The following is a 57,671-nucleotide window of genomic DNA, read 5'->3' as shown; positions in this document are numbered from 1 at the left end:
AATTTCCAATAATGATAGAGTTGGTTTATTTGCTTTTATATATAGAAGAACTACTGCCGAAATTCAAAAAGAAATACTACTACAAAATTTTGAAGATAATGCGCGTTTAGAAAAACTAGATGTCGCTTTTGCAAACCTGTATTTAGACGCGTATAGTAATTATACAAAGCAAAAACCAATACCTAAATGCTGGAAATTTGCTTTCGATACTAAAAACGACAGTCTTACCATTTTACAGCACATTATGCTAGGTATGAATGCGCATATTAATTTAGACTTGAGCGTTTCTACAAGTATAACAATGGCTGGTGCCAGCTTAATAGCCATTGAAAACGATTTTAATAAAGTAAATGATATTCTGTTTAATATGGTTAATGAAATGCAGGACAGACTGAGCAAAGTATCTCACGCAATGTTTTTGCTAGATCTCCTTGGGGAGAATACCGACGAAAAAATCATAGATTTTAGCATGCGAAAAGCAAGACAACAAGCCTGGAACAGTTCGAACTTGTTATGGTCTTTAGGAAATAATGTAAATGCAGAAGCTATAGATAAAATAGATATACTTGTTTTAAAGCTTTCCGAAATTATTAAATCTCCAAAATCGAAGATTCTAAAATTTGCATTAAAATTAATAAGTAGATTTGAAGAAAAAGATATCGGAATTATTATCTCTAAACTGAAGAGCAACTCCTATTAAAATACCTTTTAAACCTTTTTAAGAACAATAGGAAACAAAAAAATCCAGCGTAAACGCCAGATTTTTTTATTGGTAATAAGGATAAGATTTAAGCTTCGGTATTCACTACCAGTCTAAAACCTTCACCATGTATATTTAGTATTTCTACTTTTGGATCTAGTTTCAGGTATTTACGTAGCTTTGCTATATACACATCCATACTTCTAGAAGTAAAATAATTATCGTCTCTCCAAATTTTAGTTAACGCCAATTCTCTTGGCATTAAGTCATTTTCATGTAAAGCTAATAAACGTAAAAGCTCATTTTCTTTTGGAGATAATTTTACTTGATCTCCGCCATTATACGTTAAAAAACGAAGTTTAGAATTCAAATCAAATCCTCCAATTTTAAACTCAAATTGTTTACTATCGGTAACGGTATCAGAAGCTTTACGTTGTATAATTGCTTTAATTTTCATTAAAAGCACTTCACTATCAAATGGTTTATTTAAATAATCATCTGCACCAACTTTATAGCCTTTAAGTACATCTTCTTTCATTGCTTTTGCAGTTAAGAAAATAATTGGCACATCTGTGTTTTTCTCACGTATTTCTTTAGCTAGTGTGAAACCATCTTTATAAGGCATCATTACGTCTAAAATACATAAATCGAAATCGTCTTTCTTAAATTTTTCAAAGCCTTCCATACCATTTTTGGCATGCGTAACTTCGTAATCATTCATCATTAAATAATCTTTTAAAACGGTTCCAAAATTGGGGTCGTCTTCTACTAATAATATCCTCTTTTGTTGTTCATTCATAGCTTTATGATATTAGCGGAAGTCTTATAATAAAAGTACTTCCTTTGTCTTTTTCACTTTCTACAGATACATGACCTTGATGATCATCTATCATTCTTTTCACATATGCAAGACCTAATCCGTGTCCTTTTACATTATGTATATCTCCTGTGTGTTCTCTATAAAATTTTTCGAATACACGTTTTTGAGCTGCTTTGCTCATACCACTTCCATGGTCTTTAATTTTTAATAAAATATTGTCTCCTACATTTTCTGTAGAAACCTCTATTTCTGGTGCTTCTGGAGAATACTTAATTGCGTTATCCAGAATATTTACTATTACATTAATAAAGTGTGTGTCATTAGCTAAAACCGAAGTTTTTTTGGCTGCTAAATTTGTTTTTAGGTAGCCTTTCTTATCCTCTATAATTAACTCTACATGTGTAACTGCATCTTCTATTAAGTCGTGCAAGTCTACATTTTCCTTACTAATGTTTAGTTCATTTTTTTCAAGTTTAGATATCCTTAGTACATTTTCTACTTGCGCATGCATACGTTTGTTTTCCTCTTTTATCATACCGAGATACCGTAGTACTTTCTCTTTATCGTCTATAATTTTCGGATTACGTATCGCGTCTAAAGCCAAGTTAATAGTAGCAATTGGCGTTTTAAACTCGTGCGTCATATTATTTATAAAATCCGTTTTAATTTCAGAGATTTTACGTTGCTTAAAAAGTTGTAATAAGGCGCTTGCATATGCTATAATAATAATCGTTGTAAATACTACAGACAAAATCATCATGGTAATTATAGAAGACCAGATAAACCTATTGTGCTCTGGAAAATTAACCAGTAACCTATAATTATTATTATTTAATTCGTTTTCAAAAATAGGCACACTAAAAGTGGATGCATTTTGTAATTCAAAAGCTTCACTATGTACTTTTGTTGCTAGATCATTATCATAAATTGCATATTGAAAATCTATATTTATATTATCTTCATTAAGTTGTTTTTCCAACAATCTATTAATTTCTTTTTTGGAAACCCTTTGATGAATTGGCATTCTACTTGCTATTGTTCTAAAAGCCTTTTCAAAAGATATTTTTTCTGCCTCGGTAAGTCTTCCTGAATTAGAAATACTTAAAACAGGATTCATATTTAAATCGGTATCTGTTCCGTTAGAATTAGAATAAATTTTGGTTTCCGAATTGCTTAATATTTTCTGAATATTAATACTATCTCTATCTAAACCTATGTCAAAGAACGCTGTTGATAAGGTGTAATTTTTTTCAAAAATCCCACTTTTATACACTATTGTTTCGTTCGTGTTTTGATTTTGCTGTACTATAAATAAGTTTCTAATAGCAACAGTATCTGCTTGTTTTTGCTGGTCTGCGAGTTGCTGATACATCGTGTAATACTTATCTAGCTCTTTTTTTTCTATAGCCGATGTTGTATAACTTAGTGCTTTTTTTACATTAAAGTTAAACTGCTCTTTTTTATTGTCTACGGAGTTCTTTATATAATATGCTTGTACAGAAATAATTCCTATAAGCGATAAACTCATTAAAACAATTAATAAGATGAATAGTTTTTTGCTCATCCCGTCAAAATTAACATTTTAACATTTAGGTGTTATCCCTTTTAACCTTACATTAACACAAATGTTAAAATTATAGACTTTTAATAGATTTAAGTATTTGATTATGTGTTTTTTGTACCTGAATAACGGTGTTTTCTAGAATATTATTATAAATAACAAATTGAGACAATGCTATTTTCTTTTCATCTTGCCATTGATTATTCATAATAGCTTCAATTTTAGAAACTGTAGTTTCGTCTCTTTTTAGCAAACGCTCTATTCTTGTTTCCATTGCTGCAGTAACTGTTATGATGTAATCGCATTGCTTGTAGCTTCCGTTTTCAAACAGAATAGCAACTTCTTTAATGATATAAGGTGCATCTTGTTTTTCTAACCATCTTTTAAAATGACTAGCGACTTTAGGATGTACTATCGCATTCATTTTTTCTAGTACACTTGCGTCACTAAAAATAATTTTTGCTAAATAAGGTCGGTTTAACGTGTCGTCTTTATACGCATCTTCACCAAAAAGCGCGATTAGCTTTCGCCGAATAACTTTAGACTTATTCATGAGTTTTTTAGCTTCATCATCTGCAATATAAATAGGCACACCCAGTTTTTTAAACTGTTTTGCAACGGTAGTTTTTCCGCTACCTATCCCTCCTGTAAGACCAACTATTTTCATGTATTAATTTTCTGTATATATCCTTTTTTATTTCTGTTTTTTATTCTGCTATAATAAACTCTATATACTCTTCCTTAATTTTAAAGTGCTTCACAAATTCAGGTTTTTTATCCACTTCTGGAACTAAGTAGGATTGCCCTTTTACCAATTTACCATAGTCGCAAATAACTCTAAAGTCCTTAGCTTCTATAGTATTAAAATTAGCCAAACTGGTGTAATAAGAAACATGGACTGTTTTAGGAAAATGCTTAAGCTTGATATCTATTGGCACATTAATTATTTGTACTGTAATTGGCAATGTGCCTTCTGTATATTTTTCTACTTTAGCTTCTAATCGAACTTTATTAATAGAAAATTTTAAGTCTTTATCTAAGCCTTGAAAATTTAAATTTGTGAATTTAGAAATATTCTGTTTTATATCACTTAGCACCACAGTATCTGTTTCTATTTGATTAATTTTATCCAATATCGCTTTTGCTCCTATGATTTTAACCGAATCGGGTTGCAAAACAATAGCATTCGTAAGATTATACCCAGGACTATAACTAATTTTAGAGCGTAATTTAATAGGAACCGTTTTAACGGCATTTACATCATAAGTAAACCACAAACTATCCGGAACAATATTAACTAGCTCTATCTTTTTGCTAAATTGTTTATGTAATGCCGCAAAGGCTTTGTTTTTACTCCAAATATAAGCAGAGTCTGTTTTATCTATATGTTTCGAAAAATCTATACTAATTTTAGGTTTAGAAAAATGATACTGCAACAAATCAAAACCAAAAGTTTTTAATGTGATTTCTAGCACTTGACTACTATCATTAATAATTACTTCTTCTTCTGGAATGTTAATCTTATCAATACTAAAAACAAATGTATTGGTATAACTTTTAGATAATTTTGTTAGTAATAAAATACCAAATGCTAATGCTAAAAACAATAAAAAAACATTAATTTTTTTAGTTTTTACAAACGATATAATTTCAGATTTAATTTTTTTTATCATTATTTTTTAAAAAATAATTCTGGAAATTGAACTTCGGGATTTTTCTTTAATACACCAACGAGTATTGTCGATTTTAAAAACCCGTAACCATAACCAAAAAACTGAATACAAATTGCTAGCATAGCCTGTATGGCTATTCTAATATTTTTTGTTTTTAATATAGCTAAAAGGAATGCCAAACCAAAGTATAATATATAAACATATAGTAAAGCTTTAAAATTAAAAAAGATTAAAATTATAGCTAGAATTAATCCGAAACTAAAAAGACTAGGAAACCAATAGGTTATTTTTTTTGTCTGCGGATGCCAGGTATTAAGAATGGGTCTAACCATACCAAATTTAAACACTTGTTTATAAAATTTAGACCACGAAATTCTTCTTTTATGATATACATAAGCTTCCAGAATTAGTTTTGTTTTAAAACCAAGTCCCCATAAACGTATAGATAAATCTGGATCTTCTCCAGGATGTATAGACCCAAATCCTTTTGTTTTATCAAATGCTTCCTTAGACAAACCCATATTGAAACTTCTTGGCTGAAAGGTATCTACACTATTTTTATTTCCTCTAATTCCGCCAGTAGTAATAAAAGAAGTCATTGCAAAATTGATTGCTTTTTGAAGATTTGAAAAAGAAGCATCTGCTGCATCTGGACCACCAAAACAATCCACATATTCTTTTTCTAAACTAGTAATAACTTCGGTTAAATAGGTTGTTGGTAAAATACAATCGCTATCTAATATAATAAAATAGTTTCCGGTTGCTTTTTGCATCCCAAAATTTCTAGAATCCCCAGGACCAGAATTGGGTTTAAAATAATAGGCTATATCTAGTTGTTCCCTATACTTTTCTACAATCTCTTTAGAAGCGATGGTAGAACCATCTTCAATAATAACAACTTGATATTTTACATTTGTTTTTAGTAATGTAAAGCTATGAAGTAACTCCTCAATTTCTTGAGGTCTATTATACACAGGAATAATAAAAGAAAACTGTAATTGCATAACACAAATGTAGGTGTTACCCATAAAAAAAGCCACCTTAAAGGTGGCTTTTTAATATATAAAGATCTAAAATTAGTTCTTAATAACTCTTACAGTTTCTGTAGCATTATCTATGGTTACTTTAACAAAGTAAGCTCCAGATTGTAAATCAGACATATTAACCTCTGCATTAACAGTATTAGGAGCAGCACGAAGTACTTCTTGACCTAACATGTTATAAACAGATATATTATCCATTTCTTTTTGTGCTTTTAACACCAAGCTATCATTTACTGGATTTGGAAAGTAAGTAAATGCTAAACCATTATCAAAATCATCTACCGATAAAGTAGTACAAATCACTGTAGCTTCCCAACCTTCTCTTGTTGCTGAGCCATCAGAAGAAAACACAAATGTTAAAGCTCCAGATGCATGTGAAGATGTTATTGTCATACCTTCTAAATCACCAGAACCTGAAGGCGTTGCATCATCTCTATCCCAACACCATATTGATCCGCCTGCTGGAGGATCTATTGTTGTTGCCGTAGCATCGGGACCATCATAGATGGTTAACCCATCATAACAACCGGTGCCATTATTTTCAGCACTAAAAGCATTAAAAAGCACGGAAACAATATCACCAGCAGTATCTGGCATAATAGTATATGTAACATTTTCACCACTGGTGTAATCTCCTGTTACTCCACCTGAATCTAGGAATATCTCGCTAGAACATGAAGCTGGTACAGCTACATAAGGTGTTGCAAAAGTAAATGGTCCTGTCCATGCAGACACATCTCCTGATCCACAGTCTGCTTGCACATAAAAAGAATACGAACTATCTCCTACTAAACCTGTAGCACTATATGGACTCGTAACCCCCGTTTCTGTTGCAGTACCGGTTACCATTTCTCCAGCAGTATTGTTTACTAATTCAATATTCCATGAAGTAGCTCCTCCATTTTCTGTCCATTCTAACGCTGCTGTTGTTAGTGTAATCCCAGTAGCACCTAAACCAGATGGTGCAGGACAAGTTTCTAAAGTCGTAAACGCAAAAGGTCCAACCCATGCAGATAGTCCACCTGCTCCACAATCGGATTGCACATAGAACGAGTACTCATTGTTCTCTGTTAAACCTGTTAATAAATAAGGATTTGAAACTCCTATTGCTGTTGCCGTTCCTGTCACAGTACCAGCAGCAGTTACATCTACTAATTCAATATTCCATAAAGATCCTGTTCCGTTTTCTGCCCAACCTAAATCTGCAGAACTATTTGTAATATTTATAGCTGTTAACATCGATGGATCCAAACATGTTGGTAATTCATCAAAAGTTACATCATCGATTGCTACATCATCGTAAAAACTCCCTGAATCTGCTACTGAAAATCTTGCTTGTGCAGGCCCAGTAAATGTTAATCCGCTAAGATCAATTATTTTTTGCTCCCATCCAATGGTATTGGTAGCATAGGTACCTACTGTATTCCAGGCTGCTCCATCCCAAACCGATACCGTTAAAGTTGCGTTACCAAACCCTTCATTATCTCTAATTTCATAGAAAGATAATGCTGGTGTTGTTAGTCCGGATACATCTACCAAAGCAGAACTTAATTCTGCGTTTGTTGCAGTAGGATCAGAATCGTCTACCCAAGCAAAGTAACCGCCAGAAGTAGTATTTCCATTTAATGTTCCATTATTTCCAATATGATTTCCTGCTCCCGTATTTGCGAATTTCCAATCTTCATCACCACCTTGATTCCAGCATCCTGGAAGCGCACCTGCACTTTCAAAATCCTGTGTATATGGTGCTGTAAATGCATTACAAGCAGTTACAAAGGCAAATGGGCCAACCCATGTCGATGCTCCATTTGTTCCACAATCTGCTTTTACATAAAACGTATAACTATTATTATCTACTAATCCTGAAGCATTATAAGGGTTTGCAACGCCTAAAGCTGTTGCTGTACCTGTTACGGTTCCTCCTGCTGTAACATCAACAATTTCAATATCCCATACGGTTTCTGATGCACCTGCTGTCCAACCTAAATCGGCAGATGTTGTCATTATATTAGTTGCCGTAAGCATAGAAGGCTCGGGACATGCTATTGTTGTAGTGAATGCAAATGGTCCAGCCCAATCGGATACGCCATCTACACCACAATCTGCCTGTACATAAAATTCGTAGTCGTTAGCAGGTACTAGTCCTGTTACATTAAAAGGATTTGTAACTCCTAAACTAGTTGCGGTACCTGTTACTGTTCCAGCTGCTGTAATATCTACTAATTCGATATTCCAAGATGTAGCGGTTCCTCCTTCTGTCCAACCTAAATCGGCAGAAAAACCATCAATATTTGTAGCTGTTAATCCATTTGGAAGTATACAAGCCGGCAATTCATTAAAATTCACATTATCAATTGCCATATCCCCTTCATAAGTACCAGCACTTGTCGCTCTAAAGGTTATAGAAATGGATTGACCAGCAAAGGCTGTTAAATCTATTACTGCTAATTCCCAATCTGCTGTAGCACTCGTTTGCTGCTGACCAGAAATAGTAAATACATTTGTTGTTCCGTTCACTAAAACATCTAATGTTCCCATTTGCATACCAAACATATGATAATTAAATGCTACTGAAGGTGTCGTAAGACTAGATAAATCTACTAACGGAGAGACTAAATCTGTGATATCACCACTAGCTCCTCCGGTAGCTTCCGTATAGAAATAATTACCTGTTGTAATAGTTGGATCTGGTCCTGTTCCTGCAGAACCGGTATCGGTTCCCGGAGCAGACTCCCAAAAATAGGCGCCACCTGTTCCTGCCCAACAGTTTTCTGTAGTAAATGCAGTCCCTGCTGTAGTAAATGTCTCAAAATCTTCTGTATAAGGTGTTGCAATTGCAGCACAAGCCGTTCTAAAAGTGAAAGGACCTACCCAAGCAGAAGTTCCATCCACACCACAATTAGCACGGACATAATAATCATATAATGTATTTTCTGTAAGTGTCATTGCCGTATATGGATTGGTAACTCCAGCAGTTGTTGGTGTTCCTGTTGCTGCCGATCCACTTGTTACAATTTCAACATCCCATGCTGTTGCACTTCCGCTTTCAATCCACGATAAATCTGCCATTGTATCTAGTATTCCAGTTGCAGTTAAGACCGATGGATCTGGGCAAGCTGGAGGTGTTTCTGAGCTAATAGTTGGAGATTGAAAACAAAATCCCCACTCGTAACCTGCGCCACCTACTAAATCATCAAAATAAATTCTATATCTAAATCCGGATAATTGTGTAGCACTAAATCCCACAATATTAAGGATCTCTGAGGTATATGCTTCTGAAGTTCCTGAACAAAAATTATCTAATGGAGGCGCAGTAGTATCTGTATCTATAGGAAGTCCAATAATGTTCCATGAGCTTGCATCTGCATCCCAATATTCGAATTGCAAAATGTCATCATCATTATAATTGTAAACAAAGTTTCCAGAAATAGAAAGCCATGTTTCTCCTGCATTAAAAGCTGCAGTTAAGTCAATTACTGGCGATTCTGCAGCAATAATATCATCACTTCCACTTCCCGCATCATCATCATCGAAAGCGAAATTAGCAGTTGTAGTAGGATCTGCTTCAAACGCTAGCGGATCCGTATTATACGTTCCCGTAACAGACCAGGCTGCATTAGGCCACGAGGCGTTTTGGTTTAAAGTTTGCGCATAAGAGCTAAAAGTAAAAGCCCCTAAAATAGCAAACATAAAAAATAAGGTAATTTTTTTCATATTAAATTGGTTATTTAGGATTTACCTTCTAATGTATTATTATTAAATAACAAAATAAATGAAAGTAATTACAAATCGCTAAAACACTTAAATCTTCGATAAAGAGCAAATATTTTTTACTTAAAGGAGTTTAAAAATCGGATTAAATGAATGCAATACTCCTATTATTAGTTACCAATACTATAGAAAATACGACTAGAACGTCTTTTTAGTAAAAAGCAAAATACCTCAGAAAAAAAAATGTTTACTTTTTATAAAATCTACAACATAAAAAAAGCCACCCGAAGGTGGCTTTTTTCTATACTAAGATCTAAAACTTAGTTCTTGATAATTCTTACTGTTTCTGTAGCATTACCTATAGTTACTTTAACAAAGTAAGCTCCAGATTGTAAATCAGACATATTAACCTCTGCATTAACAACATTAGGAGCAGTACGAAGTACTTCTTGACCTAACATGTTATAAACAGATACGTTTTCAATATCCTTTTGTGCTTTCAATGATAAAATATCATTCACTGGGTTTGGATAATAGGTCAATGCTAAACCATTTTCAAACTCTGGTGTAGATAATGGCGTACATGTAATTGTTAATTCAAAATTACCTGTATTCCCAAAATTATATCCTTCTATAGAGATCCAATATTGCGTTCCTGCAACAGAGATAAAATCTGTTTGTGCAGCATAACCACCAGCACCACCACACTCATCATATCCATCACTTATTAATTGTAGAGCACCAGAAGCACCTGTAAATACTAATATTTCTGTATCAAAATCTGTTCCAGCCATACAAGTATCTAATAAAACACTATCTCCTGTACCCATAAAACTATACCATACATTTGGAGAATCTGTATCTGCACCTAGCGCGGCGTCAGGAGCATCATCTTCATCTAAAGTAGCTGATGTTGTATTTCCTAAAACTGTATCTCCACAATTAATTGCTATAGCATCTGCCAAGTTATCATTAGCAGGAGCTTGTGCTAATGTAGTAAATGTGTAAGGTCCATTGTAAATACTTACATCTGTATCATCCATTCCACAATCTGCACGAACGTAAAAATCGTAAGTAGTAGTCCCTGTTAAACCAGTTACCGTATATGGGTTACTTCCAACATCATTAAGTGTTGGTGTTCCTGTAGGCGTAAATCCTGTTATTCCATACTCAATATCCCAAGCAGTAGCGGAACCATTTTCTGTCCATCCAATTTCTGCTGTAGTTTCTGTAATATTAGTAGCAGTAAAATCAAGTATAAAATTACAAGTAATATCTTCAAAACAAACGGTAGAAGTTCCTGTAGTAGCTGCTTCTTTCCAGATTGCGATTAAATATGCTGTGTTTGGAAGAAATCCAGTTAAACTAAATTCTGGAACTAATGCGCCATTGCAATACAGTTCAGATCCACAGTCTGTATATACTACCATTCCAGTAACATCTCCTGTTGTTAAAACTCTAATTGCACCAGAATCGGTTGTAGTAATTTCATACCACGCACCATTACTTCCAGCAGCAGCACAAGTAACAGCACTTAAATCTGCTGTAGCAACCGCGTAATCAATAGTATTAGGCGTTGCTGTTGCACAATTAGCTTCTAAAGTCGCAGCGATTGGTAAAGCACAAACATCACCAACATTACTTGGCTGCGTCCAACTAATTGGTCCAACCCAAGCACTTAAATCTCCTGCTCCGCAATCTGCTTGTATATAAATATCATAATCTCCACCAGCTAAGGCAGAAAGACTTAAAGTTGCTGCCGCAGTAGTACCGGTTGTACCAGCACCTTGTACAAATCCAGCAGTACCATATTCATAGTTCCATGCTGTTTCACTAGCTCCTGCAGTCCAAGAAATGTCTGCATCTGTAATAGATGTAGGACCAGCAATTACTGCTGTTGGTGCAGGGCAAGTAGGTGGCGTATCATTTACAAACTCATCAATATGTAGATAGAATTTATCTGCAGCTGTAGCTCTAATTGCAATATACACTTGCATACCATCATAAGCTGATAAATCATACGTGTATTGTGTATAAGTTGGTACATTCGTTAAAGGAGCTTCATCACCTAAAACTACCGTAAAATCTGCAGGAGCTAAACCCGTTGTAGATAATCTAACCTCAAATGTTTCCGCCCAATTAGAAGAAATTCCAGACCAAAAAGATATTCTGTCTGAGACATCTGCAGTTACTGTAAATTGTGGTGTAATTAAATAATCATCATGTGCATTTGAATTATAAGTAATTCTGGCATGCCCCGCTCCTGAATGACTATCAGTAGTATTATAAACCCATGTATTACCTCCATCAACATCTGTAACGGTCCATGTAGCAGGTATTTCGGTATCGAAACTCTCTGTAAATTGTGCATTAGACTGCCAAGTAAAGGCAACCATAGCAAATAATAGTAAAGTAATTTTTTTCATATTAAATTATTTTTATTAATTAATTATTAGCATAAGACTTAAAAATATTGATAATAATTGAAAGGTTTTACCAAAAACCCAACTAATCGACAAAATGACAAAAATTACGATTAAATACATTTTTCCTTAATTTTATGGGTGCAAAAAAAAGCCACCTTAAAAAAGGTGGCTTTTAATAATATTATTTAAAGATCTAAAAATTAGTTCTTAATTACTCTTACTGTTTCTGTAGTATTACCTATAGTTACTTTAACAAAGTAAGCTCCAGTTTGTAAAGAAGACATATTAACTTCTGTATTCATAGCATTAGGAGCAGTACGAAGTACTTCTTGACCTAACATGTTATAAACAGCTATATTATTTATATCTTTTTGAGCTTTTAAAACTAAAGCACTAGATACAGGGTTTGGATAGTAAGTGAATGCTAAATCGTTATCAAAGCTTTGCGTAGATAATGTAGAACAAGTTACTGTAGCTTCCCATCCTTCTCTTGTTACACTACTATCAGAAGTAAACACAAAGGTTAAAGTTCCTGATGCATGTGTGGATGTTATAGACATACCTTGTAAATCTCCTGTTCCTTGGTTTATAGAATCATCTCTATCCCAACACCAAATTGTTCCACCTCCTGGAGGATCAATAGTAGCAGCTGTTGCATCTGGACCATTATAAACTGTTAATCCGTCCCAACAACTTGTTGTTCCATTATTTTCTGAGCTAAAAGCAGTAAAAGTAACCGTAACAGCATCACCTGCAACGTCTGGCGCAATTACATATGTAACATTTTCACCACTTGGATAATCACTACCGGCTCCTCCTCCATCTAAGAAAACACCACTAGTACAACTTGGTATTACAGCAACGTAAGGTGTTGCAAACGTATATGGTCCTGACCAATCACTAGTGTCTCCACCACCGCAATCTGATTGCACATAAAACGCATAAGAATTATCTCCTACTAAACCAGTAGCAGCATAAGGATTTGTAACCCCTGAAGCTGTTGCATTTCCTGTAACAGTTCCTCCACCAGCAACATCAACTAATTCTATATTCCACATTGTTGCAGTTCCATTTTCTGTCCAACCTAAGTCAGCAGAAGTTTCTGTAATTGCAGTTGCAGAACCTGCAGTTGGTGCAGGACATACTTCTGTAGTTGAGAATGCATATGGTCCAGACCATGAACTAGTGTCTCCACCACCACAATCTGCTTGTACATAATATTCGTAATCCGTTTCTGCAGTTAATCCTGTTAATACTTGTGGGTTTGTCATGGTACCAGTAATCATAGTTCCTGTTCCCATTGTTAATGGAGCAGTTCCCCATTCCACATTCCAAGTTGTTGCAGTTCCACCTTCTGTCCAACCTAAATCAGCAGAAGAATCTGTAATTGCAGTTGCAGAACCAGCAGTTGGTTCTGGACATGTAGGTGTTGGCTTAATACAAAACTCTAATGCACCTTCATCATTACTACCATAATCCCAATATCTTAAATATACTGTATCTCCAGGAGTTAAGCCTTCAAATATTTTTTCGTCTAAAGAGCTATTACAAACGACAGGATCTAAAGCTGTTAAAGCACCACAAGTTCCTGTGTACACTTCTACAATAGAACTATATCCAGGCCCCACAATACTATCATAAATAAACCCTCCTGAAGCAGGAACAGTTAAAGTAAACCAAATATCACTAGGATTTGGATCTGATGTAGCATTTGTACAAGTACTACTAGGAGCTACTTCTCCTGTAGAACTAGTTGCACCAAGATTACTACCAGTATACGTTAAAGTACATGTTACTTCATCTACATTCATTACGGAATCTAAATCTATAGCGTTTGCACACTCATCATTTGTTGCTGGGCAAGCATCTTGAACTAAACCATTAAATGATGAAGAACACACTGCGTCTTGATCATTAGCAACCGTTATAGCTACAACTGTTCCGTTTGTATAAGGTCCAAAAGTTAACATTCCTGCCGCGTTTAAAGTTTGCGAAGCACTTGCTTGGTCGTCTGAAGCTGTCATTGACGTCGCTGAACCTAAATCTGTAATATCTACTTCAATCTTAAATCCTCCAGAAGCTGCACAATCGTCAACCAATGTTGCTGTTACTGTTGCAGGAGCACAAGATAGACACTCTACATTAAAATCTATTGAAGTTTGCTGTGCACTACCACAAGAGTTTGATGAATCTCCTGCTATTCTTACAAATAGTGAAGTACCTGTAGAATTAAATGTTAATCCAGTTAAATCTCCAGCAGTACCATAACCGTTATATAATTCTGGTGCCGTAGCATCTACTCCGTCATATACAATAAATTCATCATACGAACTTTCAACTGTTCCAGAATTAACTGTGATTTTTAATCCACTAGTACCATCTGAACTTGCAAACAACCAATCTAAATTACTACTATTTTCATAACAACCAGTAGCATTTGTTGGTGTCCCACAAATAACTTGTGTTGGACAATCATCGTAACTAAAATCTCCAAGAGAGAAATCACAAGCAGCATCTGTATGCTCCAAATTTAAAGTTACTGTAGTACCAGTTGCATAAGGTCCAGCAGTTACAACTCCTAAAACAACAGGAAAAGAACCTCCTAAACCATCGGTAACATTAGCACCATCTCCTACTGTTGCTACATCTACATCCACGCTAAATTGTGCATTTGAACAATCTGACGTTACCGTTGCACTATTTACTACTGCTGTAGTACACGTTGGAGCTGCATCATTAACAAACTCATCAATATGCAAATAGAACTGATTATTACCTGTAGCTCTAATTGCGACATAAACAGTCATACCATCATAGGATGATAAATCATATGTATATTGTACATAATCTGGCACGTTACTAGTTACCGTTTCACTACCCAAAACGGTAGTGAAATCAGCTGGAGCAAAACCTGTAGTGGATAATCTAACTTCAAATGTTTCTGTCCAATTATTTGAGATTGCGGCCCAAAAAGACACTCTATCCGAAGCACCTGCAGTAACTGTGAATTGTGGTGTAATTAAATAATCGTCATGAGCATTAGAATCATAAGAAATACGAGCATGACCAGCACCTAAGTAATTTTCAGTGGTCACATGAAGCCAAGTATTTCCACCGTCGACATCCGTTACTGTCCAAGTTGCTGGAATTTCAGTATCAAAATTCTCTGTGAATTGCGCATTAGCTTGCCAAGCAAAGGCAAACATCGCAAAAAGTAATAACGTAATTTTTTTCATGTTAAATTGGTTTTTGTTGATTAATTATTAGCATAAGCACTAAAACTATTGATAATAATTGAAATCTTTTACCAAAAGCTTAACTAATCGTTAATACTCCGATTTTTACGATAAAATACATTGTATAGCTAACTATAAATTTTAAACATAAAAAAAAGGCTTCGTTTTCACAAAGCCTTTTTTTTATCCTAATTTCATAAAATGAACTACTTTTCCATAAAAGCTTCCATCACTTCATTACTTACTCCCATATTGCTAAATCCTCCATCATGAAACAAGTTTTGTAAGGTCACCATTTTAGTTAAATCACTAAACATAGCTACGGTATAGTTTGCACAATCTAAAGCGGTTGCATTCCCTAAAGGCGACATTTTATCTGCATATGCAATAAAACCGTCAAATCCCTTAACACCAGAACCAGCAGTTGTTGGTGTTGGTGATTGTGATATGGTATTTACACGAACTGTTTTATCTTTCCCCATAAAGTACCCAAAACTACGAGCAACACTTTCTAGATATGCTTTATTATCTGCCATATCATTATAATCTGGAAAAACACGTTGTGCTGCCATATACGTAAGCGCTACAATACTTCCCCAAGGATTCATTGCATCTTTTTTATATAAGGTTTGCATTACTTTATGAAAAGACATTGCAGAAATATCTGTTCCTTTTTGTGTCCAATCATAATTCTGATCTGTATAAGCGTTTCCTTTTCTAACATTTATAGACATACCAATAGAATGTAAAACAAAGTCTATTTTACCTCCTAAAATCTCCATAGATTTTTCAACAAGGTTTTCTAGGTCTTCTATAGAAGTAGCATCCGCAGGAATTACTTGTGATCCCGTTTTTTCTGCTAAAGCATTAATAGTTCCCATTCGTAAAGCAACAGGAGCATTTGTTAATACAAAGGTTCCTCCTTCTTCATGAACACGTTCTGCGGTTTTCCAAGCTATCGAGTTTTCATCTAATGCACCAAAGATGATTCCTTTTTTTCCTTTTAATAAATTGTACATATGTAATATGTTATTTTGGTATTGTTAGTTTTATAAATTGTTATTCAAAGGTAACTAAATTAATATTTATGGGCTACCTATTCATTTGGTATTAGTTATGCATACATAGTATGTTGCTTAATTCAACAACTGTTTTGCATGCGCCATAGCAGAGCTAGAAACTTCTATTCCTCCTAGCATTTGTGCTATTTCTACAATACGATCGTCATGATTTAGCTTCACTAAATTGGTAGTGGTTACCTCATCGACATCTTCTTTATAGACTTTAAAATGTGTATGTCCTTTTGCTGCAATTTGCGGTAAATGTGTAATAGCAAATACCTGCATGGTTTTACTCATGTCTTGCATAATATCTGCCATTTTATTTGCGATTTCACCAGAAACTCCGGTATCAATTTCATCGAACATAATAGTTGGCAGCTGAATATAATTGGATAATATAGATTTTATGGCTAGCATAATTCTTGCTAACTCTCCTCCAGACGCTGCTTTTTTAAGCGCATTAAACTGTCCTCCTTTATTTGCTGAAAACAAGAAGGATAATTGATCTTTCCCATTATACATATATTCCTTAACCAATGCTACTTCTATTTTAAATTGTGCATTTGGCATTCCTAAATCGTTTAAAATACGTTCTAGTTCTTTGGTAAGCTTCGGAATTGCTTTTTGTCTGTTCTTATGTAGACTTTCAGAAATACCATCGAGTTTACCCTTTATTGTTTCTATTTCTTTTTGTTTCTGAAGGATGCTTTCTTCTAGATTTTCGGAAGCAGAAACCTTTTCTATTAATTCCGTTTTAATACTAATTAACTCCGAAACATTTTCCGCTACATGTTTTTGCATCAAATTATGCAACGTTTGTAACTTTGCATTTACCACTTCTAATCTTTTGGGATCTGCGTCTAAGTTTTCCTGAAGTGTTTCTATTTCTGCAAAAGTATCGTCTAAATCTATAAGACTACTATTTACTCTTGTGTATAAGTTTTGATAGGTACTTGCATACGTAGATAGTTTTTGTAATGTATTTTTTAATTGCGTTAACATATTAAGAATACCTAAATCTTCTTCTTGTAGTAATTGATGAGAATGCGTTAGTTTTTCTTGAATCTCTTCCATGTTATTCAAGGTTTCGTATTCTTCTTCTAACGTTTCTAATTCACCATCTACTAAATTAGCTTCGGTTAATTCTTTTAACAAAAAGGTATTATAGTCTTGTTCTTTTAATGCTTCGGCTTGTAAATTATGAAGTTCTTTTAATGCTTTCTGAAGTTTTTTAAAACCATTTAATTCGGTTTGATACTTTTCTAAGTTCGTTTTATTATTTGCTAAAGCATCAATTATTTGAAACTGGAAATCATCATCTACCAATTGCATGGTTTGGTTTTGCGAGTGTACATCTATTAAATGTTTACCCAACAATTGTAAAGAGTTTAAATTAACAGGACTGTCATTTACAAACGCTCTAGATTTACCAGAAGGAAGTATTTCTCTTCTAATAATGGTTTGGCTTTCAAAATCGAGATCTTCGGTTTTAAATAGATTTTCTAGTTGGTAGCTTTCAATATTAAAAACGGCCTCTATAACACATTTTTGATCTTTGTTTTTTAAACTACTTAAATCTGCCCGTTTTCCTAAAATTAAAGATAATCCGCCTAAAAGAATCGATTTTCCTGCTCCAGTTTCTCCCGTAATAATAGTAAACCCTTGGTTAAAATCAACCAAAAGTTCATCGATTAAAGCATAGTTTTTTATGGAGAGTGAGCTTAGCATTTTTTTAGTATTCAGTGTTCAGTAGACAATAAAAAGTTTTTAGATAAAGGTACTTACAAAGATTGCTACGCTAGTAAGAATGGCAAATTAAAAGGTAATGTTTCGCCATTTACTAGAGTGCATTGGCGCCACTTTATTTAGGATCCCCATTAATTCACTAATATCTACGTTTGGTCCTCCAGAGAAAATTTGTTCAATTTCATCTGCTTTAGCATCAAAGAAAGTACGGGATACAAATGAGTTTGGTCTTTGTCTGTGTACTGCATCCATTTTAATAATTGCTTTTGCAATTTCAGATTTAGCTTCTTTATCATTTTCACTCATAGTATCTAATCCTTTTCTATGGTAATCATACAAAACTTCTCTGTAGTCTTTATATGTTGGTGATAAAATATTATCTATTAAAACAAATCTACTTTGTAAACCGTCTTCTAATTTCCATCCTTTAAAACTTTCTTGTTGTGAGAAGCTCACAATGTTCTGCGCTTGTTTAAAGTATGCATCGCCACCTCTTAATTTAAAAGTGTCTGCATCTAAACCTAATATCATTTGGACATGAAATGCGATCACAGAAACTAAATTAGATTCGAATTGATTCTCATTATATATAAGATTTTGAAATTCTAAATATCGAAAAGAAAAGTCTTTGTCATTTATATTATAAACGGGAGTGGTATAGGTGGATCCGTAAACTGGTCTTGCAGATTGCACTTGTATCGATGCGGTAAATAAATCGCTACTCTGCCCTGTAACATTAATAACCATACTACATTCTATAAGTTCTTGTGGTCCAAATTTTTTCTTCGTCCACTCTGTCTTATTTACAAACTCATTAAGTTGCTTCTCTAACGTTTTAAATATTTGTAAGTTTTCATTACCTGTTAGCTGTGCATTTACTACTACCTTGCAGTTTAATTCTTGCGAAAATCCTGCAAAACTAATACACATTATAAGACCTAATAGTATGTTACGCATGTATTTGTTGTATAATTTGATTAAAAATATCTTTTGCTACTTCTGTTTTAGATTTCAGAGCATATTCTGTAATATTCTCATTAACATCTATAAGCGTTACTTTGTTGGTTTCTTTTTTAAAACCAGCTCCTTCATCATTTAACGAATTTAATACAATTAAGTTTAAATTCTTCTTTTTTAGTTTTCCTTTTGCATTTTCAAGCTCATTATTAGTCTCTAACGCAAAGCCTACAAGAAATTGTTTTTCTTTAATCTCTCCTAAAGATGCTAATATGTCTTTTGTTTTTTCTAACTCTAAGGTTAACGTAGTATCTTTCTTTTTTATTTTCTGAGTTGCTACTTTTTTAGGTTTGTAATCTGCAACGGCAGCAGAAAGTATTGCAATATCCACCGATTTAAAATACTCATGTGCCGCATCATACATTTCTTGCGCGCTAACTACAGGAATTACTTGTATTAAACTATGTGCTACTTTTTGGTGTGTTGGCCCGGTAACTAAGAATACTTGAGCGCCTAAATTAGCTGCTGCTTTAGCTAACTCAAATCCCATTTTTCCTGAAGAATGATTACCTATAAAACGCACAGGATCTATAGCTTCGTATGTTGGCCCTGCCGTTATTAGTACTTTTTTATCACGAAGCGGAAGTTTACTTAAAATATCCTTTTCTAAAAAGGAAACAATATCTTCTGGCTCTGCCATTCTACCTTCGCCAACCAAACCACTAGCAAGTTCTCCACTTGCAGCAGGAATAATTATATTATTAAAGGATTTCAATTTTTTGAAGGATGCTAATGTAGATGCATGCTTATACATATCTAGATCCATTGCAGGCGCAAAATAAACGGGACATTTAGCCGAGAGATATGTTGCTAAAAGTAAATTATCACAAACACCATTTGCCATTTTAGACATGCTGTTTGCTGTAGCTGGTGCTACAATAAAATAATCCGCCCAAAGACCAAGTTCTACGTGGTTATTCCAAACACCGTTATCCTCTTCTTCATTTGTAAAAGAAGAATATACTGGGTTTTTAGAAAGTGTAGATAAGGTTAAAGGCGTTATAAAGTCTTTACTAGCTGGAGTCATAACAACTTTTACGTTTGCTCCAGCTTTAATAAATAACCTTACTAATGAAGCTGTTTTATAAGCAGCAATACCAGCAGTTATTCCTAATAGTACATTTTTGCCGCTTAATATAGACATCTTCTTTTTTTACTGGTTGTCTTCTTCTGTATTTCTATGGTAAATCTTATTATCTAACCATTCTTTAACTGCTAAAGCGTGTGGTTTTGGTAATCTCTCATAGAATTTAGATACTTCAATTTGCTCTTTGTTTTCAAAGATTTCCTCTAAACTATCATTGTACGTTGCAAACTCTTCTAATTTTTCAATTAATTCCTTTTTAATTTCAGAATTTATTTGCTCTGCTCTTTTAGAGATAATTGAAATAGATTCGTAGATGTTTCCCGTAGCTTCATCTATTGCATTTCTATTGTACGTTGTTGTACTTGTAGGTGCATCAATCTTCTTTAAATCCATAGTATATTAACTTTTAGTACTGTATTTTTTTAATTCTTCTTCTAAATTTTCTAGCATATCTTTTGTATCATCGCTATGCTTTGAATTTGCATATTTACCTACAAAAGAAAGGTAATATGTTTTTGCTTTTACTAGTCTTTCTTCCTTTTTTCTTTCCACACTATTAATAGCCAATTGGTAAGCAGAATCTAATCTGTAAAACAAAGCGGTTTCACGAAGTTTAGACCCAGGAAATTCAAATATAAAATTATCGAAAGCTTTTATTGCTGCGTTATAGTCTCTAGTGTATCCTACTGTTTTGTAATACTGATATGCAATATCAAAAGATTTCTGTTCTAATTTACCATCTAACTCATGTACTAGCGTATTTGCTTCTACAATAAACTCCGAATCTGGATATGAGTTAATAAACACTTGAAACTTTTCGATAGCATCTTTAGTTGCGTGTTGCTCTTTAGTGTACGCTGGCGATAACATATAGCTACTTTTAGCGGAAAGAAATTGTGCTTCTTCTGCTTTTTCACTTTTGGGATATGTGGAAGCAAAACGATCAAATTGATAACCTGCTAAATAATAGTCGTTAGATTTGTAATACGAATCTGCGTGTAAAAACGAAAGTTTTTCGGCTTGAGGTTTCCCTCTATATTGTGGCATAATTTGCTCAAACAACCTACTAGCCTTCATGTATTTCCCTTTGTTATACATGGCTTCTCCTACTTTAAATTTCGCAGAAATATCTTCGCCATTTAAAGCTTTTTGATATGGACTGCATGAACTTAATGCTAAGCCTACTAATAAAATGTAAATTAATTTATTCATTTGTTAACGTTACTGTTTTTAACTATCTCATGCAATTCTATAATAGAATCAAGTGTTCTAATGTTTCTTGTATTAGTTACACTTATTTCTTGATTTTAAAACAGAATGCAAAATTAGTCTTTTATTATGGATTTTAAAAATATATTATTCTGCTAAAATAATTGATGAAATCAAGGAATGTAAAGGTTTAAGTAATATTTAACTTTTAAACAAATACTTTCAGCGCTTCTTCCATTTTTTCTTTTAATTCTTCTGTAGCTTCTACAAGCGGTAATCTTACCTTTGCGCTACACATTTTTAATGCTTCAAAAACTGCTTTTATTCCTGCAGGATTATTTTCAGCAAAAATAAGAGCGGTCATTTCCATTAACTTAAAGTGCAAAGCATATGCTTCTTTAGCTTTCCCTTCTAGGCCTAAATTAATCATTTTAGTAAAATCTTTAGGAAGCGCTTGACCAAGTACAGAGATTACTCCTGCTCCACCAGCTAATATCACTCCTAATGCCAAATCATCATCTCCTGAAAGCACTAAAAAATCTTCCGGCTTATTTTTAAGTAGCTGTAAATATTGGTGTACATTATTTCCTGCTTCTTTAACGGCAATAATATTTTTAAAATCTTTTGCTAAACGCAAAGTCGTTTCTGGCGACATATCTTTAGCTGTTCTTCCAGGAACATTATATAATATTATTGGAACTGGTGACGCTTCTGCTACTGCTTTAAAATGCTGATACAAACCTTCTTGCGTAGGCTTACTATAATATGGAGATACAGATAAAATAGCATCCATATTAGACAAGTCTGTATTTTTAATCTCTTCCACAACTTGCGCGGTATTATTCCCTCCAATTCCTATAACTAATGGCAACTTACCATTATTTGCCTTAATTATTGTATTCGTTATCGCTAATTTTTCTGCTGCTGTAATCGTTACACTTTCTCCTGTCGTGCCACTTATAACAAGATAATCTGTTCCGTTTTCTATGTTATATGCCACGATATCTTCTAAAGATTTGTGATCTACACTTAAATCCTCATTAAAAGGTGTTATTAAAGCAACTCCCGTACCTACAAATTTATTATTCATTACTTATTTTATTAAATGTATTAAGGTATTTTATTAATTCATTTTTAAATACATCAAACTGTTTTAAATTGGTTTTAATAATAAAATCATTCAATCTATTATCCGACTGTAAAACACCAATTTTAAATTTAGCTTTAGATGTCGCTGTTAAAATTTTAAGCGCTAACACATCTTGTTCATAATAACTAATTAAAGCATCAAACGGCGTATCTAAAAAAACTTGAAGCTCCTTATTTGTTATTTTTCCCTTCCAATTTAAATCTTTCGGATTAAAACAAAAATCCCAAGTACTTATATCTTCTTTTTTATTAGAAGTAAACGCTATAATTTTAAGTTTATTTGGCCTTACATGAATTGTTTCTGCTAGCTTTCTAAAAGACTCAAAATCATCAATTTCATCTATATTTATAATGACTCCTAGACTAGCGATCTTGTCCTTATTCAGAAATACCTGTCTAGAATTTAATAATTTACTAAGATGTTTTTTAGTAGAATTTTGTTTAAAACCCTTTAAAATCATTTATATTTATACTTTCTTACAAAGGTAACAAAAGTAGTTAGTTTTGTTTATTAAAACCTATTCCTTTACACATGAATTATAAACATCTTTTTTTAATTGTTTTTGCACTCTTTATATATAGTTGCAAACAAGAAAAACTATTCCTTACTAAAATTGAAGGAAAACAAATAAACATTAAGGATAGCCTCGAAATTAATGAAGAGGTTGAAGACTTTGTTAAACCATATAGAGATCATGTTAATAAGAATTTAGATAGCGTCATTTCTTATGCTGTAGATACCTACACGAAGACAGATGGAGACTTCAACACCGCAATTGGTAACCTATTCGCAGATGCTGTTATTGAAGAATCCAGCACGATATTAAAAAAACGAACCGGACATAACGTAGACGTGGTTCTACTTAATCATGGAGGAATTCGTGCCATTATATCTAAAGGAAACATAACTACCAGAACGGCTTATGAGATTATGCCTTTTGAAAACAGCCTTGTAGTTGTAGAAATGAAGGGAAAAACGATTCAAGACAGTTTAATAAATTATTTAAGTAAAGCGAAACGCGCACATCCTATTTCTGGTTTAAAAATTAAATTAGATAAAGATTTTAATGCGGTTTATGCTTCTATAAATAACCAACCTATTGAAGCCGAAAAAACCTATTATGTTGCTACTAATGATTATTTATATCATGGTGGTGATAGAATGACCTTTTTTCAAACCAATGACAGCTTACATGTTTTAAACTACAAGGTAAGAAATGCTTTATTAGATTACTTCCTTAAAAAAGATACCATTAACCCTGTTATTGATGACAGATTTATTCAATTAAAATAAACCAGATGAAAAGAAGAGATTTTATACAACAAACATCTGCAACAGCGGCATTAATCACATTAGGAGGTTTAGGCTTACAATCGTTTACCTCTGGAAGCAAAGCAACAAAAATAACGATACTTCATACCAATGATGTGCATAGCCATATTGATGCTTTTGGACCAGAAGATGGAAGAAATCCAAACCAAGGAGGTGTTGCCAGAAGAGCTAGTTTAATACAGAATATTAGAAACGAAAACCCAAACACCTTATTATTAGATGCTGGAGATATTTTTCAAGGAACACCTTATTTTAACTATTATGGTGGCGAGCTAGAATTTAAACTCATGAGCATGTTAAAATATGATGCTGCAACTATAGGAAACCATGATTTTGATAATGGCATAAATGGCTTATTAGCACAATTACCTCATGCTAAGTTCGATTTTCTATCTGCTAATTACGACTTCTCTAATACCGTACTGGACTCCTTTGTAAAACCGTATAAAATATTTAAAAAGGACGGCATTAAAATTGGTGTTTTCGGCTTAGGTATTGAGCTAAACGGCTTGGTAGACAAAAACATGTATAAAGAAACGAAATATCTGGATCCTACGGAAATCGCGCAAGACATGAGCCGAATTTTAAAAGAAAACGAAAAATGTGATTTAGTTATATGTCTATCGCATTTAGGATATCATTATAAAAATTTCACAGAGAAAATTAGTGATTTAAACCTTGCTAAAGCAACAAAAGATATCGATTTAATTATTGGGGGACATACTCATACTTTTTTACCAAAACCAACCATTGCCAAAAACAGCATAGGTGAAAATGTTTTAGTGAATCAAGTGGGTTGCTACGGAATTAATCTAGGAAAAATAGACTTCTATTTTGATGCCGACAAAAACAAAGCCGCAAAAGGAACTTCTATTTTAGTGTAAATCTGTTCGCGTTTTATGAAGAAAGAATAACGGTATTAACTTCCACCCTTTTTTCTTCTTTATTCCTTTCTAATATATAACTAAACAGAAAGAATAAACCAACTAAATGTAAAACTCGATCTATCATTACAAAGCTCGAATTATATAAATAGTAGGTGCTTATGTAATGTAACACATCGGAAAACAAAAAACATAAAACCATAATTAAAAACAGAATAGATTCTTTAGTTTCTGAGTTTAAATAATCTACAAAAGAAACAAAAGCAAGCGCTATTAAAGCAGTACTTTTAATACCAAATAAAGTCACCTCGACACTATCTGGAATATAATACTTAATGACGTCAAAAAGAATGTATAACAGATACGCGTTAATTAAAAACACAAAAATTAGATACGAACTAATCACTTTATCTAATTGCAACTTTTTAATTCTAGAGGCTACCGCTACAATTAAACTAGCATAACTTAAGCAATACGCTAAACTAGAAATATTAACAAGCATTAAATTATAGGTAAAAACAGAAGTAAAGTCTCCAATAAAAGAAAATAATAAAAAAGCAAAAACACCCATTGTAATTTGCTTATTCTTTAATAGAAAATAGATTAAAAATACAGGAACAAAAAGAGGTTTTGTTAATTGCTGAAACAAATCATTTTCACTAATAGTAGCAATTACATTAATTAATATAAGGGCAAACAATATGCCTAAAAACATTTTGTTTGGAAATTTATTTATCCAATTTTTTAGAATCATAATCATAAGTAGGTTATCGCAAATATAAAATAAATTTACTTACAACGGATAAATTACACATTTAATCGATGAAATACATAGGTTTTATTTGATTTACAGTAAAATTCTTCAACTATATAATAAGCTAAAGCCACTTTCTACTAAACATTTCATTTTAAAATATTTAAACTTGAAAAAACACTTGCCTTTAAAATTAAACATAATTATCTCTATACCTTTAAAGACCATCTTTACAATTTAAATGTACAACACATCTGGATAGTGCATCTATTTTTGAAAAAATCAGATTAGAAGTTTACTAAGGATTTTAGAACTTATCGCTGGTATTTCAATAAGGCTTGCATTAGAGCAACGCTATCCATAACCTCAACGGGAGGCCATTATAATATAGCTAAAAACTAGGGATTACAACTAATCCAGACAGTGGTGCACTATCTATTACTGTAGTAGTCTCTTTTATAGTATCCGGAATATTCTGAACTGGGATAGACAAGATGCGCTGAAATTAATTACGCAAAAATATTAGCTCCTTTTTTTTTTGAGTTTATTTCTAAATCTGTTTGAAGGTAAAACATTACAAAAGCAAATATATTTAACGCGATAGCAATATAATTTAAAATTTCAAGGTCCGACAGATAGTAATAGCCAATCAATAAAAAATCTGAAAAACTTATTGCTAAACAACCTATAAACAGAAACAAGGATTTCCGGGTATCATTTTCAAGAAAATTCAAAAAAGAGATAGCCAACAAAACTAACAATATAAAATTATAGCTATGCTCTACAAAACGCACCAAATTTAGAACCTTAGAATCAAACAAAATAGGGTCTATTATTCCATACAAAACGGTGAACAGATAGATTACAAGAACAAATAATACAATAGTTTGAATTAGAAATTTCTTAATAAGGACTCTAAAATCCAAAGCCTTAAAAATTTCGAACAACAAAAAAAAGAAGGAAACAACATAAAGTATATTACATACAAAATATAGCGTTTCTGATAAATTATCATCATCCATTATATGCAAAATATCTGCAGAAGAATAACTAACTAAAAAGAGAAAAAAAAACAAAGACTTCTTTTTTCTGGATATAAAATAAATCACAGTAATTACCGGGACAACTAGTAATTCTAAAATAGAAAAGATAGAAATATCTAGTAGACCTAAAAGTGTAAAACCAAGATAATCAGCTAACATAAAATAATTTAAGCACCCTAAAAAGTGAAGTTATCAACTTTCAAATATAAATAAAAAATGTAATTTATCGGTAATAAATAACTTTTATCGGTTTACCTCTGAAAAAACACCGGAATTAGCGAACCATTTGTAAGAATTCCTGCTCAGAGATTAAGGACACTCCCAATTTCTCTGCTTTTTCTTTTTTACTTGGCCCCATTTTGTCTCCAGCTACAATATAACTGGTCTTAGCAGAAATAGAAGACGAAACTTTACCGCCATTATCTTCTATTAGCTTTTTAAGTTCGGTTCTTGAAACAACTTCGAAAACCCCTGAAACTACAAATATTTTGCCTTCTAGCTTATTGGTTTGATTTGCTAATTTTTCGGCCGAAACTTCCAATTGCACTCCAAAACTTCTTAGTTTTTCAATCGTATTTCTATTTTCTTCCGAAGTAAAAAACAGGACAACACTTTCCGCAATTTTAATTCCTATTTCATCTACATTTACTAATTCTTCTTGTGTCGCTTTTTCTATTGCATCTATACTTTTATAATGCTTGGCTAATTTTTTAGCAACCGTTTCTCCCACATATCGAATTCCTAAAGCAAAAAGAACCCTTTCAAAAGGGATTTGCTTAGAAGCTTCCACGCCATTGATTAAATTCTCAGCGCTTTTTTCTGCCATTCTTTCTAATGGCATCAACTGTTCTTTAGTTAGCGTATATAAATCGGAATAATTTGTTATCAATCCTGCTTGTACCAAAAGCGCAACAGTCTCGCCACCAAGACCTTCAATATCCATTGCTTTTCTAGAAATATAATGTTGAATTCTTCCAACAATCTGTGGCGTACAGCCATTATAATTCGGACAAAAATGTTTGGCTTCCCCTTCATCTCTTTCTAAAAGCGTGTTACATTCCGGACAATGGGCTATGTATATGGTTGGTTGTGAATCTTCTGGTCGTTTGGTAAAATCTACCGCAATTATTTTAGGTATAATCTCTCCTCCTTTTTCTACAAACACCTCATCACCAACTCGAATATCTAACTTTTCAATTTGATCGCTATTATGTAAAGAAGCTCTTTTTACAGTCGTTCCTGCTAATTCTACAGGCTCCAAATTGGCAACTGGCGTTATCGCTCCCGTTCTTCCAACCTGATACGAAATACTATTTAAACGCGTAGAAACCTGCTCTGCTTTAAACTTATAAGCCATCGCCCAACGTGGTGCTTTGGCAGTATATCCTAATTCTTCTTGTTGCTGTAAATCGTTCACCTTTACTACTACGCCATCTGTTTCGTATGGCAAATTATGTCTTTCTGTATCCCAATAATTTACAAATTCTAAAACGGCTTCAATAGAATTTGCTAGTTTGGCGGCTTCTGGAACTTTAAAACCCATCTGTCTTGCTTTCTCTAGACTTTCCATTTGTGTAGCAATCCCTAAATTATCTCCTGTAATATTATACAACAAACATTCTAATGGTCGTTTTGCAACCTCCGCACTATCTTGAAGTTTTAAACTTCCCGAAGCTGTATTTCTTGGGTTTCTATATGGTTCTTCCCCAATATCAATGCGCTCTTCGTTCATCTTATTAAACCCTTCAAAAGGCAAAACAATTTCTCCACGAATATCAAATTTTGCTGGATAGCTTCCTTTTAATTGCAATGGTACCGATTTAATCGTTTTAATATTTGCTGTTACTTCATCTCCTTGCATACCATCTCCACGAGTTACTGCGCGAAGTAAACTTCCGTTTTCATACGTCAAACTAATCGATGCACCATCATATTTTAATTCGCAGGTGTATTGAATTTCGCCATCCACCATCTTTTTAATCCTAGTTTCCCAATCTTGTAAATCTTCTAGAGAATACGAATTATCTAAACTATACATTCTATGCGCATGTACAACCGTATTGAAGTTTTTAGTAACCGTTCCTCCCACTCTTAAAGTTGGCGAATTGGCATCAAAAAATTTTGGATGTTTTTCTTCTAAGGCCTGTAGTTCTTTTAATTTTATATCAAAATCGTAATCACTAATAGTCGCATTATCTAAAACGTAATAATTATAGTTGTGCTCACGAAGCTCGCTACGTAAGTTTTGTATGTATTCTTTTGTATTCATTTAATTCTTTTATCTCTTTCCCTAAAAAACCTTTCTGTCAACAGATGGATATAAGGATCTATTTTCTTAATCAAAATCTGAAATCAAAAATCTCTTATCAGCAATCGTTACTCATTATTCCTTTTAGCATTCTATCTTTTCCAAAAATATCTTGCTTTAATTCTATAGCTTCAAAACCATTCTCTTCTAATAAAGCAATCATTGCTGCACCAAGATACTCGTTTATTTCAAAATACAATTCGCCTTTTGGTTTCAAGTGATCTACCGCAAATGTTGTTATTGCTTCATAAAATTGCAACGGATTATCGTCTTCTACAAACAGTGCCAAATGCGGTTCGTTTTGCAAAACGTTGGAGTTCATTTCTTGCTTCTCTAAGTTTCTAACGTATGGCGGATTGGATACAATGATGTCCAATTCCAAACTAGAAAACGCCAAATCCCAAGACTTTTCATTTAAAATATCTGCTTCTATAAATACCACTTCTACATTATTTAATGCTGCGTTTTCTTTTGCTTGTTCTATCGCTTTCGCGGAAACATCTAAGGCATAAACCTTCGCTTTCGGTAAGTTTTTAGCTAACGAAATAGCAATACAACCACTTCCTGTACCAATATCAAGAATAGAAATAGGTTTCTGGAATGCGATCGAATTGACATCGTTTATAATAAGGTCTACGAGCTCTTCCGTTTCTGGTCTTGGTATTAATGTATTTGCATTCACTTTAAAAGGCAAACCGTAAAATTCTGTTTCGCCTAAAATATATTGAATCGGTTCTTCTTCTTTAAGCCTTTGTAAAGCATTAGTTAGAGCCTCTTCTTCCGTTTTAGTAATCGTTTTTCCTGGCTCAAGCGCTAGTTTCATTCTAGAAAAATCACAGCATGCTTCGATTAGCAAATAGAAAAAACTATTTACTTCGTCTACACCATAAATAGCATCTAACTGTTCGTGAAATATATTTTGTATTTCTTTTAACCTCATTAATTCCATTATCAATTACAGATTTTTCAGCATCCAAATACCACAAGCGTTATGTCCTGTGTTTCCTAAAGGAGCTTCCAAATGCTTAAACCCGAAAGTTTCATAAATATGAATTGCCGCTTTTAGATTCGGAATCGTTTCTAAATAGCATTGTTTATATCCCATTGCTTTAGCAGCTTCCATACATTTCTCAAAAAGAGGCTTTCCTATTCCCTTTCCTCTTACTTCCGGAGCAAAATACATTTTCTGAATCTCGCACACTTCCGTTTCAAAATCTTTTAAAGGCTGTATTCCAGCACCTCCAAAAACTTTCCCATCTAACTCCACCACATAATAAACCTCGTTTTTGTTTTGATAAGACTCAAACATTCTTGGTGTTTCGGCATCTTCATAAGCAGTACCAACCAAAGGGATTTCATATTCATGAAAACAACCTCGTATAGCCGCTTCTATTTGCGCATTATCCTTTTGTTCAATTTCTCTTATAATGATATTGTTATTCCTCACTTATAAATATTATTTTTGCTGGTGAAGATACATTAAATCTAAAAAAATTGAAATGAAGAAGTTTATAATCTTATTAACAGTAATCCTTACTATTATAAGTTGTTCTGTTAAAGAAAAACCAGAATTTTTAAGAGTCGACAATATAAAGGTAGACGATTCTAATTCTAAATTCATTACACTTACTGCAGATGCGTATTTTTTGAATAAAAATGATATTAGTGGTGAATTAAAAACAGACGAAATTAAAGTGTTTGTTAACAACAACCAAATGGCAACAGTTACCACAGAAAGCTTTAAAGTGCCAGCAAAAAAAGAATTTTCTATTCCGCTAAAAGCAAATGTTCCAACAGACAGTCTTTTTAGTGATAAAAGCTTAAGTGGTTTATTAGGAAGTTTTCTTTCACAAAAAATGAAAGTACAGTATAAGGGACAAATTAAATATAAAGTATTTGGTTTTTCACACACTTATGATGTAGACCAAACTGAAAACGTAAAAATCAAATTCTAAATTTTTCATTATTACACACGAAGACTACATAAAACGTTGCATACAAATTGCAAAACTCGGACTAGGAACCACAAGACCAAATCCTATGGTTGGCGCTGTAATTGTACACAATAGTCGTATTATTAGCGAAGGCTACACTAGTGCTTATGGTGGCAATCATGCCGAGGTAAACGCAATAAATGCTGTTGTAGATAAAACCCTTTTACAAGAATCCACCTTATATGTTACACTAGAACCGTGTAGCCATTTTGGAAAAACACCGCCTTGTAGCGATCTTATTATTACTCATAAAATACCGAATGTGGTCATTGGCTGTGTAGATGATAATCCGGAAGTTGCAGGTAAAGGAATTAAAAAACTACGAGATTCTGGCTGTAATGTAACTGTAGGTATTCTAGAGGAAGACTGTAAAAAGCACCACAAACGTTTTTTCACATTCCATAACAAAAAGCGTCCGTATATTATTTTAAAATGGGCAGAAACTACGGATGGTTTTATCGCTCCCAAATACAAAGATGAAAACAAACCTGTTTGGATAACCAATGAAATATCTAGACAGTTAGTGCATAAATGGCGCGCAGAAGAACAAGCAATTCTTGTTGGTACCAATACCGTTATTAAAGACAACCCGAGTTTAACGGTTAGAGATTACACAGGAAACAATCCGATTCGCGTGGTTTTAGACAGAAATAACTTACTATCTAAGGAATATGCTGTTTTTAATGACCAAGCCGAAACCATCACTTTTAAAGACCATAATGCAAAAGCTATTTGCACTCATTTACATAAGGAAAACATAAATTCTATAATTATTGAAGGTGGTTCTAAAACCTTGCAACTATTTATAGATGAAAATCTTTGGGATGAAGCTCGAGTATTTACAGGAAACATACTATTTAAAGAAGGCGTTAAAGCACCAAAATTTTATGGACATCTTGCTTCTACAGAAAAGTTAATAGAAGATACTCTTAAAATATTTACTAATAATTAAAAAGATTCCTGTCTACGCAGGAAATAAATATGATTAAAAATTTAATATTCGATTTTGGAGACGTATTCATCAACCTAGATAAAGCTGGAGCTATGCAAAATGCTTTAGACGTTTTTGAAGTCGATGCGCTTCCTGAAGACCTCATTGCCATCAATACATTATATGAACAAGGATTATTGGAAACCGAAGAGTTCTTAGAATTTTACCAAGAAAATTTTCCGAAGTTAACCGAAGATGAAATTGTTGCAGCATGGAATTTTATTCTGAAGGATTTTCCGCGAAAGCGATTAGAATTCATCCAACAATTAGCTGCAGATAAAAAGTATAAACTTATTTTATTAAGTAATACGAATGAACTTCATATCGATTGGATTAAAGAAAACGTTTCGTTTTACGAAGATTTTAAAAATTGTTTTGATCCATTTTATCTTTCACACGAAATTCAATTACGAAAACCAGATGTTAATATTTATGAATTCGTTTTAGCCAAAAACAATATTAAAGCGGAAGAATCCCTATTTATTGATGATACTTTAGCAAACACAGAAACGGCAAAACAACTAGGAATACACGTTTGGAATATTGATGAAACTAAGGAAGACATCATCGATTTATTTACCATTATGAAAGACTTATTTTGATATACCTTTTACTCAGCATCTTAGCATCTACGCTAATATTCATTATTTTTAAACTGCTTGGGAAATACAAAATCAATACGCTGCAAGCTATTGTTGCCAACTATTTTACAGCTTGTTTAACAGGTGTTCTAATGTACGAAGAACCCGTAAATATTACTAAAATCCTAAATGAAGATTGGTTTTTTGGCGCTATTGGTTTAGGCTTTCTGTTCATCTCCATTTTTAATGTTATGGCATTAACTGCACAACGAAACGGACTAACGGTTACATCTGTGGCTAGTAAAATGAGCGTTGTAATTCCTATTATTTTTGGTTTGTATGCTTATAACGAAAGTTTAGGTTGGCAAAAAGGAGTTGGTATAATTCTAGCTTTGGTTGCAGTGTATTTAACTTCGGCAAAATCGAAAACCGAAGCGTTTAATATTAAAAACTTATGGCTTCCTATTTTATTGTTTTTTGGATCTGGCACCATAGATACCTCGATAAAGTATATTGAAACAAGTTATGTTTCACAGAATGGCATTCCCATTTTTTCTGCAACCATTTTTTGTATTGCAGGCTTAATAGGAATAGCACTACTTAGTATTCAAGCTATAAAAGGAAAATTTACATTTGACTACAAAAGTATTTTTGGCGGTATCCTTTTAGGTATCACGAACTACTATTCTATTTACATGCTTTTAAAAGCGTTACAATTTGAAGGCTTTGAAAGCTCTACTCTTTTTACCATAAATAATGTAGCTATCGTTATGCTGTCGACTTTAATCGGCCTTATTATTTTTAAAGAAAAATTACAAAAAAAGAATTGGATAGGAATTGCGCTTGCCATAGTTTCTATTGTATTAGTTACTTTAGCGTAAATGGAAGAAAAAGACACCTATAAAACCATTACAACACCTTCTGAAGCAGTTTTGTTTAAAGATAAAAACTCCAAATTCTATGGCTATGCCTTTCCTATTCAGAATGAAGATGAAGTAAAACAGCACTTGGAAGATTTAAAAAAACAACACCACACAGCAGGTCACTTTTGTTATGCGTACCAATTTGGAACCGACGAAAAACAGCTTTCCTACCGAGCAAATGATGATGGAGAACCTAATAATAGCGCTGGAATGCCTATTTACGGACAAATACAATCGTATGCTGTTACCAATATCCTAATCGTTGTATTACGCTATTATGGAGGTGTAAAACTTGGTGTTGGCGGATTAATTAATGCATACCGAACCGGAGCACAAATGGCTTTAGATGCTTCCAAAATTATCACAAAAACAATTAATATCGAATACTGCATCTCTTTTGAATACAAAAACATGAATAAAGTGATGCGTATTATAAAAGAGAAAAACTTAAATATTACGAATCAAATTTTAGAATTGGACTGTAAAGTTTTTATTTCTGTGAGAAAAAACAACTCCGAATCTGTATTTGAAACTTTCGACAATCAATTCGAAATAAAAATCGAAGTCGTATAACGAGAAGTTTCTACAGTTTATCTAAAATATAATCTGGACATTTCATCGGTCTTTTCGTTTTCATGTTAATAAATGCCAAAACGGTATTCGCCTGTACTAAAATCTCACCAGCTTCGTTTGTAATTTCATATTCAAATTCTATTTTTACGGAAGGTGTTTTTTTAAGTTGTGTTTTCACTTTAACAACGTCGTCGTAATAGGCTGATTTCTTATAATTTAAAGACATAGAAATCACAGGAAGCATAACACCTTCCCTTTCCATTTGACTGTAAGAAATGCCAAACGTTCTTAACCACTCTGTCCTTCCCATTTCTAGGTATAATGCGTAATTGCCATGATGAACAACACCCATTTGATCGGTTTCACCATATCTAATTCTTATAAAAATTTCATTCTCATTCATACTAATATCTCGTTATTTTTTTGTAGTTTCGGTAACGGTTTAAACATGCAATAAAATTTCCTAATATTCAACTATAAAATATTTTTTTATTAATAAATTTGTTCACATATTTGCCGAGCTATAATCAACGAGAGGAAATCAATTCCTCTTTTTTTAACTAACAATAAATTTCACTATAAATAATGAGTATTACTGCGCAATCGGTCTGGAATAATTGTCTTGAATTTATAAAAGATAATATTCAGCCGCAAGCTTATAAAACTTGGTTCGAGCCAATTGTTGCAGTTAAACTTGCAGAAAATGCTTTGAGTATTCAAGTACCTAGTAAATTCTTTTACGAATGGCTAGAAGAGCATTATGTGAAAATCCTAAAAGTTGCACTTACCAAAGAGTTAGGCGAAACAGCCAAACTAGTTTACATTATTAAAATGGAAAACACTTATGGTAATAAACAACCTTTTACCGAAAGAATTCCTAGTTCGAATAGATCTTCTGTAAAAGCGCAAGATGTCGATATTCCTTTAAACAATAAAAATCGCGAATTACGCAACCCTTTTATTATTCCCGGAATTAGAAATGTGAAAATTGAGTCGCAACTAAATCCGAACTATAATTTCGAGAACTTTTTAGAAGGAGATTCTAACCGTTTAGCTAGAAGTGCAGGATTAGCTGTAGCTAGCAAACCAGGAGGAACATCTTTTAACCCTTTATTAATATTTGGAGGCGTTGGTCTTGGAAAAACACATTTAGCACATGCTATTGGTGTAGATATTAAAGATAAATACCCTGAAAAAACAGTTTTATATATTTCTGCTGAAAAATTCACGCAGCAATACATAGACTCGGTTAAGAAAAATAACAGAAATGATTTTATTCATTTTTATCAAATAATAGACATCTTAATTATTGATGATGTACAATTTCTATCTGGTAAATCTGGAACACAAGATGTATTCTTTCATATTTTTAACCATTTACACCAAAACGGAAAGCAAGTTATTTTAACTAGTGACAAAGCTCCTGTTGACATGCAGGATATTGAGCAACGCTTATTATCTAGATTTAAATGGGGACTTTCTGCAGAATTGCAAACGCCAGATTTTGAAACCAGAGTATCTATATTAAAAAACAAATTATATCGTGATGGTGTAGAAATGCCGGATGATATTATTGAGTATGTTGCAAAACATATTAAATCTAATATTAGAGAGCTTGAAGGCGCAATTATCTCTTTAATTGCACAATCTTCTTTTAATAAAAAAGAGGTTACTATTGACTTAGCAAAACAAGTCGTTGAAAAGTTTGTAAAAAACACAAAACGTGAGGTTTCTATAGATTATATCCAGAAAATAGTTTCCGATTATTTTCAAATGGATGTAGATACGCTACAATCTAAAACTAGAAAACGTCATATTGTACAAGCGAGACAATTAGCCATGTTCTTTGCCAAAAAACTGACTAAAGCTTCACTAGCAAGTATTGGTTCGCAAATTGGTAAACGAGATCATGCCACTGTACTTCACGCTTGTAAAACGGTTAACAACTTATCTTCTACAGATAAACAATTTAGAAAATACGTAGAAGATTTAACTAAAAAGCTTTCGGTTTAAATTTCAAATACCGCATTTTTCAAATAAAATATTATGACTAAAATACTAATGGTTTGCCTTGGTAATATTTGTCGTTCTCCTTTGGCAGAAGGTATTTTACGTGCTAAACTTAACGATGATTTTACTATAGATTCTGCTGGAACAGGAAATTATCATATTGGTGACCTACCAGACAAACGCTCTATTCAAGTTGCAGAAAAATATGGTATTGATATCACCAATCAACGCGGTAGACAATTTGATGTTTCCGATTTTGATGTTTTTGATTTAATTTACGTCATGGACAATTCCAACTTTAAAAACGTGGTAAAACTTGCTAGAAATGAAAATGATATCGCTAAGGTAAAACTCATTTTAAACGAAGTATATCCCAATCAAAACTACGATGTTCCTGATCCTTACCACGACAGCGCTCAAGGTTTTGAAAATGTTTTTAAAATGCTAGACGAAGCTACAGATGTTATAAAGGAAAAAGTTTTAAAGAATTAAAACATTGAAAACCAAGTGTTTTAGTTTATATATTTTGTAATTTAAAGCACAACTCCTTAAAACAGTACCACATGAAATCTATTATACTCTTAATAATAGCATTGTTTTCTTTTCCGTGTTTCTCTCAAAATATAAATATTGAACTTTTTGCTAGCGGACTTTCCAAACCGGTAAACGTAAAACACGCAGGTGATGATAGACTCTTTGTTGCGGAAAGAGCTGGTGTTATTAAAATCATTAATGCAGACGGCACCTTAGCAACGACGCCATTTTTAAATATCAATCCTATTGTCACTAATAGTGGTGGAGAACGAGGTTTATTAGCCATAGCTTTTCATCCAAACTATTCTACCAATGGGTATTTATTTGTAAACTATATAAATAATAGTGCAGACACGGTAATTTCTAGATTTACAAGAAACTCACTAAATACAGCAGACCCCAATTCCGAATTAGTTTTTATGAATATTAGTCAGCCATACGGTAATCACAATGGTGGCGATATGCATTTCGGTACCGATGGCTATTTATATATTTCTACAGGAGATGGAGGTTCTGGTGGTGACCCTGAAAACAGAGCACAAAACTTAACTTCCCATTTAGGAAAACTATTACGTATAGATGTGGATAATCCTGTAACTGGCGGATTGAATTATTCGATACCAGCAGACAATCCCTTTTTTAGTAATACAGAAGGCATAAAGGAAGAAATTTGGTCCTATGGCCTACGAAACCCTTGGAAGTGGTCTTTTGATAGAGACACAGGTGATATTTGGATAGCCGATGTTGGACAAAGCCAAATTGAAGAAATTAATATGGTTACCAATGGAAGCGCTCCAATCAATTACGGTTGGCGCTGCTATGAAGGAGATTCACCTTACAACACAGCAAATTGCCCTGCTACAAGCACATTAACATTCCCTGTGGCGCAATATACACATAGTAATGACGGCGCCTTTAAATGCTCGATTACCGGAGGTTATAGATACAGAGGAACAGAACAACCAACCTTAGAAGGTTTCTATTTTTTTGCCGATTATTGTAGTGATGAAATTGGTTATGTACAAGGAGATGGAACAAATTTTAATCTAACGTTTATAGAAGATTTTGGTAGTGATGGTTTTTCTGCTTTTGGAGAAGACGTTACTGGCGAGCTATATATTGCTGGGCTTAACTCAGGAATTATTTACAAAATAATAGATGCTGATTTAAGTGTAAACGAACAAAACGTATTTAATATAAAAATGTATCCGAATCCAGTAAAAGATAGTTTAAATTTAGATTTTAGAAACACAACACAGGTAATTAAAGAAATTAATATATTTAATTTGCACGGGAAACTAGTTAAATCTATTTTAAAACCAGACTTAACTATAACCACTTTATCGACTAAAGAAATGCAAAGCGGATTGTATTTAATTGAAATTAATGCCGAAAACGGAAGCAAAAAAACGAGTAAATTTATTAAAGAGTAATGGACAATATTATCGGTAAATTATACCTTATACCTACAACATTAGGCGACAATGCGCCTTTAGAAGTTTTACCTATTTCAGTAAAAAAAGTAATAGAGCAAGTAGACACATTTATTGTTGAAAACGAAAAAAATGCAAGACGCTTTATTAAAAGCATTGAACCAAGAAAACAACAAGCTTCACTAACCTTGTTTCCTTTAAACAAGTTTACAGATCCTATGGAATTGCCAAGTTATTTAGAACCTTGTTTACAAGGAAAAAATGTTGGACTACTATCGGATGCTGGTTGCCCTGGCGTTGCAGATCCTGGAGCAGATATAGTAAAAATTGCACATGATAAAAACATACAAGTAGTTCCTTTGGTTGGACCTTCTTCTATATTATTAGCAATGATGAGTTCTGGAATGAACGGACAAAGCTTTACTTTTAATGGATATTTACCTATTGATAAAGATGAAAAGAAACAAGAGATAAAACAATTAGAGCGCCTTTCTTTCGAAAAAAATCAATCACAGCTTTTTATTGAAACGCCGTACAGAAACAATAAAATGTTAGAAGACATGTGTCAATATTTGGAAAGTAATACGCAAGTTTGTGTTGCTTGTGACATTACATTACCAACCGAATATATAAAGACGAAATCTGTAAACGAATGGAAAAAAAATAAGGTTGACCTTCATAAAAGACCAACCATTTTTATAATACATAAAAGCTAGTTACTAAATAGTACTAGCTTTTGCTTTTTTATTTGCTTTTACTAGCGAAGTATCATAACCTGAAAACTTTTTCATGTAATGTTTAATCGAAGTACCAAAGGCATCTTCAAAACCAGTTTCACCGTAACTTCTTAAGTATTTTTTTACGCTTCCAGGTCCTGCTAAATGCGCTGCAGCTAGAATTCCTGACTCGGTTACCAAAATACCATTAATGGTCATACCATTAAAACGTTTAATGTCTCTACGTAAAATCCATTTATTACGTTGTGCATTTGCAACAAATGCTTTTTCCTGTAATTCTGGGTTTTGTAAAAATTGATTCGGATTGTAGATACCAATCATTTTTAGAGTCTCTGCTCCAAATTGGTATTTTCCTAAATAACCAAATTTGTTTACGGTAAAATAATCTCCTCCAGATTCTTTAAAAGCTAATGCTTCTTTAAAACCGATAAAAGACTTTCCTAAAGTTGGTTTGAATTTTTCACTTGGTGTAGGTGTACGAAAGGCAAATACTTTATCTGACACTTCTATGGTAGCAACCACTTCTTCTTCTTCGTAATTTATTAAATCCATAACCGCTTCCGAAGAAAACGATAATTTCAATAAAGTACATATGGTTAGTAATAGCGTAAACTTTCCAATATTTTTTATCATAACGAATAATTTTTCAGTAATAATTAATAGTAATAATCACTTACAATTTTTCAGCGTGCAAATATACAACTTTTATTTTAAACCTGAAAACCAGTAGTTTATACGTTTCTAATTCAAAATTAGACGTTTATATCTTTTATTCAAAAATTAGTCGACTAAGTACATCTAAAAGTAGATAGCATGGAACTTTAATTCATTTTTATCGTTAAATTCTAACGTAGGGAAGGGTACTTTTATTACGTTCAAAACACTAAAAACAGATTTCAAGAAGTGTGAATTTGTTTTTATTCTGGTTAAATCTATATCTAGACTTAAATAATATTGTCGTTTTCTGTCTGGATTTAAAAATGCAACATCTACAGTTTCCTCATTTCCGGTAAGCATACCATCTGCTCCATAACCAAAAGCAACATTTATCCACTTTGGTATTTTATCATTCTTAAAAAAAGAACTCACGTTTGCACTTAACCAATAGGTTTGTCCGTTATAATCTTTTAAAATTTCTTCTAATAATCCTTCGCCTAACTTATCTGGTCTTTGTGAAGCATATTTTGTTTGATGAAAAGAATACTTTAAAGTGATACGCTGTTCTTTCCAAAGCAATTCTTGTCCGACGTACAATCCAGTTCCTGCCGCATTACTAATCATATCTCCCCAAGAAAAACCCCATTCTTTAGAGTAACCATCAAAAACTTCTACTACGGTTAGAAATGCGAAACCTAAAGTTGCGCCATAAAGCAATTGATCTTTTTTGCCTACACCACTCCAATGTAAAAGCTCTGCTCCTGCTCTACCTACTTGATAGGAAGAGAATACATGACCAAACTTATCCATTTGAAGCCACTCGTCATTATCATTAAGTGTATGTAGTTTTGATTTTTCATAATCGGCATACCACAATTGATTTAAACCAATTAAGGATAACCCGATTACAGAAGCTTCCGAAATTACTAAAGCATTTCGTCTTGGTACATTTAAAGAATCGCTTGGTGTAAGAAATTTATGAATTCCAGATTGTGAGAATACACTTGTAGTTATACATAAAACGAATAGTAGGTATAAAAGTATTTTCAAGATTACCTATTTATGCCTTGGCTATTAATCCAACGTACATATTCATTTCTATTTGCATTATGCTGACTCAACGTTTTTGCAAACTTATGGTATCCAAAGTTTTTCACGTTGGCAACAAAATAGTAATAGTTATGTGTTTCCGCATTTAAAACAGCATCTATTGCAGACACGTCAGGCATGGTGATTGGTCCTGGAGGAACACCTGGATATTTGTAGGTATTGTATTTAGAATCGATTTCTAAATCTTTATATAAAACCCGTTTAATGACTTGATTAAAATCATTTTCCTTTAGTTTTTTTGCATAGATAACCGTTGGATCTGCTTGTAAAGGCATTCCTTTTCTAATTCTATTTAAATATACGCCAGCAACACGAGGTCTCTCGTCTACCTTTGCCGTTTCTTTATGTACTATTGCAGCAATAGACATTACTTCGTTAATAGAAAGGTTAAGTGCTTTTCGTTTTTCATTTCTAGAAGCATTCCAAAAACTCTGATATTCTTTTAACATTTTATCTCTAAAGCCTTCTGCGGAAGTATTCCAATATATTTCATAGCTATTCGGAATATACATCGATAAAGCAGATTCCTTAGTAAAACCATTTGCATTAAAAAACGTTTCGTCTTGCATTGCTTTTAAAACGGAAATACTATCTGCTTCTATTTGAAAAGCAACTCTACCAGCTAAATCTTCTAAACGTTCCTGATTATTAAAACTTAGTTTTAACGGCATGTTTTTACTTCGGATAGAATTAATAATTTCGTTATTATTCATTCCCTTTAAAACCACAAATCTTCCTGCCTTAAGGTTTGTATTGTATTTCTTTTTTTCGGCTAAAGCGTCAAAAGATTCCATATCCTTTAATAATGGAACTAGTTGCTCTCTTACATCATTATAATTTGCTTTGCTAGAAACATATATATAAGCTTCTTCATTATTAAAAGCGGTATTTGCTTTAAACATTGCTTTATATACAAAGTTTGCAAAAAATGCAGCTATTACTAAACCGATGACTAAAACTGCTATAAGTATTTTTTTAAAGTACATTTATTTATGAATGAGTTGAAAGATATATTCGTTTTTAAATTTATTGTTGACTAGATTCCAGTCCTTTTTTAATCCTATTTCTTGAAATCCTTGATTGGTAAAAAGCTTCTGACTTGCGGTATTGTCTTCCGAAATATTACAATATAACTGATGTAAACCTAAATGTGTAAAACAATAATTAACCAATAAATGCAAGGCTTCTTTACCAAAACCTTTTTGTCTGTTAGCTTCTTCTTTTACCAATATACCAATTCCTGCACGACGGTTTTTAAAATCGAAATCAAAAACATCAATCATACCAAGAGCAACATCGTCATAACCACAAATAACTAATCGCAATTGCTTTACTTCGTAAATATCTTTATGTGCATGCTCTAAATATTGTTTGATTAAATATTTAGAATATGGGGTTATGGTATTGCTAATTTCCCAAATACTTTCGTCATTTTCAATCGTATGAATAAACGCTAAGTCTTCTGGTTCTAAAGCTCGTAAATAGATGTTCTCGCCTTTTAATGTAATCATGAAATTATGCCTTTAAAAACTTGTTTTGCAGGACCTATTAACCAAATATCTTGATATGCATTGCCTTTTTTAGCAAAAGACACTTGTAATTCTCCTCCTTCTACTTGTAAGGTTATTAGATTTTTTTCTGTTTCACCAATATAATGCATGGCTAGAGCAACAGCGGTAACACCGGTTCCACAAGATAAAGTTTCGTCTTCTACACCGCGTTCATACGTTCGAACAGCAAAAGTATCTTCGTTTATTTTCGAAACAAAGTTGACATTCGTTCCTGCTTCATTATAAGGACTGCCATATCTAATTTTTGCGCCTTCGGTTTTTATATCCAATCCTTTAAGATTAGCCTCCTTTTGCACATGATGTGGTGATCCTGTATTTAAAAAAATATGATTTGCATGTTTTTCTACTTGTTCCACATCTTGCATGTGAAGCTTAATAATATCCCCTTCTATAATAGCATCATGCATACCATCAATAGCTTCAAAAGTTGCATGGTCTTTTACAATGTTTAAAAATTTTGCAAAAGCGACAATACATCTTCCTCCATTTCCACACATGGTACTTTCGTTTCCATCTGCATTAAAATATACCATTTTAAAATCTGCAGTTTCATGATTTTCTAGTAATATCAATCCGTCGGCTCCAACACCAAAACGTCTATCACATAAAAAAGCGATTTGTTTGGTATCTTTTTTATTAAACGTTTTTAGACGATTATCAAGCATTACAAAATCGTTTCCTGTTCCTTGATATTTATAAAAAGTGTGTGTCATTAAATAGAAATTATTACGACAAATATAGTAATATTAAACTGTATTCTTAGGTGTTAAATACGCGTTAAAGTTGAATTTATTAAACAACATTTTTTTAATTTTAATCGTTAACCTTTTATACTAAACAGATATATTACTATGAAAAAGATTTTATCCCTATTATTCGTTTCGGCATTAGGAGGAGCAATTACTCTAGGTGCTTATAAAACTTTTATTGAAAAGGAACAACAAGTTGTAATACAACCAAACCAAGAACAACCTTTTACCGTTCCTGTAAATCATACAAGCAACGTTGGTTTTATTGCAGAAACAGATGTGAATTTTGTTTCGGCAGCAGAAAAGACAATTCATACTGTGGTACACGTAAAAAACACGACCGTAAATTCTAGTCAAATGACTTTTGAAGATTTATTTTACGGCAGACAAACACAGCGTGCGCAAATAGGTACTGGTTCTGGAGTCATTATTTCGCCAGATGGTTATATTATAACCAACAACCATGTTATTGCTGGTTCTAGAGAGCTTTCTGTGACCTTAAATAATAACAAAACTTATGATGCGACCATTATTGGTGCTGATGAAAAAACAGATATTGCTTTAATTAAAATTGAAACAGACGAAGAATTACCATTTACCACTTTTGGCGATAGTGACGAAGCAAAAATTGGCGAATGGGTTTTAGCTGTTGGTAATCCATTTAACTTAACGTCTACGGTTACTGCAGGAATTATAAGCGCAAAATCTAGAGATTTATCGGGTTTAAGTAACCAATCTTTTATTCAAACAGATGCGGCTGTAAATCCTGGGAATTCTGGTGGTGCCTTAGTAAATACACATGGAGATTTAATAGGAATTAATACTGCAATCACCTCCCAAACTGGTTCTTATATTGGCTATTCTTTTGCTGTACCAAGTAATATTGCAAAGAAAGTGGTTCAAGATATCATGGAATTTGGTAATGTACAAAACGGAATCCTTGGTGTTTCCGGAAGTCCTATTAGTGCTGGTTATGCTGAGAAATTCGGATTAAATACTTCAGAAGGATTCTATATTGAAGAAGTAGAAGAAGATTCTGGCGCAGATATCGCAGGATTAAAAAGTGGCGATATTATTCAGAAATTGGAGAATATCGAGATTAAAAAGTTTTCCGATCTAAAAGGATTTTTAAATTCGAAAAGCCCTAATGATGTTATAAATGTTACTGTTTTAAGAAATGGAGAGCAAAAAGTATTTCCAGTAACTTTACTAAAAAACGAAACTTTAACGGTTCCTATAATAGGTGTTATTAAAAACGCGAAACCTAAAGACCTAAAAAAATACAACACCGATAATGGGGTGAAAATCGCCAAATTGACGAGTAATGAAAACTATTTGGGCTATTGGATGAATAATGGTGTACAAGTCGGTGATATTATTACTGCAATAAATGATACTAAAGTAAATAGTATTGAAGATGTACAAGCGATTATTAAAAACAGACATACCAATGCATTATTACGTATTGAACTAATAAATTCTAAAGGGGAAAAAGAAAGATATAATTTTAGATAATCCCGTTGGTAAACCCATTTTATTACGAACGCTCTAGTCTTTTCTAGAGCGTTTTTATTTTATTTAAAATAAGCTACGAAAACGTTTGAAATATACTACTTTTGCAAAAAAATTAACAACACAAAAAAATATTTAACCATGCCTATTAACGAAACTTATGAAAGCGAATTAGCTTTTCAAGCAGATAGACGTAGAGCTACTGTAGAATTTATTAAAATAGTTAGCGACCTTTGGTACGATAAATCTATCGAACTGGTTATTTTTAGAAATCAATTAATAGATAAAAATGTTAGTGACATTTTAAATCTACACGAATACGCTTGTGAGTTTGTACAAAAGCCTATTTCTATTTTTGATTCTGTAGAAATTGCGCAAGCTATTAACACATTAGACCTTCCTCCTGCAAAATTAGACATTGGTAAATTAACATATGAATATCATATAGAAGAAGGAAAGTACAATAATGCTACAGCATTTGTTGCAGACAAGCTTAAAGATGCTAGTAAAAACGGAGCTATTACACCTAAAGATGTTGTGCTTTATGGTTTTGGAAGAATTGGTCGTTTAGTTGCTAGAGAATTAATGACAAAAGCAGGTAAAGGAACCCAATTACGTTTACGAGCAATTGTTACTCGTGGCGCTGTGGATGCAACCGTTTTAGAAAAAAGAGCTTCTTTATTACGTAACGATTCTGTACATGGTGATTTTTCAGGAACTGTTTCTATAGATGTAGAAAATAGCGCATTAATTATTAATGGTACCACTGTAAATATTATTTCAGCAAACGCTCCAGAAGATATAGATTATACAAAATACGATATTAATAATGCTTTAGTTATTGATAATACTGGTGCTTTTAGAGATAACGAAGCGTTAAGCAGACATTTAAAATCTAAGGGCGTAGATAAAGTATTACTTACTGCTCCAGGAAAAGGAGTACCAAATATTGTGCATGGTGTAAACCATACCGAGCATAATCCAGATGAAGTACATATTTTTTCTGCAGCATCTTGTACCACCAATGCAATTACACCCGTTTTAAAAGCAATGGAAGATTCTTTCGGCGTAAAATCTGGACATTTAGAAACAATTCATGCGTATACTAATGATCAGAATTTAGTAGATAATTTTCATAGCAAATACAGACGTGGTCGTGCAGCAGCATTAAATATGGTAATTACAGAAACTGGCGCCGGAAAAGCGGTTAGTAAAGCCTTACCAAGTTTAGAAGGAAAATTAACTTCTAATGCTATTCGAGTTCCTGTGCCTAACGGATCTTTAGCTATTTTAAATTTAGAGCTAGAAAACCCAACTTCTATTGAAGGTATAAATACCATCATGAAAAAATATGCACTAGAAGGAGATTTAGTAGAACAAATAAAGTATGAGTTAAGTGACGAATTAGTATCTAGTGATATTGTTGGTTGCTCTGCTCCTTCTATTTATGATAGTAAAGCAACTATTGTGAGAGAAGATGGTAAAAACGCCATCTTATATATATGGTATGATAATGAATACGGGTATAGCCATCAAGTAGTTCGCTTAGCAAAATATATAGCAAAAGTTAGAAGACATACTTATTATTAATAGTAACATCTAAATTTTAATTAGCAACGTATATATTAGAGCCTCACTTTTGTGAGGCTTTTTAATTAAAAAAATTTTATGTTAAATGCATTTATCCCGAAGCATTTTGAAGAGTATTTAGCATCTAAATAAACATAATTTCTTATTTTCGTAAAAAATAAACCAAACTAATTTACTAAATGAATTCTTTTAAATTTATTATAATTCTATCTATATCTTTATTCTGTACATCCATTAGCGCCCAAACGGAAAACAACGAAGAAGAAGACAAACTTTCATTAAATACTGGTACCATAGATAATCAGTTTGAATACATTTTAAGAAAATCTGGTAATTTTAAAGGAACCAACGGACAACCTTATGAAGCGGTTAAACGTAGTATGTTCCTTACGCTACAAGCACATACTATTGATTCTTTAAAAACAATTCATAAAGAACTAGCCGAAACACAAGCTGTTGTTACTAGCCAATCGAAAGAAATTGCTACATTAAAAACGAGCTTAGCCAACACACAAGGCACATTAAACCAAACCAACGAAGAAAAAGACAGCATGTCTTTATTCGGAATGCTAATGAGTAAATCTGGTTATAATATTTTAATGTGGTCTATTATTGGTGGTCTACTAGCGTTTTTACTATTTTTTATCTACAAATTTAAAAATAGTAACGCAATTACTAGAGATGCCAATAAGTCTTTAGCAGAAATTGAAGAAGAATTTGAAGAGCACAGAAAAATAGCTTTAGAGCGTGAGCAAAAAGTTAGAAGACAACTACAAGACGAATTAAACAAACAAAAAAACAGTTAACCGTTTTTAAACACCATATTAGTTAAAGATCTGTAAATTCTGTTTACAGATCTTTTTTTTTGTAAACATGCAAACCAAAACGACTTATCTAAACCTATTTCATCTTTTTTATTATAATCCTAATACGCTTTAAATCGGGATTCGTAAAAACCTTTCTTTTTCATCTTATTCTTTGCATCTTTGCAACTTATACTAAAGACTCATGAGAATTGATATCATAACCGTTTTACCAGAATTACTAGAAAGCCCGTTTAGCGCTTCTATACTTAAACGTGCCATTGAAGCTGGCTTGGTAGAAGTACACTTTCATAATTTACGTGATTATACCACAGACAACTATAAATCTATTGACGACACCCAGTTTGGTGGTGGCGCAGGAATGGTAATGATGATCGAGCCAATAGATAAATGTATTACCAAACTAAAGGAAGAACGCGATTATGATGAAGTTATATATATGACTCCAGATGGCGAAACCTTAAATCAAGGAATGGCGAATCACCTTTCTTTAAAGGAAAACATTATTATTCTTTGCGGACATTATAAAGGTGTAGACCAACGCGTTCGCGATCTTTTTATCACGAAAGAAATTTCTATTGGAGATTATGTTTTATCTGGTGGTGAACTTGGTGCAGCTGTTTTATGCGATGCTTTAATACGATTAATTCCTGGCGTATTGGGAAATGAAACTTCTGCTTTAACAGATTCTTTTCAAGACAATTTATTAGCGCCTCCTATTTATACAAAACCAAGAGCGTATAAAGGATTGGAAGTTCCGGAATTACTATTTAGTGGGAACCATGCAAAAATTGAAAAATGGCGAGAAGAACAAGCATACCAACGCACTAAAGATAGAAGACCTGATTTATTAGAAGATTAATTTTAAATTTTTCCATCTAAAAAAAAGCAAAATGCAACCAAGAATAGTATCTATCTCTGGAAAAAAATTAGTCGGACAATCTGTTAAAATGTCTTTAATAGATAATAAAACATTCGAGCTGTTCTCTGGTTTTATGCCAAATAGAAAACAAGTAAAAAATAGTATTGGTAGTGCTATTTATGAAATAACAGAATACAGTATCGATCATTTTAAAAGCTTCCATCCGAATAATACGTTTACAAAATGGGCTACTATGGAAGTGGAAAACTTTGATAATATACCAGAAGAAATGCATCATATTTCTATAGAAAGCGGATTATACGCCGTTTTTACCTACAAAGGATTAGCGAAAGACTTTTCGAAGGTGATGCAATATATTTTTACAGAATGGTTACAAAAATCGGAATACGCTTTAGACAACAGAGCACATTTTAATGTACTTGGAGACAAATACATTAAAGATTCCCCAGACGCTGAAGAAGAGGTATATATTCCGATAAAGCTAAAATAAAGAAACTATCCTTTTACAGGAACCTCGATTTGTGTTAAGGATAGTAGTGACATCCTTTTTTGAGTTCCGATAAAAAGATATAACGAATAGCCTGACGCTACGGAACTTAAGTGAAGTAGCGGGACACCAAAAAAAATAAACTTTTAGCTTTTATCTATTAACTTTTTAACTATCTTTGCACCACTTTTGAGTTAACCTCTGGCGAGAATCGCGAATGTTGCCTTGAAATAACTAATAAAATTAATAAAGATGGAATCTTTAATAAAATTTGTACAAGACGAATTTGTAACAAGAAAAGACTTTCCAGAGTTCGGAGCTGGAGACACTATTACAGTGTATTACGAAATTAGAGAAGGAGAAAAAGTACGTACACAGTTCTTTAGAGGTGTTGTTTTACAACGCAGAGGAACTGGATCTTCAGAAACATTCACTATTAGAAAAATGTCTGGAACTGTTGGTGTAGAACGTATTTTCCCTGTAAACTTACCTGCTTTACAAAAGGTAGAAGTAAACAAAAGAGGAAAAGTTCGTAGAGCTCGTATCTTTTACTTTAGAGGTCTTACTGGTAAGAAAGCTAGAATTACAGAAAAAAGACGCAAATAAGTATCTGCGTTTCATAATTTTAAAAAGCCTTGAGAAATCAAGGCTTTTTTTCGTCCAAACGTTATCAACAAAAGTTAATAAACGAAGTTGATAAGTCGTTGATAACTAACGACTTGAAAAATTTGTTTTTTTAAGATCTTGTCTTATATTAGCTAAAGAATTACATATCACATCTGTGAGTTTCTTATTAAAAGAGAATGAAAATTGAAATTCTATTAAAGACTCGTTCTTTAATTTTACTTATTATTTTTAGAGGTTTTAGAATTTTAACAAATTTATTTTTTTCTGACACGAGGCGAATTTTTTAAGCATAGCATTAGTTATGGTTTAAAAATTTAACGCTGAAGCAGGGAAAAAGAAAGCGATAAAAAATAAAACAAATAAAAATAAAAAGTAATAGATTGTTTTTTGAGGTTTTGAAGAAACATATGTAAATGTGTTTATCTGAAAAATCATGAAATCTTTAAAAGTACTACATACTTAGGTAGATAGTGACTACAAAGATAGAAAGCTTCCAGAAATAGTTTAAGCGAAAGTAAAAACTAGAAAAGGATGCAATGTTTAAAAGAAATGCAACACGCAAGTGAAACAAAGAAACCTAAACATCAAGAAAAACAGTTAATCGAAACATTTTAGTAACAAGTCAATACATTTTGAAAGTTACAACATAAAATGTTTTATTGAATTAGTGCAACTTGAATCTACATGTTCTAAAACGTAAGTTTTGAAACCAAATTTAACAGCAATGTTAAATAGATCACGCTAAACTATTTCAAAAGAAGCCATATCCCACTAGATTAAATTCTATGTGATATGGCTTTTGTATTTTATATACCAATTTAAACATAAAGTGTCGTTCCTACTTTGTTTCTCTTTCATCCCTAATTCCATAAACAATGAAACCGTAACCGCACTACCCTTCCATTTTTAAAATAAGTAAACAAAAAATAATTCAAATATAAGAATGCCACATTTTATCCTTAATTTGGTATTCTATATTTTCTATCCATTTACGAAAAGCATTTTTAAATGAACCTTCCTTTTATAAACGACAAAACGCATAACAATAAAGACTATTCTACTACCCAATTATCTAAAGCAGAATATGATAATTGCACCTTTACTAATTGTGTGTTTACCGATAGTTATTTAACTAGCAACTCTTTTTTAGAGTGCTCATTTATAGATTGTAACTTAAGTAATGTTAAAGCCAAAGGAGTTACATTTAAAGATGTACACTTTGTAAATTGTAAAATGATTGGTTTTCCTTTTAATGAATGTAATTCTTTTCTTTTAGAACTGCACTTTAAAGATTGTAATTTAAGCTTTGCTTCTTTTTACCAATTAAACATTAAAAACACAAACTTTAATTCCTGCAATTTGGAGTCCGTGGATTTTACAGAAACCAATATAACAAAAGCATCCTTTGCGAACAGTAATTTAGCAAAAGCTATTTTTGAAAACACAAACCTGGAAAAAGCAGATTTTACAACCGCAAAAAACTACACGATAGCTCCAGATAAAAACAAAATAAAAGGTGCCAAATTTAGTAAAGATGGTCTATTTGGACTCTTAAGTATGTATCAAATTAAAATCGAATAAAACATAATTCATAAAAAATAGGAACCTTTTTTAAAAGCTTCATATTTATTAAATATCCAAACACTAGTTACTTCCATTAATAATTGGTTTTTTGTATATTTACACAGCTTAATTTATAAGCAATATTTAATTCAGTAAACAAATTACACATGACAAAAATTTCTACAATAATTTATACTAAAACAGATGAAGCACCAGCATTAGCTACGCATTCATTTTTACCAATAGTTCAAGCTTTTACAAACTCTGCAGGAGTAAAAGTAGAAACAAGAGACATTTCTTTAGCATCGAGAATACTTGCTGTATTTTCAGATATGTTACCAGAAGACCAACGTGTTAAGGATACTTTGGCCGAATTAGGTGAATTAGTAAAAAAACCAGAAGCGAATATTATAAAACTACCTAATATTAGTGCATCTGTACCACAATTGAAAGCAGCAATTAAAGAATTACAAGCAAAAGGATATGGATTACCAAACTATCCAGATGAACCAGAAACTGCAGAAGAAAAAGATATTAAATTGCGCTATGATAAAGTAAAAGGTAGTGCGGTAAACCCAATATTACGTGAAGGAAACTCCGATCGTCGTGCTCCAAAAGCTGTAAAGAATTACGCAAAAAAGAATCCACATTCTATGGGAGCTTGGAGCAAAGATTCTAAAACACATGTTGCTACTATGACACATGGTGATTTTTACCACAATGAAAAATCAGTAACACTTGCCGAAGCTACCACCATTAAAATTGTACATAAAGACGCTAAAGGCAATGAAACTATTTTAAAAGAAGGGTTAGATTTACTTCCAGGAGAAATTATTGATGCTACAATAATGAGCAAAACAGCATTGATCGAATTTTTAGAAGAACAAGTAGAAGATGCTTTAGATAAAAGTGTATTGTTTTCATTACACATGAAAGCAACCATGATGAAAGTTAGTGATCCAATTATATTTGGTCATGCTGTACGTGTTTTCTTCCATGATTTATTTAAAAAACATGCTAAGACATTCGAAAAAATTGGTGTAGATGTTAATAATGGTTTTGGAAACTTATTAGAAAAATTAAGCGAATTACCAGAAGATAAACGAGATGCTATACGCGAAGATATAAGATATGCTTTGCATCATAGTGCAGATTTAGCAATGGTAAATAGTGATAGAGGAATTACAAATCTACATGTACCAAGTGACGTTATTATTGATGCATCTATGCCTGCAATGATTCGTACTTCTGGACAAATGTGGAATGCAGATGGTAAACTTCAAGATACTAAAGCAGTAATTCCGGATAGTAGTTATGCTGGAATTTATGACGCAACTATAAAGTTTTGTAAAAAACATGGCGCTTTTGATCCTACAACAATGGGAACTGTTCCTAATGTTGGACTTATGGCTCAAAAAGCAGAAGAGTATGGTTCTCATGATAAGACTTTCGAAATAGCATCTAAAGGAAAAGTAAACGTAATAGATGCCGAAGGTAATGTCCTTTTAAGTCATAAAGTAGAAGCTGGAGATATCTGGAGAATGTGCCAAGTAAAGGATGCACCAGTTCAAGATTGGGTGAAATTAGCGGTTACTAGAGCTAGAGCTTCTCAAACTCCTGCTGTTTTTTGGTTAGACAAGAAAAGAGCACATGATGCCGAATTAATTAAAAAAGTAAATAAATACCTCTTAGATCATGATACTTCTGGTTTAGATATTAGAATTCTTGCTCCTTTTGAAGCAACTAATTTTACACTAGAAAGAGTTAAAGATGGTAAAGATACTATTTCAGTTTCTGGAAACGTGTTACGTGATTACTTAACCGATTTATTCCCTATTTTAGAATTAGGTACCTCTGCAAAAATGTTATCTATTGTTCCTTTAATGAGTGGTGGTGGTTTATTTGAAACTGGTGCCGGAGGATCTGCTCCTAAACACGTGCAACAATTTGTAGAAGAAAATCATTTACGTTGGGATTCTTTAGGTGAATTTTTAGCACTTGCTGTTTCTTTAGAACATTTAGGAGAAACAAATAATAACGATAGAGCTTTAGTTTTAAGTGAAACTCTAGACGAAGCAACAGAGAAATTATTAGAAAATAAAAAAGGTCCTTCTCGTAAAGTAAACGAATTGGATAATAGAGGAAGTCATTTTTATTTAGCAATGTATTGGGCTGAAGCATTAGCAAACCAAACAAAAGATGCGGATTTAAAAGAAACCTTTACTGCTATTGCTAAGTCTTTGAGTGAAAACGAAGAAGTAATTGTTAACGAATTAAATAAAGTACAAGGTAAACCGGTGAAAATGGGAGGCTATTATGAGCCAAATGACGACTTAACTAGCAAAGCAATGAAACCTAGTAAAACTTTTAATACTATTATAAATAGTATTAAATAATCTAAACTTAATGTATAAAAAGCTCCTTTCAAGGGGCTTTTTTTATACTTTTATGTCAAATGAATTTTAAAATTTGTTAGTATATGTTTAAAAAACAAAAGCTTCTATTTTTTTTATGCTTCCTTACTATATCCTTTTTATCTGCACAGGAGAAATTTACTTTTAGCGGAACCATCCAAGAAGCAACAAGTAATGAAACGCTAATTAGTGTAAACATAATTATTCCAGAGCTACAAACAGGAACAACAACAAATGAGTATGGCTTCTACTCTATTACTTTACCCAAAGGAAACTACAAAGTGATTATAAGCTACATTGGTTTTGCAGATGTTGTCGAAACGATTAACCTTTCCCAAGACATTTCCAAAAATTATAGTTTAGTAGAGACTACTCAAAATCTAGACGAAGTGGTTATTAAAGAAAATGTGGAAAGACTAAATATAAAAAAACCACAGATGAGTGTAAACGCACTTTCTTCAAGTACCATCAAACAAATCCCTGCCATACTTGGCGAACCAGATGTTATAAAAGCAATAACCATGCTTCCCGGAGTTACAACTGCTGGCGAAGGTGCTTCTGGTTTTAATGTTCGTGGTGGTGCTGCAGACCAAAATTTAATTTTGTTAGATGAAGCTACTATTTACAATTCTTCCCATTTATTTGGTTTCTTTTCCGTTTTTAATCCGGACGCCATAAAAGATTTGAAATTATACAAAGGCGGAATTCCCGCACGTTATGGCGGTCGTGTTTCTTCCGTTTTAGATATCTACCAAAAAGAAGGGAACAGTAATTCGTTTCACGCCAATGGAGGAATTGGTATTGTTTCTAGTAGATTATTGATTGAAGGTCCAATAAAAAAAGAGAAAGCATCTTTCCTTTTAGGTGGAAGATCTTCCTATGCACATTTATTTCTTCCACTTTTTGATGTAGATAGCAAAGCATATTTCTACGATTTAAACACTAAAATAAGCTACAAAATCAACAAAAATAACAATGTCTATTTATCAGGTTATTTTGGTAGAGATGTATTTAGTTTGAGTGATAGTTTTAAAAATACCTATGGCAATTCCGTTTTAAACTTTAGATGGAACCATTTATTCTCCAATAAACTATTCTCCAATGCTTCGTTAATTTATTCGGATTATTACTATGGCTTAGATTTAAACTTTGTTGGATTCAAATGGAATTCTGGAATTAGAAACTTCAATTTCAAATACGATTTAAAACACTACCTAAACGATAAAATAAAATTGCAATATGGTTTAAATAGTATTTATCATAAATTTAATCCTGGTGAGATTGAACCTGCAGGAACATCCTCTGGAATAAACCCAAGAAAGTTAATTGATAAATATGCTTTTGAAAATGCGATATATATAGATGCCGAACATAAACTATCCGATAAACTTACTGCTTCTTATGGGTTACGCTATAGTTCTTTTTTACGCTTGGGTCAAAAAGAATTAAATGTGTACGAAAATGATAACCCCATTCTTTTTAATGAGGAGCTTCAAATTTATGAAAAAGCAAATCCTATCGGTACAGAAACAGCTAGCAAAAGTGATGTGTTAGAATCGTTTGGAAATTTAGAACCAAGACTTGCACTTGCTTATCAATTAAATCCTAACTCCTCCATTAAAGCAAGTTATAACAGATTAAGTCAATATTTACATTTACTTTCTAATACCAGTTCTCCAACACCTTTAGATGTTTGGACACCAAGTGGAAAGTATGCCAAACCACAATTATTAGATCAAGTTGCTATTGGTTATTTCAAAAATTTCAACGACAAAATATTTTCTTTAGAAGTAGAATCCTTTTATAAAAAAGTAAAAAACAGAATAGATTATATAGATGGCGCCGACTTAATTGCTAACGATGCCATTGAACAGGTAATTTTAAACGGCAAAGCAAGAGCATACGGTTTAGAAATTTTATTCCGAAAAAACGAAGGCCGTTTTAAAGGATGGTTTGCCTATACATTATCGAAATCAGAACAACAAACTCCAGGAAGAACAGCCGTTGAAACAGGAATAAATAATGGAAATTGGTATAATACTCCTTATGATAAAACACATGACGTGTCTATTACAGGAAGTTATGACCTAAATGAAAAATGGACTTTAAACGCTAATTTCTTACTACAATCCGGACAACCAGTTACCTACCCAAATGGTCAATATGAATACAATGGTGTAACCATACCAAGCTATACAAACCGAAACGAATTTAGATTGCCAACATATCATCGTTTAGATATTTCGGCAAATTACACCCCAAAACCAGACAAACAGAAAGGATGGCAAAGCTATTGGGTTTTTGGTGTTTATAATATGTATAATAAACGCAATGCAGCATCTATAAGTTTTAGAGAAAACGTAGATACTGGAGCAAATGAAGCTGTACGACTTTCCATTTTTGGTATAGTTCCTTCTGTTTCCTATAATTTTAAATTTTAAGAATATGAAAAGATTACTCATGCTACCAATACTAACTATTTTCCTATTTTCTTGTGAGGATGTTGTAGATATAGACTTACCAAATTCAGAGCCTAGATTAGTTATTGACGCTTCCATTAATTGGTTTAAAGACACGCCAGGAAATGAACAATCTATAAAATTGACATTGTCTGCTCCATTTTATGACAACGAAATTCCGCCTGCAAATAATGCGCAAGTGATTATTATGGATGCAAATAATAACAGCTTTCAATTTTTAGAAGAAGACCAAACAGGAATCTATTACAATACCACATTCGTTCCTGAAATTAATGGTACCTATAACTTAAGTATTAATTATAACGGCGAACTTTTTACAGCAACCGAAACTTTAAAATCCGTAGCAGAAATTGAATATGTAGAACAAGATTTAGAAGGTGGGTTTTCAGGAGAAGAAACAGAAATAAAAGCCTATTTCACAGATCCTGTAGACGAAGAAAACTATTATTTTTTCGAGTATACTCCAAGTATAAATATGCCTGCTACATTAGATACCTTTAAAGATGAATTTGTAAATGGTAATGAAATTTTCGGCTTTTATATCGAAGAAGATCTAGATTCAGGGGAAAGTGTAATCATAAGAAATTATGGTGTTTCCCAACGTTTCTATGAGTTCATGTTTATTCTTTTACAACAAAGTAGTGAAGATGGTGGTGGTCCTTTTGAAACCCAACCTGCAACTGTTCGCGGTAATTGCATCAATCAAACCAATGCTCAAAATTTTCCTTTTGGGTATTTTAGATTGTCCGAAGTTTCTGAATTTAATTATACCGTCGAGTAATACTATTTGGGCGTTTCCATACAAAACCTTGAAGTTTTGTATCGTCGTGCTGTACACTATATCTTTTGCAAAAGCAAAAGGATGCCGTTTCCATCACTAACGCAAAACAAAAATCCGTATTTTTACAAAATGACATTTATAAAAACCACAGAACAAGACTCCAATTATAATCATCTAGAAAAGATGACAATTTCAGAGTTACTAAAAAATATAAATACAGAAGATAAAACAGTGCCTCAAGCTGTAGATAACGCATTACCACAAATTGAAAAATTAGTAGAACAAATCGTTTTAAAACTGAAATCTGGTGGAAGGTTATTTTATTTAGGCGCAGGAACAAGTGGTCGTTTAGGAATTTTAGATGCCAGTGAATGTCCTCCTACTTTTGGTGTCTCACCTGATTTAGTAATTGGTATTATTGCCGGTGGAGATACAGCCATTAGAAATGCTGTAGAATTCGCCGAAGACTCCACAAATCTAGGTTGGAAAGATTTGCAAGCATATCATGTAAATAACAAAGATGTTGTTGTTGGTATTGCTGCCTCCGGAACTACTCCTTATGTAATTGCTGCATTGGAAGTATGTAACGACAACAATATAATAACAGGTTGTATTACTTGTAACCAAAGCAGTCCATTATCACAAACTGCACAATTCCCAATTGAAGTAGTTGTCGGACCCGAATTTGTAACCGGAAGTTCAAGAATGAAAGCAGGAACAGCGCAAAAATTAGTTCTTAATATGTTAACCACTACTACCATGATTCAATTAGGTCATATTAAAGGTAATAAAATGGTGGATATGCAATTAAGCAATAATAAACTTGTACATAGAGGTATTAGAATGATTATGCAAGAAATAAATGTTACCGAAAAAACGGCAGAACAACTACTTAAAGAACACAAAAACGTAAGAGCATCAATTCAAAATTATAAAAATGGAAACCAATAATACCAATAAAGATCTATTAGCAAAAGGATTAAAAATCATGCTAATCACTCTAGCACTAATGTTTCTAGGTCCTGTATTAATATATACTGCATTTAGTAATCCAGAAAAGGCTTTGTATTATCCGTTGCTTATTGCAGGAGTAGCTAGTTGTATTTGTGCTATCTTTTTTGGATTTAAAGGCATCAATACCATAATGGATAGTATGTTTAAAAAACAGTAATTACTCTGCTTTAACTTGTTTTGGTGTTGTTGCATTATAACCAAATGTAGTGTCTTCAATTGCAACACCTAGCCTATCCAAAATATAGCTTATAATAGCATAATGATGAATCGTATGGCTATTAGCTTGGGCTAGCAAAGCACAGAATGTATAATCAATTTTGGTTTTTCCCAAACCCAAATCATCTATAACTACAATCTCTTGTCTACAATCTTTCCCTTCTAAACCTTGTAACTTATTTATAATAGTATCTAAGTAACAGGCTGCAGTATCGCAACAATTCTCTACATCCATATTCCTTTTTCTTGCCGTTAAATCTACTTCATTATTGGCTACATCAAAAATACAATCATAAAAATCTAAAATATGTCTTATATGGGAACCTACACTTGAAAAATAAGGAGATATAGAAACATCGCTTAACTGTTCATTGGAAAGTTCAGATAATAGAAATCTAGATTTATTAAGGGTAACTAAAGTAGATGGAATGACTATGTTCATGAAGACTAAATTAACTAAATTAATTTAATATAAAAATTATTTTTCATTAGTCTTATTCCCAATGAATACTTACACTTTATTGCATAAAAAAATCCTCAACAAATAAATGCTGAGGATTCTCTAAAAAAGGCGACGACCTACTCTTCCACAATGTAGTACCATCGGCGCAAATGGGCTTAACTTCTCTGTTCGGAATGGTAAGAGGTGAGCCCCA

52 protein-coding genes and 1 rRNA gene (1 of these 53 running past the window's edge) are annotated in these 57,671 nt (G+C 32.7%); 24 read left to right on the top strand and 29 right to left on the bottom strand.

Translation table 11 applies throughout. From position 1 onward, the window contains the following. A protein-coding gene (locus tag ACVCZW_RS13595) for a DUF5995 family protein (protein ID WP_452229546.1) crosses the window boundary here: on the top strand, positions 1 to 700 show its 3' portion. Its footprint begins 62 nt before the window's first position; only the last 700 of its 762 coding nucleotides appear in the window; the start codon falls outside the window, past its left edge; the stop codon is at positions 698 to 700. An 88-nt stretch (positions 701 to 788) separates the two neighbouring features. Here the strand turns inward: ACVCZW_RS13595 and ACVCZW_RS13590 are convergent, their stop codons facing one another. The 16 genes from ACVCZW_RS13590 to ACVCZW_RS13515 form a co-directional block, all read right to left on the bottom strand. After that, positions 789 to 1,499, bottom strand: coding sequence for a response regulator transcription factor (locus ACVCZW_RS13590; protein ID WP_452229547.1), 711 nt, complete (start codon positions 1,497 to 1,499; stop codon positions 789 to 791). A 4-nt stretch (positions 1,500 to 1,503) separates the two neighbouring features. Continuing rightward, positions 1,504 to 3,084: a sensor histidine kinase gene (locus ACVCZW_RS13585; protein WP_452229548.1), complete on the bottom strand. Its 1,581-nt coding sequence runs from the start codon at positions 3,082 to 3,084 to the stop codon at positions 1,504 to 1,506. Positions 3,085 to 3,154: 70 nt separating this feature from the next. Further along, the gene (gene coaE, locus ACVCZW_RS13580; protein WP_452229549.1) at positions 3,155 to 3,748 is read right to left on the bottom strand and encodes a dephospho-CoA kinase; all 594 of its coding nucleotides are present in this window, start codon (positions 3,746 to 3,748) and stop codon (positions 3,155 to 3,157) included. 40 nt (positions 3,749 to 3,788) lie between these two features. Further along, a complete protein-coding gene (locus ACVCZW_RS13575; RefSeq protein WP_452232674.1) occupies positions 3,789 to 4,754 on the bottom strand; it encodes a CdaR family protein in 966 nt (321 codons plus the stop codon). After that, complete coding sequence (locus ACVCZW_RS13570) at positions 4,754 to 5,758, bottom strand: glycosyltransferase (protein ID WP_452232673.1); 1,005 nt, start codon at positions 5,756 to 5,758, stop codon at positions 4,754 to 4,756. Before ACVCZW_RS13570 ends, ACVCZW_RS13575 begins: the two co-directional genes overlap by 1 nt. Before the next feature lie 72 nt (positions 5,759 to 5,830). Then, entirely contained in the window at positions 5,831 to 9,511 is a 3,681-nt protein-coding gene (locus tag ACVCZW_RS13565; RefSeq protein WP_452232672.1) for a T9SS type A sorting domain-containing protein, read from the bottom strand. A gap of 317 nt (positions 9,512 to 9,828) precedes the next feature. Further along, positions 9,829 to 11,934 carry a choice-of-anchor J domain-containing protein gene (locus ACVCZW_RS13560; RefSeq protein WP_452232671.1) on the bottom strand — a complete coding sequence of 702 codons (2,106 nt, stop codon included), beginning with the start codon at positions 11,932 to 11,934 and terminating at the stop codon, positions 9,829 to 9,831. A 200-nt stretch (positions 11,935 to 12,134) separates the two neighbouring features. Further along, a complete protein-coding gene (locus ACVCZW_RS13555; protein WP_452229554.1) occupies positions 12,135 to 15,170 on the bottom strand; it encodes a choice-of-anchor J domain-containing protein in 3,036 nt (1,011 codons plus the stop codon). Positions 15,171 to 15,376: 206 nt separating this feature from the next. Then, entirely contained in the window at positions 15,377 to 16,189 is an 813-nt protein-coding gene (locus tag ACVCZW_RS13550) for an enoyl-ACP reductase FabI (protein ID WP_452229555.1), read from the bottom strand. Positions 16,190 to 16,306: 117 nt separating this feature from the next. Then, a complete protein-coding gene (gene recN / locus ACVCZW_RS13545; RefSeq protein WP_452229556.1) occupies positions 16,307 to 17,959 on the bottom strand; it encodes a DNA repair protein RecN in 1,653 nt (550 codons plus the stop codon). A gap of 87 nt (positions 17,960 to 18,046) precedes the next feature. Beyond that, on the bottom strand, positions 18,047 to 18,934 hold the full coding sequence (porD, locus tag ACVCZW_RS13540; protein ID WP_452229557.1) for a type IX secretion system protein PorD: 888 nt from the start codon (positions 18,932 to 18,934) through the stop codon (positions 18,047 to 18,049). Further along, a complete protein-coding gene (gene coaBC / locus ACVCZW_RS13535; RefSeq protein ID WP_452229558.1) occupies positions 18,927 to 20,138 on the bottom strand; it encodes a bifunctional phosphopantothenoylcysteine decarboxylase/phosphopantothenate--cysteine ligase CoaBC in 1,212 nt (403 codons plus the stop codon). The genes porD and coaBC overlap by 8 nt, the downstream gene beginning before the upstream one ends. 9 nt (positions 20,139 to 20,147) lie before the next feature. Then, positions 20,148 to 20,474 (bottom strand): DNA-directed RNA polymerase subunit omega, encoded by a 327-nt coding sequence (locus ACVCZW_RS13530; RefSeq protein ID WP_452229559.1) that lies wholly within the window; start codon positions 20,472 to 20,474, stop codon positions 20,148 to 20,150. Between the two features lie 6 nt (positions 20,475 to 20,480). Then, the gene (locus tag ACVCZW_RS13525; protein WP_452232670.1) at positions 20,481 to 21,293 is read right to left on the bottom strand and encodes an outer membrane protein assembly factor BamD; all 813 of its coding nucleotides are present in this window, start codon (positions 21,291 to 21,293) and stop codon (positions 20,481 to 20,483) included. Between the two features lie 205 nt (positions 21,294 to 21,498). Beyond that, on the bottom strand, positions 21,499 to 22,380 hold the full coding sequence (dapA, locus tag ACVCZW_RS13520; protein WP_452229561.1) for a 4-hydroxy-tetrahydrodipicolinate synthase: 882 nt from the start codon (positions 22,378 to 22,380) through the stop codon (positions 21,499 to 21,501). Further along, positions 22,373 to 22,900, bottom strand: a complete 528-nt coding sequence (locus ACVCZW_RS13515) for a DUF6913 domain-containing protein (RefSeq protein ID WP_452232669.1) — start codon at positions 22,898 to 22,900, stop codon at positions 22,373 to 22,375. Before ACVCZW_RS13515 ends, dapA begins: the two co-directional genes overlap by 8 nt. Positions 22,901 to 22,971: 71 nt before the next feature. Here ACVCZW_RS13515 and ACVCZW_RS13510 point away from each other — a divergent pair, with 71 nt between their 5' ends. Together ACVCZW_RS13510 and ACVCZW_RS13505 are read left to right on the top strand one after the other, a co-directional pair. After that, entirely contained in the window at positions 22,972 to 23,733 is a 762-nt protein-coding gene (locus ACVCZW_RS13510; RefSeq protein ID WP_452232668.1) for a 5'-nucleotidase C-terminal domain-containing protein, read from the top strand. 5 nt (positions 23,734 to 23,738) lie between these two features. Continuing rightward, positions 23,739 to 24,656, top strand: a complete 918-nt coding sequence (locus ACVCZW_RS13505) for a bifunctional metallophosphatase/5'-nucleotidase (protein WP_452229564.1) — start codon at positions 23,739 to 23,741, stop codon at positions 24,654 to 24,656. Positions 24,657 to 24,669: 13 nt separating this feature from the next. On the opposite strand, the gene ACVCZW_RS13500 is transcribed toward ACVCZW_RS13505, so the two are convergent. The 5 genes from ACVCZW_RS13500 to ACVCZW_RS13480 all read right to left on the bottom strand — a co-directional run bounded on the left by ACVCZW_RS13500 (position 24,670) and on the right by ACVCZW_RS13480 (position 30,208). Next, a complete protein-coding gene (locus ACVCZW_RS13500; protein ID WP_452229565.1) occupies positions 24,670 to 25,371 on the bottom strand; it encodes a hypothetical protein in 702 nt (233 codons plus the stop codon). Between the two features lie 548 nt (positions 25,372 to 25,919). Then, positions 25,920 to 26,612, bottom strand: coding sequence for a hypothetical protein (locus tag ACVCZW_RS13495; RefSeq protein ID WP_452229566.1), 693 nt, complete (start codon positions 26,610 to 26,612; stop codon positions 25,920 to 25,922). Positions 26,613 to 26,727: 115 nt separating this feature from the next. Continuing rightward, the gene (gene ligA / locus ACVCZW_RS13490; RefSeq protein ID WP_452232667.1) at positions 26,728 to 28,722 is read right to left on the bottom strand and encodes an NAD-dependent DNA ligase LigA; all 1,995 of its coding nucleotides are present in this window, start codon (positions 28,720 to 28,722) and stop codon (positions 26,728 to 26,730) included. A 97-nt stretch (positions 28,723 to 28,819) separates the two neighbouring features. Next, entirely contained in the window at positions 28,820 to 29,701 is an 882-nt protein-coding gene (prmC, locus tag ACVCZW_RS13485; RefSeq protein WP_452232666.1) for a peptide chain release factor N(5)-glutamine methyltransferase, read from the bottom strand. 15 nt (positions 29,702 to 29,716) lie between these two features. Then, a complete protein-coding gene (locus tag ACVCZW_RS13480) occupies positions 29,717 to 30,208 on the bottom strand; it encodes a GNAT family N-acetyltransferase (RefSeq protein ID WP_452232665.1) in 492 nt (163 codons plus the stop codon). Between the two features lie 52 nt (positions 30,209 to 30,260). On the opposite strand from ACVCZW_RS13480, the gene ACVCZW_RS13475 reads away from it, so the two are divergent. Genes ACVCZW_RS13475 through ACVCZW_RS13455 form a run of 5 tightly spaced genes read left to right on the top strand, consistent with a single transcriptional unit; the run spans position 30,261 to position 33,823 of the window. Then, the gene (locus ACVCZW_RS13475; RefSeq protein WP_452232664.1) at positions 30,261 to 30,716 is read left to right on the top strand and encodes an LEA type 2 family protein; all 456 of its coding nucleotides are present in this window, start codon (positions 30,261 to 30,263) and stop codon (positions 30,714 to 30,716) included. Positions 30,717 to 30,723: 7 nt separating this feature from the next. Further along, a complete protein-coding gene (ribD, locus tag ACVCZW_RS13470; RefSeq protein WP_452232682.1) occupies positions 30,724 to 31,707 on the top strand; it encodes a bifunctional diaminohydroxyphosphoribosylaminopyrimidine deaminase/5-amino-6-(5-phosphoribosylamino)uracil reductase RibD in 984 nt (327 codons plus the stop codon). A gap of 29 nt (positions 31,708 to 31,736) precedes the next feature. Further along, positions 31,737 to 32,348: an HAD family hydrolase gene (locus ACVCZW_RS13465; RefSeq protein ID WP_452232663.1), complete on the top strand. Its 612-nt coding sequence runs from the start codon at positions 31,737 to 31,739 to the stop codon at positions 32,346 to 32,348. After that, positions 32,345 to 33,208: an EamA/RhaT family transporter gene (locus ACVCZW_RS13460; protein ID WP_452232662.1), complete on the top strand. Its 864-nt coding sequence runs from the start codon at positions 32,345 to 32,347 to the stop codon at positions 33,206 to 33,208. The genes ACVCZW_RS13465 and ACVCZW_RS13460 overlap by 4 nt, the downstream gene beginning before the upstream one ends. Then, positions 33,209 to 33,823 (top strand): IMPACT family protein, encoded by a 615-nt coding sequence (locus ACVCZW_RS13455; protein WP_452232661.1) that lies wholly within the window; start codon positions 33,209 to 33,211, stop codon positions 33,821 to 33,823. Between the two features lie 10 nt (positions 33,824 to 33,833). Here ACVCZW_RS13455 and ACVCZW_RS13450 read toward each other — a convergent pair whose 3' ends face one another. After that, entirely contained in the window at positions 33,834 to 34,226 is a 393-nt protein-coding gene (locus ACVCZW_RS13450) for an acyl-CoA thioesterase (RefSeq protein WP_452232660.1), read from the bottom strand. Positions 34,227 to 34,408: 182 nt separating this feature from the next. Here ACVCZW_RS13450 and dnaA point away from each other — a divergent pair, with 182 nt between their 5' ends. The 4 genes from dnaA (at position 34,409) to ACVCZW_RS13430 (ending at position 38,516) form a co-directional block, all read left to right on the top strand. Continuing rightward, a complete protein-coding gene (gene dnaA / locus ACVCZW_RS13445) occupies positions 34,409 to 35,836 on the top strand; it encodes a chromosomal replication initiator protein DnaA (protein ID WP_452229575.1) in 1,428 nt (475 codons plus the stop codon). A 33-nt stretch (positions 35,837 to 35,869) separates the two neighbouring features. After that, positions 35,870 to 36,325, top strand: a complete 456-nt coding sequence (locus ACVCZW_RS13440; RefSeq protein WP_452229576.1) for a low molecular weight protein-tyrosine-phosphatase — start codon at positions 35,870 to 35,872, stop codon at positions 36,323 to 36,325. Positions 36,326 to 36,396: 71 nt separating this feature from the next. Continuing rightward, the gene (locus tag ACVCZW_RS13435; protein WP_452232659.1) at positions 36,397 to 37,800 is read left to right on the top strand and encodes a PQQ-dependent sugar dehydrogenase; all 1,404 of its coding nucleotides are present in this window, start codon (positions 36,397 to 36,399) and stop codon (positions 37,798 to 37,800) included. Beyond that, the gene (locus ACVCZW_RS13430) at positions 37,800 to 38,516 is read left to right on the top strand and encodes an SAM-dependent methyltransferase (protein ID WP_452232658.1); all 717 of its coding nucleotides are present in this window, start codon (positions 37,800 to 37,802) and stop codon (positions 38,514 to 38,516) included. Before ACVCZW_RS13435 ends, ACVCZW_RS13430 begins: the two co-directional genes overlap by 1 nt. A gap of 3 nt (positions 38,517 to 38,519) precedes the next feature. Here ACVCZW_RS13430 and ACVCZW_RS13425 read toward each other — a convergent pair whose 3' ends face one another. The 5 genes from ACVCZW_RS13425 to dapF all read right to left on the bottom strand — a co-directional run bounded on the left by ACVCZW_RS13425 (position 38,520) and on the right by dapF (position 42,588). After that, complete coding sequence (locus tag ACVCZW_RS13425; protein WP_452229579.1) at positions 38,520 to 39,170, bottom strand: peptidoglycan-binding protein LysM; 651 nt, start codon at positions 39,168 to 39,170, stop codon at positions 38,520 to 38,522. Positions 39,171 to 39,335: 165 nt separating this feature from the next. Continuing rightward, a complete protein-coding gene (locus tag ACVCZW_RS13420) occupies positions 39,336 to 40,244 on the bottom strand; it encodes a DUF2279 domain-containing protein (protein ID WP_452229580.1) in 909 nt (302 codons plus the stop codon). A gap of 2 nt (positions 40,245 to 40,246) precedes the next feature. Then, the gene (gene mltG, locus ACVCZW_RS13415) at positions 40,247 to 41,290 is read right to left on the bottom strand and encodes an endolytic transglycosylase MltG (protein ID WP_452229581.1); all 1,044 of its coding nucleotides are present in this window, start codon (positions 41,288 to 41,290) and stop codon (positions 40,247 to 40,249) included. Then, on the bottom strand, positions 41,291 to 41,815 hold the full coding sequence (locus tag ACVCZW_RS13410) for a GNAT family N-acetyltransferase (protein ID WP_452232657.1): 525 nt from the start codon (positions 41,813 to 41,815) through the stop codon (positions 41,291 to 41,293). After that, positions 41,812 to 42,588, bottom strand: coding sequence for a diaminopimelate epimerase (dapF, locus tag ACVCZW_RS13405; protein WP_452229583.1), 777 nt, complete (start codon positions 42,586 to 42,588; stop codon positions 41,812 to 41,814). The genes ACVCZW_RS13410 and dapF overlap by 4 nt, the downstream gene beginning before the upstream one ends. A 138-nt stretch (positions 42,589 to 42,726) precedes the next feature. Between dapF and ACVCZW_RS13400 the strand changes: the two genes are divergently transcribed. The 12 genes from ACVCZW_RS13400 to ACVCZW_RS13345 all read left to right on the top strand — a co-directional run bounded on the left by ACVCZW_RS13400 (position 42,727) and on the right by ACVCZW_RS13345 (position 56,956). Next, positions 42,727 to 44,139 (top strand): trypsin-like peptidase domain-containing protein, encoded by a 1,413-nt coding sequence (locus ACVCZW_RS13400; protein WP_452229584.1) that lies wholly within the window; start codon positions 42,727 to 42,729, stop codon positions 44,137 to 44,139. Positions 44,140 to 44,277: 138 nt separating this feature from the next. Further along, entirely contained in the window at positions 44,278 to 45,726 is a 1,449-nt protein-coding gene (locus ACVCZW_RS13395; RefSeq protein ID WP_452232656.1) for a glyceraldehyde-3-phosphate dehydrogenase, read from the top strand. Between the two features lie 179 nt (positions 45,727 to 45,905). Then, positions 45,906 to 46,532 carry a tRNA (guanine-N1)-methyltransferase gene (locus tag ACVCZW_RS13390; protein ID WP_452229586.1) on the top strand — a complete coding sequence of 209 codons (627 nt, stop codon included), beginning with the start codon at positions 45,906 to 45,908 and terminating at the stop codon, positions 46,530 to 46,532. 202 nt (positions 46,533 to 46,734) lie between these two features. Beyond that, positions 46,735 to 47,412: a tRNA (guanosine(37)-N1)-methyltransferase TrmD gene (gene trmD / locus ACVCZW_RS13385; RefSeq protein WP_452229587.1), complete on the top strand. Its 678-nt coding sequence runs from the start codon at positions 46,735 to 46,737 to the stop codon at positions 47,410 to 47,412. 31 nt (positions 47,413 to 47,443) lie between these two features. Beyond that, positions 47,444 to 47,923 carry a GyrI-like domain-containing protein gene (locus ACVCZW_RS13380; RefSeq protein ID WP_452232655.1) on the top strand — a complete coding sequence of 160 codons (480 nt, stop codon included), beginning with the start codon at positions 47,444 to 47,446 and terminating at the stop codon, positions 47,921 to 47,923. 249 nt (positions 47,924 to 48,172) lie between these two features. Continuing rightward, positions 48,173 to 48,526: a 50S ribosomal protein L19 gene (gene rplS, locus ACVCZW_RS13375; protein WP_055443565.1), complete on the top strand. Its 354-nt coding sequence runs from the start codon at positions 48,173 to 48,175 to the stop codon at positions 48,524 to 48,526. Positions 48,527 to 49,555: 1,029 nt separating this feature from the next. Then, positions 49,556 to 50,128: a pentapeptide repeat-containing protein gene (locus ACVCZW_RS13370; RefSeq protein WP_452232654.1), complete on the top strand. Its 573-nt coding sequence runs from the start codon at positions 49,556 to 49,558 to the stop codon at positions 50,126 to 50,128. A gap of 149 nt (positions 50,129 to 50,277) precedes the next feature. Next, positions 50,278 to 52,506, top strand: a complete 2,229-nt coding sequence (locus ACVCZW_RS13365; RefSeq protein WP_452229590.1) for an NADP-dependent isocitrate dehydrogenase — start codon at positions 50,278 to 50,280, stop codon at positions 52,504 to 52,506. Positions 52,507 to 52,589: 83 nt separating this feature from the next. Then, entirely contained in the window at positions 52,590 to 54,965 is a 2,376-nt protein-coding gene (locus tag ACVCZW_RS13360; protein ID WP_452232653.1) for a TonB-dependent receptor, read from the top strand. A 4-nt stretch (positions 54,966 to 54,969) separates the two neighbouring features. After that, complete coding sequence (locus tag ACVCZW_RS13355; protein WP_452229592.1) at positions 54,970 to 55,785, top strand: DUF4249 domain-containing protein; 816 nt, start codon at positions 54,970 to 54,972, stop codon at positions 55,783 to 55,785. A 129-nt stretch (positions 55,786 to 55,914) separates the two neighbouring features. Continuing rightward, entirely contained in the window at positions 55,915 to 56,736 is an 822-nt protein-coding gene (gene murQ, locus ACVCZW_RS13350) for an N-acetylmuramic acid 6-phosphate etherase (RefSeq protein ID WP_452229593.1), read from the top strand. Further along, positions 56,723 to 56,956: a DUF6095 family protein gene (locus ACVCZW_RS13345; protein ID WP_452229594.1), complete on the top strand. Its 234-nt coding sequence runs from the start codon at positions 56,723 to 56,725 to the stop codon at positions 56,954 to 56,956. Before murQ ends, ACVCZW_RS13345 begins: the two co-directional genes overlap by 14 nt. Here ACVCZW_RS13345 and ACVCZW_RS13340 read toward each other — a convergent pair whose 3' ends face one another. Next, positions 56,957 to 57,457: a hypothetical protein gene (locus tag ACVCZW_RS13340; protein ID WP_452229595.1), complete on the bottom strand. Its 501-nt coding sequence runs from the start codon at positions 57,455 to 57,457 to the stop codon at positions 56,957 to 56,959. Positions 57,458 to 57,581: 124 nt separating this feature from the next. Continuing rightward, positions 57,582 to 57,671: ribosomal RNA gene (gene rrf, locus ACVCZW_RS13335) — 5S ribosomal RNA — on the bottom strand; the annotation flags it as partial.

The organism is Lacinutrix sp. MEBiC02595 (genome assembly GCF_053601555.1).
Note: the sequence above shows the minus strand (reverse complement) of the source record. Positions and strands in the feature narration are given on the sequence as shown.

Coding starts and splice junctions, on each gene's coding strand:
- ACVCZW_RS13590 (WP_452229547.1), bottom strand. CDS start 1,499: ATGAATGAACAACAAAAGAGGATATTATTAGTAGAAGACGACCCCAAT.
- ACVCZW_RS13585 (WP_452229548.1), bottom strand. CDS start 3,084: ATGAGCAAAAAACTATTCATCTTATTAATTGTTTTAATGAGTTTATCG.
- coaE (WP_452229549.1), bottom strand. CDS start 3,748: ATGAAAATAGTTGGTCTTACAGGAGGGATAGGTAGCGGAAAAACTACC.
- ACVCZW_RS13575 (WP_452232674.1), bottom strand. CDS start 4,754: ATGATAAAAAAAATTAAATCTGAAATTATATCGTTTGTAAAAACTAAA.
- ACVCZW_RS13570 (WP_452232673.1), bottom strand. CDS start 5,758: ATGCAATTACAGTTTTCTTTTATTATTCCTGTGTATAATAGACCTCAA.
- ACVCZW_RS13565 (WP_452232672.1), bottom strand. CDS start 9,511: ATGAAAAAAATTACCTTATTTTTTATGTTTGCTATTTTAGGGGCTTTT.
- ACVCZW_RS13560 (WP_452232671.1), bottom strand. CDS start 11,934: ATGAAAAAAATTACTTTACTATTATTTGCTATGGTTGCCTTTACTTGG.
- ACVCZW_RS13555 (WP_452229554.1), bottom strand. CDS start 15,170: ATGAAAAAAATTACGTTATTACTTTTTGCGATGTTTGCCTTTGCTTGG.
- ACVCZW_RS13550 (WP_452229555.1), bottom strand. CDS start 16,189: ATGTACAATTTATTAAAAGGAAAAAAAGGAATCATCTTTGGTGCATTA.
- recN (WP_452229556.1), bottom strand. CDS start 17,959: ATGCTAAGCTCACTCTCCATAAAAAACTATGCTTTAATCGATGAACTT.
- porD (WP_452229557.1), bottom strand. CDS start 18,934: ATGCGTAACATACTATTAGGTCTTATAATGTGTATTAGTTTTGCAGGA.
- coaBC (WP_452229558.1), bottom strand. CDS start 20,138: ATGTCTATATTAAGCGGCAAAAATGTACTATTAGGAATAACTGCTGGT.
- ACVCZW_RS13530 (WP_452229559.1), bottom strand. CDS start 20,474: ATGGATTTAAAGAAGATTGATGCACCTACAAGTACAACAACGTACAAT.
- ACVCZW_RS13525 (WP_452232670.1), bottom strand. CDS start 21,293: ATGAATAAATTAATTTACATTTTATTAGTAGGCTTAGCATTAAGTTCA.
- dapA (WP_452229561.1), bottom strand. CDS start 22,380: ATGAATAATAAATTTGTAGGTACGGGAGTTGCTTTAATAACACCTTTT.
- ACVCZW_RS13515 (WP_452232669.1), bottom strand. CDS start 22,900: ATGATTTTAAAGGGTTTTAAACAAAATTCTACTAAAAAACATCTTAGT.
- ACVCZW_RS13510 (WP_452232668.1), top strand. CDS start 22,972: ATGAATTATAAACATCTTTTTTTAATTGTTTTTGCACTCTTTATATAT.
- ACVCZW_RS13505 (WP_452229564.1), top strand. CDS start 23,739: ATGAAAAGAAGAGATTTTATACAACAAACATCTGCAACAGCGGCATTA.
- ACVCZW_RS13500 (WP_452229565.1), bottom strand. CDS start 25,371: ATGTTTTTAGGCATATTGTTTGCCCTTATATTAATTAATGTAATTGCT.
- ACVCZW_RS13495 (WP_452229566.1), bottom strand. CDS start 26,612: ATGTTAGCTGATTATCTTGGTTTTACACTTTTAGGTCTACTAGATATT.
- ligA (WP_452232667.1), bottom strand. CDS start 28,722: ATGAATACAAAAGAATACATACAAAACTTACGTAGCGAGCTTCGTGAG.
- prmC (WP_452232666.1), bottom strand. CDS start 29,701: ATGAGGTTAAAAGAAATACAAAATATATTTCACGAACAGTTAGATGCT.
- ACVCZW_RS13475 (WP_452232664.1), top strand. CDS start 30,261: ATGAAGAAGTTTATAATCTTATTAACAGTAATCCTTACTATTATAAGT.
- ACVCZW_RS13465 (WP_452232663.1), top strand. CDS start 31,737: ATGATTAAAAATTTAATATTCGATTTTGGAGACGTATTCATCAACCTA.
- ACVCZW_RS13455 (WP_452232661.1), top strand. CDS start 33,209: ATGGAAGAAAAAGACACCTATAAAACCATTACAACACCTTCTGAAGCA.
- ACVCZW_RS13450 (WP_452232660.1), bottom strand. CDS start 34,226: ATGAATGAGAATGAAATTTTTATAAGAATTAGATATGGTGAAACCGAT.
- dnaA (WP_452229575.1), top strand. CDS start 34,409: ATGAGTATTACTGCGCAATCGGTCTGGAATAATTGTCTTGAATTTATA.
- ACVCZW_RS13440 (WP_452229576.1), top strand. CDS start 35,870: ATGACTAAAATACTAATGGTTTGCCTTGGTAATATTTGTCGTTCTCCT.
- ACVCZW_RS13435 (WP_452232659.1), top strand. CDS start 36,397: ATGAAATCTATTATACTCTTAATAATAGCATTGTTTTCTTTTCCGTGT.
- ACVCZW_RS13430 (WP_452232658.1), top strand. CDS start 37,800: ATGGACAATATTATCGGTAAATTATACCTTATACCTACAACATTAGGC.
- ACVCZW_RS13425 (WP_452229579.1), bottom strand. CDS start 39,170: ATGATAAAAAATATTGGAAAGTTTACGCTATTACTAACCATATGTACT.
- mltG (WP_452229581.1), bottom strand. CDS start 41,290: ATGTACTTTAAAAAAATACTTATAGCAGTTTTAGTCATCGGTTTAGTA.
- ACVCZW_RS13410 (WP_452232657.1), bottom strand. CDS start 41,815: ATGATTACATTAAAAGGCGAGAACATCTATTTACGAGCTTTAGAACCA.
- dapF (WP_452229583.1), bottom strand. CDS start 42,588: ATGACACACACTTTTTATAAATATCAAGGAACAGGAAACGATTTTGTA.
- ACVCZW_RS13400 (WP_452229584.1), top strand. CDS start 42,727: ATGAAAAAGATTTTATCCCTATTATTCGTTTCGGCATTAGGAGGAGCA.
- ACVCZW_RS13395 (WP_452232656.1), top strand. CDS start 44,278: ATGCCTATTAACGAAACTTATGAAAGCGAATTAGCTTTTCAAGCAGAT.
- ACVCZW_RS13390 (WP_452229586.1), top strand. CDS start 45,906: ATGAATTCTTTTAAATTTATTATAATTCTATCTATATCTTTATTCTGT.
- trmD (WP_452229587.1), top strand. CDS start 46,735: ATGAGAATTGATATCATAACCGTTTTACCAGAATTACTAGAAAGCCCG.
- ACVCZW_RS13380 (WP_452232655.1), top strand. CDS start 47,444: ATGCAACCAAGAATAGTATCTATCTCTGGAAAAAAATTAGTCGGACAA.
- rplS (WP_055443565.1), top strand. CDS start 48,173: ATGGAATCTTTAATAAAATTTGTACAAGACGAATTTGTAACAAGAAAA.
- ACVCZW_RS13370 (WP_452232654.1), top strand. CDS start 49,556: ATGAACCTTCCTTTTATAAACGACAAAACGCATAACAATAAAGACTAT.
- ACVCZW_RS13365 (WP_452229590.1), top strand. CDS start 50,278: ATGACAAAAATTTCTACAATAATTTATACTAAAACAGATGAAGCACCA.
- ACVCZW_RS13360 (WP_452232653.1), top strand. CDS start 52,590: ATGTTTAAAAAACAAAAGCTTCTATTTTTTTTATGCTTCCTTACTATA.
- ACVCZW_RS13355 (WP_452229592.1), top strand. CDS start 54,970: ATGAAAAGATTACTCATGCTACCAATACTAACTATTTTCCTATTTTCT.
- murQ (WP_452229593.1), top strand. CDS start 55,915: ATGACATTTATAAAAACCACAGAACAAGACTCCAATTATAATCATCTA.
- ACVCZW_RS13345 (WP_452229594.1), top strand. CDS start 56,723: ATGGAAACCAATAATACCAATAAAGATCTATTAGCAAAAGGATTAAAA.
- ACVCZW_RS13340 (WP_452229595.1), bottom strand. CDS start 57,457: ATGAACATAGTCATTCCATCTACTTTAGTTACCCTTAATAAATCTAGA.